We start from the raw sequence: 57,671 nt of genomic DNA, 5'->3' as shown, positions 1-57,671 counted from the left end.
CTTGGGCAACCTTGTCCATCGCTTTGCCTGCTTCTTTTACAAGGAAAATAAAAATTGCAAACGCAGCACTAATGATAGCGCCGGTTTTTGGATCCAACCCGAGCATCGCATTTAGTCCAAGACCTGCTCCGGCGACATTTCCAATATTAAAGGCAAGACCGCCAAGAACAATCAATACGGCTAAAAAGACTCCTAGTCCGGGTAAAACCTTATTGGCGATCTCTTGGCCGCGCAATCCGGAAACCACGATAATCCGCCAAATATTGATCTGTGCAAAAGCATCAAGAAGTAATGATAGTAAGATGACAAACGCAAAACTTGCAGCCAATTGCTGCGTAAAAACAGTTGTTTGTGTTAAAAAACCGGGGCCAATAGCGGATGTAGCCATTAAAAAAGCGGCTCCCATCAAAACACTTGTGCTGGTTTTCTTTTTCTTTTTTGCTTTTTCTGCTGCTACATTTTCTTCGACTTCTACTTTTTTCGCGATCATTTAGTTTCCTCCCAATCTATGTGCTGATGGATGATACAGCGATATCATTTCGCTCTAATGTCTCTTTAATATATTTTGCAAAAGCAAGTGCATGTTCGCCATCACCATGGATGCAAACCGTATCTGCTTTTAATGAAACTTCTGTATTTTGCTGTGACGTTACTTTTCCTTCTGTCACCATTTTTATTACTTGTGTGACCGATTTTTCTTGATCAGTAATTAAGGCATCCGACTGCGACCTGGAGGTCAACGTACCGTCTGTCTGATAGGTGCGGTCAGCGAAAACTTCATGCGCAGTTACAAGACCCAGCTTTTCTCCGGCCTTCACCAATTCACTTCCGGAAAGTCCGAATAAGACCAATTCAGGGGAAACATCATAGACCGCTTGGGCAATGGCTTCTGCGAGCAATGCATCCTTTGCTGCCATATTGTATAAGGCACCGTGAGGTTTTACGTGCTGCATACTCTCGTTATATACAGATAAAAAACCTTGAAGAGCCCCGATTTGATAGACCACCATGTCATAGGCTTCCTGTGGGGTAATCTTCATTTCCCTGCGGCCAAAGCCATTTAAATCTGGCAGTCCGGGATGTGCGCCGATTTTCACCTGATTTTCAATCGCAAGTTTGACCGTTTCTCTCATTACACTCGGGTCCCCAGCATGAAAACCACAAGCGATATTTGCAGATGTCACATACTTTAAAATTTCTTTCTGTTCGGCTAAGCGATATCTGCCAAAACTCTCTCCAATATCGCAATTTAAGTCCACTTTAAATCCCATGTTATCCTCCTTATATTTTTTATTGGAACCTACCAAACTCCACTTTTTATAAAGCGTTTTCATTTGAAAAATGGAGTTTAGTTCCGAAATTAGGAATTGCAGTTTTAAAATTTAAATTTATTCTATCATAAAATAAAAAATCTGAGTAGACAGAAATCAGGAATTTTCTAAAAATATAAAAAGGGATAATTTTTATACAATAAACTGCTTGTTTTTTAAATTCGGAATATTATAATGATTGTATATCCATTTTTTAAAACATAAGTTCCGAATTTAGAAACTATCGGAGGTTTTACAATGTGTTCTCGTATAAATGAAACCGTCATCAAACCTTTAGGCGATTCGGCCTTGATTGTCCAGTTTGGGGAAGAAATCAGCCCGGCCATTCATCAAAAGGTTCAGGCGTTCTCAGCCATGGTAAACCAGCACCCATTTGAGGGCTTTGTAGAGTCCGTACCCGCTTTTACGAATGTCACCATCTATTACAATCCGGTGGTCGTGCACCATTCCTTCGTGGCTTCCCAACCAATGACTCCATTTCAAAAGGTGAGTACAAACCTCAATGACTTACTGGAGCGAATGGATGATCAGCAGGTTTTTGAGGGGAGATTGGTGGAAATTCCCGTTCTCTATGGGGGAGAATATGGGCCGGATTTAGAATATGTAGCTTCTTTTCACAAAATATCAGCCGAAGAAGTAATCCAAATTCATACTGAAAGTGAATGTTTGGTGTATATGATTGGATTCGCTCCAGGGTTTCCATTTATGGGAGGAATGGACGAAAGAATTGCAACTCCCCGAAGAGAAAGCCCAAGAACCGCGATTGTCCCAGGTTCAGTCGGAATTGCCGGTAAGCAGACGGGCATTTATCCATTGGAAACGCCCGGTGGATGGCAAATTATCGGCCGTACACCGCTTGATTTATTTCGGCCGGATCTAACACCTCCGACCTTACTAAAAGCTGGAGATAAAATTAAATTTTTCTCGATTTCTCCTGAGGAATTTAACGCCTATAAGGAGGGGAGCAAATGACAGTAAAAGTACTTCACCCGGGACTCCTAACAACCATACAAGACTTGGGGAGATATGGTTCACAAAAATATGGTGTCATTGTCAGCGGAACGATGGATTCTTATTCACTCCGGGCAGCGAATCTGCTCGTTGGAAATAAAGAAAATGAAGGGGCCCTGGAAATCACCTTATTCGGCACTTCCCTTTTATTTGAAGAGGATCGGGTCATCGCGATTACCGGTGGTGATTTACAGGCCGTGATAGACGGTAAAAAAGCCGCAACTTGGCGGCCGGTTTTGGTCAGAAAAGGGTCTATCTTACAATTCAAATCCGCAATCTATGGGTGCCGCGCCTATGTTGCCTTTGCCGGCGGGATTGCTGTTCCTGAAGTGATGGGCAGCAAAAGCACCTATCTTCGCGCAGGAATTGGCGGCTTTAAAGGCAGGGCTTTACAAAAAGAGGATATCTTAGATTTCGGTGAGATGAATGATCAGAGTCATTCAATCAATGCAAAATTAAAAAAATTGGAATGCAACCCGTCCTGGTCCATCAACTATACAAAGCTAGTTAACTTACAGCAGACGCAGACGATTCGTGTGATCAGGGGCACCGAGTTTGACCGGTTTGATGAAAAAAGTAAAACCAGCCTGTTTCAGGAACCGTTTAAGCTCACGACCCAAGCCGATCGGATGGGCTATCGCATCGAAGGCCCGCAGCTTTCATTAGAAAAGAAATTTGAATTATTGTCTGAAGGGGTCACATTTGGAACGATTCAAGTCCCGCCTAACGGAAACCCAATTGTCCTAATGGCCGACCGGCAGAGCAACTGGCGGCTATCCCAAAATAGGGCAGATTATTTCCGCTGATTTACCAAGCATGGGGCAACTGCAGCCGAATGCGGTCATTCATTTTAAAGAAATTTCCCATAAAGAAGCGGAACAAGAGCTATTAGCAAAGGAAAAAATCATCGATGAAATAAAACTAGGAATCCGCTTTAAAATACTCGGATGAGAGGAATCGAAATCATGAAATGGAATGAACTAAAGGAACTAATCGAAATACTCGATCACTCTTCTTTAGATGTATTAAAGATAGAGAATCAAGATATCAAATTATACTTTCAAAAACATGATGCCGCAACTATTGATTTTACAAAACAGCAAACAGAAACACTTGAATCCGTGACTGTGAACCTTGAATCAGAAAAAACTGCTCCCAAAAGAGAGGAAGGTTTACATCAAATCAAGTCTCCAATGATTGGCGCGTTTTATTCCCGTTCCAATCCGGAGACAGCCCCTTTTGTACAGGTGGGAACCGTTATTGAAAAAAATCAGACACTTTGTGTATTAGAAGCTATGAAACTATTTAATGAAGTCGTCTCAGATGTAGGGGGAGAAATCGTTGATATTTTAGTGGAAGATGGGCAAATTATCGAATTTGGTCAGCCCTTGTTTTTAGTGAAGGTTGGTGGCTGATTTGCTAAAAAAAATCCTTATTGCCAATCGCGGGGAAATCGCTGTCCGGATTATTCGTGCATGTAAAGAAATGGATATTCAAACCGTTGCTGTTTATTCGGAAGCGGATGGGGAGGCGCTTCATGTGAAGCTTGCAGATGAAGCGTACTGTATCGGCAGGGCTCCTTCAAAAGAAAGCTACCTAAATATGGAGGCAATTCTCGGTATAGCCACCTTAACAAAAGTGGATGGAATCCATCCAGGGTATGGATTTCTAGCCGAAAATGCGGATTTCGCTGAATATTGCTGTAAGTGCGACATTGAATTTATCGGCCCATCTCCAGAATCGATTCGAAAAATGGGTATCAAGGATGTTGCGCGAGACACGATGAAAAAAGCCGGCGTCCCGATTGTACCCGGCTCAAATGGAACGATAAAAGCTACCGGTGATGGTTTAGAGATTGCTAGAAAAATAGGCTTTCCGGTCATCATTAAAGCCACTGCAGGCGGGGGTGGAAAAGGAATCCGTGTTGCACGCAATGAAGAGGAATTAACAAAAGGAATTGAAATGACCCAGCAGGAAGCGAAAACCGCATTCGGAAATCCGGAAGTGTATTTAGAAAAATTCATCGAAGATTTTCGTCATATTGAAATTCAGATTCTTGCAGATACATACGGAAATGTCATCCACTTAGGGGAACGCGATTGTACGATTCAGCGGAGAATGCAAAAACTCGTGGAAGAAACCCCGTCGCCAGCACTTTCAGCGAAAACCCGGGAAAAGATGGGGGAAGCGGCTGTTCAAGCAGCAAAAGCGGTTGAATACGTTGGTGCGGGAACAGTTGAATTTATCTATGATTACAAGGAAGATCGTTTCTATTTTATGGAGATGAATACGCGGATTCAGGTAGAGCATCCGGTTACAGAGATGGTAACAGGGGTTGATTTGATTCAAGAACAAATTCGTATTGCTTCTGGCGAGTCGCTTAAGTTGAAGCAAGAGGATGTCGACATGGAAGGCTGGGCGATTGAATGCAGAATTAATGCTGAAAATCCTGCCAAAAACTTCATGCCTTCACCAGGTAAAATTGAAGAATACCGCTTACCGGGGGGGTTTGGGGTACGGGTCGATTCAGCCATCTATGCCGGCTATCAAATCCCGCCGTTTTATGATTCGATGGTCGCCAAATTAATTGTTCATGGACGGACAAGAAACGAAGCGATTAAGAAAATGCTTCGTGCTCTAGATGAGTTTACGGTAAAAGGGGTAGCGACAACGATTCCATTCCATCAAGTACTTCTGAAAAATGATGTTTTTACCAGTGGGGAATTTAATACAAATTTTCTTGAGACTTACTCATTAGAGATAAAAGACTATTAAAAAAACATCCTCTATTTCCTGTAAAACCAGGTACTAGAGGATGTTTTTTATGTCTGGCTATAACCCAGCCGTTTAGAAATTTCTTCTGTTGCTGCTTTTATTTTTTCGGAGAAAATCCGGATGTTTTCATTTTGATAATTGGCTTCAATTCCTGCAATACTCATGCCGGCAATAACGTCACCTTTATGGTCGAAAATCGGTGCCGCAATCGCAGCCGTGTGATCCTCTAACTCCGAATAACTAATCGTATACCCATTTTCCTGTGCTTGGCGAATCGTTCTCAACAGCTCGCTCTTATCGGTAATCGTTCCCTTTGCAAAAGATTTAAACTCTGCTGAATCTAAATAGCTTTGAATTTCTTGCTCGGGTAAAAAAGATAAAATTGTACGAGCACAAGCACCCGCATACAACGGGCTCCTTCTACCGATGGCGGTATATAAACGAACCTTTTGGTTTGTATCAATTTTTTCTATATAGATTGCCTCTTCGCCTTGCTTAACGATAAGGTTGATCGCTTCCCCTACATCATCATGCAGCTCTTGCATAATTGGATAGGCAATTTTTCGGATATCCAGTCTGGATGAAACAAGGTGACCAAACTTAAGAAATAGCAGCCCTAAGCGATATTTGTTATCCGTCCCCTTTTCTAAAAACTCCATTTCTTCCAAGGACATTAACATTCGATATACGGAAGTTTTCGGAATCCCTGATAAATCAATCATTTCTTGAAAGGTTAAGGCCGCATGATTTTTAAATAAATTTAAAATATCCATTGAACGGACAACCGTTTTATTTTTATGATTCATAGTGTTACTCCTTTTAAAAATAAGGCTTTGTTAAAGAACAATGTTGATTTCTAAACAAAGTTGATTGGAGCGGAAATCAACAACAAAGTTTAACACAGCCAAAAATATAGGTATAAGCTGCTTTTCTATTATAATAACAAATTTGTGGCAGGGATTGTAAGTGGAATCAACAATATTCGCCTCGTTGCCTCATAAGCTAATATATACGTCTTAGGTCTTAGTCTTTTTTACATTTCCAGGTCAATGGAAAGCAGGATTTTTTTCGTGTATTGTTGAAATATGGAAGAGCAGTACATGATTTTTACAATAGAATGAAACATTCATTCCATGTTGCTCGTATGAATAAAGAGGACTATTAAGGTCAGGAGTCGATTTAACATGAACCCAATTATTTCGTTGATTATTCGATCGTTTGTCGCCGTACCGATGACGGTCATTGTTTGGCTAATTAGCAATTTTGCGTTTAACCAACCCTTCCTGCTTTCCAGTGCATTTGCGATTGCTGCTGGGGTGATCACACATTTATTCCTTGGCTTGTATATGCAAACACGTTTTTTAAAAAAGCATCGGTTAACTCGAAAAGAATATTTATATATTATGAAAAATTTATCAGAGGCCAAGCGGAAAATCCGCCGCTTGAATAAGGCGCTTTTTGGAGTCCGCGATATTACTTCGGTTAAACAAAGAATTGAAATCCATCGCATCGCCAAAAAAATATATAAGATCACAATGAAAGAACCGAAACGCTTTTATAAAGCAGAGTCCTTTTATTTTTCTCATCTAGACTCCGTGGTAGAGCTCTCTGAAACCTACGGATTTCTCTCAACACAGCCGAAAAAGAATGCGGAGCTCGAGCGGTCGTTAGCTGAGACGAGGAGAACGGTAAATGAATTGAACAAAACCTTGGAAGAGGACTTGTATAAGCTGATTTCCGATGATATCGATCATTTAAATTTTGAAATTGATGTGGCGAAACACACGATTAAGAAGGAAAAGGAAGCAAAATTCGATGATGAAAACAGGTGGTTGAAATGAACGAAAACAATGTAAATAAAACGGGAAATTTATTAGACGACATTCTCGCCGATCCATTTGGCGACCTAGAAACCTCACCGGTGCAAAAAGCTGTCCTTCAGAAGACCCAGTCAGACGACAGGCCGGTAAAACTCATTAATGTCATCCCCGAGGAAAACCGGGCAAGGGCTTATCAGATTGCCGAGCAAATTGACCCGGCCAACCACCAGGCGATGATTTTATATGGCACGCAGGCACAAGGGAAGCTGCTATCCTTTTCCCATGCGATGCTTGAACATGTTCAAAAAAAGGATGTCGGGGAAATCGGCGAAATTATCAATGATTTAATGAAGCACCTAAACCAGGTTAATCCGGATGAACTAAAGGAGGGCAAGCCGTCCTTTTTTGCCCGAATGTTTGGAAAAATTTCAAGCTCGATGCAAGAGGTGCTTTCCAAATATCAAAAAACGGGGGCACAAATTGATCGTATCACCGTAAAATTAGAGCGCAGCAAAAATGTGCTGATGTCGGATATCAAATTGCTTGAGCAGCTTTATGAAACCAATAAAGAATACTTTCATGCGTTAAATGTGTATATTGCCGCAGGGGAGATCAAGCTAGAGGAAATGCATGAAAAAACCATTCCACAGCTGCGAAAAGCGGCAGAGGCAACCAATGATCAGATGAAATTTCAGGAGGTCAATGATATGCTCCAATTCGCTGACCGATTGGATAAACGCTTATACGATTTGAAGCTGAGTCGTGAAATCACAATCCAGAGTGCACCGCAAATTCGCTTGATTCAATATACAAACCAAGGCCTAGTGGAAAAAATCCAATCTTCGATTGTAACGGCGATTCCGCTTTGGAAGAATCAAGTGGCGATTGCTTTAACGCTAATCCGACAGCGCCATGCAGTTGAGGCCCAAAAACAGGTTTCCAAGACGACCAATGAGTTATTGCTAAAAAATGCCGAAATGCTGAAAACCAATACGATTGAAACCGCCAAAGAAAACGAACGCGGCCTCGTCGACATCGAAACCTTAAAGAAAACCCAAGAAAGCCTGATCACAACGTTGGAAGAAACCATGCGCATCCAAGAAGAAGGCCGCAACAAACGCCGCATCGCCGAACAAGAACTCGCTGCTATGGAAAATGACCTAAGGATAAAACTCCTTGAAATCAAGGGGAAATAACATTTGACAAAAATCGGGTGGTGCCTGGCACCACCCGATTTTTGTCGAATTTCCCTCCGCTATTTGTTTACCGGTGTCGCATTATAATATTCTTCTAACGTAATTCCCTTGTCCATAATCTTGGTGGCAATTTCTTTGCCCACGTAACGGATATGCCAAGGTTCGTATTGGTAGCCGGTTATTGCTTCTTTGCCCTTAGGATAACGGATGATAAAGCCGTACTCTGCTACATGCTTCTCCAGCCAAACGGCTTCTTTGGTTCCGCCGAAGCAATCGGAAGCAGCGCATCTTCCATCACCTCCGGTCACATCGATGGAAAGCCCTGTTTCATGCTCGCTCGTGCCCGGCAACGCACTGTAAGTCCGTGCCTTTTCATATCCATCCCGTTTCACATAGGTATTAAATAAAGCAACTTGGGTAATGTGTGAACGATAGGCCGACACACCTAACAGAACCACTCCATCCTTCTTCGCCCCTGCAAACAGTTTTTGCAGTGCATCGGCTGCTTCCTTGCGCATTTTTCTCTTATCCGATCCCACTGGCGCCCCGACAAAATCAACTTTTGTAGCAACCAAGTCCTTCGGATTATAGTTATCTGGGAGCTTATTTTGCTTGTTTACTAGGACCGGAATACTCTCCGGATTGGAAACCGTCTGGATGCTGTCGCCCTTCGGTTTTTTTACCGTAGGTTTTTTGGGGCTTTCTGTTTTATGTTGATTTTGCTGATCCGATTCGGTATTTGTATCGGTTTTTGGAGGAGTCGTTTGCTCCGTCTTCGGTTGATTCGTTTCCTTTGGCTTTTGATCTGCATTTTGGCCAGTAAAGCTGCAGGCTGCTAAAGAAACCGTTAAGACAAAACAACATGCTCCTGTTGATAATAATTTAAACATCTCAAAACTTCCTTTTTTATAAAATGATACAAGAGAGCCTAAAAGAAATGCCCCTATGTTTTTTGACGATCATATAAATACGAAGTTACAACCTTGTGAAAAAGTTATCTGTAACCCGTGACGCCATTCTCTAGAATAACAAAAATATTCGCCAGTTTAAATGGAAATTTCTAAGGAATTAGACTCAAATATAGAGTGGAATTCTCGACAAAAATCCCGACCCATGACCTGATTTCCTTTGTCCTTTTTATAAAATTTGGTATCATGAAGTTGGACGATTTTGTCAATAGATACACTTTGGAGGCTCATATGGAGAAAATTAAGGTAATGACCGTTTTTGGAACAAGACCGGAAGCCATAAAAATGGCACCACTTGTAAAGGAACTTGAGAAAAATCATGAACAAATCCAATCAATCGTGACGGTAACAGCACAACACCGGGAAATGCTGGACCAGGTTTTACATATTTTTCAGATCACGCCCGATTATGATTTAAACATAATGAAAGCGAGGCAGTCACTGATTGATGTGACAACCCGCAGTTTAGAAGGCTTAAATGAAGTATTTCAAGAAGTGAAGCCGGATATTGTCCTCGTTCATGGCGATACAACGACCACTTTTGTTGCCAGCCTTGCTGCCTTCTATCATTCGATTCCAATTGGCCATGTCGAGGCCGGGCTTCGGACAAGGAATAAATATTCACCCTATCCGGAGGAAATGAACCGCCAACTGACGGGAGTCTTGGCCGACCTGCATTTTGCACCGACAGCTCAGTCCAAACAAAACCTATTAATCGAAAATAAAAAAGAAGAAGCTATTTTTGTCACCGGAAATACTGCCATTGATGCGTTAAGCACGACGGTGAAAAAAGATTACTCCCATCCAGTTCTAGAACAACTAGGGAGCAGACGTTTGGTGTTAATGACGGCCCATCGCCGTGAAAATACCGGTAAGCCGATGGAAAATATGTTTACCGCCATCAGAAGATTGGTTGAAAAACACGAAGATATCCAGGTTGTCTATCCGGTTCACATGAATCCGGTAGTCCGTGAAATTGCCGGCCGAATTCTAGGTGAGAACAATCGAATTCACTTAATTGAACCCCTAGATGTAATTGATTTCCATAATTTTGCTTCAAGAGCATACTTGATTTTAACGGACTCAGGCGGTGTGCAGGAAGAAGCGCCATCTCTAGGGGTGCCGGTTCTCGTTTTACGCGATACTACCGAGCGCCCGGAAGGAGTCGAAGCGGGAACCTTAAAGCTTGCCGGAACTGAAGAGGAAACGATTTTTCAGCTTGCTGATGAACTTTTAACTGACCAGCAGGCCCATAATAAAATGGCGAAGGCATCAAACCCTTACGGTGACGGACATGCCTCCGAACGAATTGTCGAATCCATTCTTTACCATTTTGGCGTTAAAAAGGAAAGACCTGCTAACCTGGGGGAAAAATAATCAGAAGCTGTTTCCAAAAGTCGCTAAAGTGGCTTTTAGGAACAGCCTATTTTTTTGGAAAATCACTTGCGCAGATAAAATTGCTTTTATCGCAGATAAATCAGGCAGGAACGCAGATAAAATGAAATTTCACTTCAATATGTGACCAATTTCTGTGATTACACCATTTATGACGATTAACCCAATACTAAAATGCTAAATAGAGAGAGGGCTTTCTTATGAATCTATTAAAAATCCACCATGTTGCCATCATTTGTTCAGATTTTCAAAAATCAAAAGATTTTTATGTTCGAATCTTAGGGCTGACTCCTAAAAATGAGGTGTATCGCGTGGAACGGGACTCCTATAAGTTAGACCTTGAGGTGAACGGCGACTACCAAATTGAGCTGTTTTCCTTTCCAGACCCGCCGGGCCGTCCGAGCTATCCGGAGGCAGCAGGGCTAAGACATCTTGCCTTTGAAGTAGGGGAAATTGAGCAGGCTGTCCACTATTTAATCGAACAAAAAGTGAAAGTGGAGGCAATTCGGGTCGATCCGCTGACAAATAAGAAGTTTACCTTTTTTGCAGATCCCGATGGACTTCCAATTGAGCTCTATGAAAGAGGATAGGCCTTTTTCCCCTTTAAAACGCTTACATGGTGGAATATATTAGTAATAACACATCATCGTACGAAACGGCAAACCCATTGAAAAATGGTGACGCAAAACTAGAGGGGCTAATGTTTTTTATAAAAGAAAAGCTAAACCGCGCTGAAAGGATATTACTTTTCTCTTTCTAAAAATAATGCCAGCCAGTTACCGAACACGAACACTCCTGCGATTTTGTGTAAAGCGAAAAGGGAGGCCATATGTGTGAAAAATTTTATCACCAAAGGAAAGTATTATTGGCATTTATTTCAGTACCGCCACAATGAACTGCTTCAGCAAGACTGTCTCTGCGAGGAGCTAAAATCAAAATTAAAGGTCAAAGCCATCTACCACAACAGTAAAGCCGTTGAACTCGCACACCAATGTGATGAAGCTTAATCTTTACAAAAAAGCCTAGGAAAATATCCTAGGCTTTCAGTATGTTTATTAAAAACGACTGTTTAACATTGAGATTTGTCGGTCAATCCTTAAAAATCAAACTTCTGAACAAAATTACAATTAGAGCAAGCCCGGCCAATCAGCCGATGGGTTTTGGCGTTTTCGTAATAAATTTCCTCTAATCCACATACAGGGCATTCGATAATGTGGAAAATTTGTCTTTCTCCTAAGATTGCATCCAACAAAAATTCAAAGTGCACGCTAACCGCCCCCAAATCTAGCTTTTCTCTACCATAACAAATACTAAATGAGAGATTAGAAGAAAATTGTCAGATGAGAGTCAAATTTTTTCGACAACATCTGAAACAGAAAGAAAGCTGGCCCACTGGACCAGCCTGCTTTCGTTTGGGGGAGGGGTTAATTAAAACAAATTTTCAAGCTTTTACGACTGCCTATTAATGTTTAGCTGCATCAGGTTGTGCAGGAAGCTTACCATCTTTAGTGACAATTAACTTAGCAATTGAACCTTTCATTGCCTGATCAAATTGGTGAGACAATACTGAGTATGTTCCTTCTTCTACTACAGTAAATTCAACAACTGCTCCACCACTAGCAGGAATCATAACTGATTGCATACCTTTAAGGTGGTTATAAGGGTTACCATCAAGATATACATCATCAAAAACTGTACCTACAACGTGGAAGCTAACAGGTTGTGACATACCCACATTTTCAAAGTATAAACGAACCTTATCGCCAACTTTCGCTACGAATGGAGTATCACCAACTTTACCATTTGCGAGTTCTCGAACATTCATCGTATAGTGAGAAGGATTTCCATTCTTCATGTCTTCGGCATTGCCGCTATCAAACCATTCGTTATTAACCACTACATACTCTTTATCCACTTTATTAGGATATGGATTTGCATTATCTTTAACAATGATTGTCCCAACCATACCATTCGCAATATGCATCATAACGGGAGCAGTACCACAGTGATACATAAATACTCCGACATTGCTTGCTTTATAAGTAAAAGTACCTTTATCATTCGGTTTGACATCAGCAAAATTCTTAGTCGGTGAAGTATGCACAGCATGGAAGTCCATTGAGTGATTTACAGTGGGGTCATGATTCTCTAATGTAAAGTTGATTGTATCACCTTTATTCACAATAACAACTGGACCTGGAGCCTCGCCATTGAATGTCCAAGCTTTATATAATACATCTGGTGCAACTTGCACATCTGTTACGGTTGATGTCATGGTTACATTAACCTCATGCTTACCAATACGTTTAATTTTAACTGGTGTAGCTTTTTCGTTCATATTTTTCTGAGTAGGTAGGATCGTATTTTCATTCACATATTTACCATGGCTCATATTTTCCATAGTATCATGGTTGGCAGAAGCACTTACTTGTGGAGTCTTCTTGGCGTTTTTTTCAAGTTTCAAGTTCGTCGTATTACAAGCACTTAATACCAACATAGAAGTCATCATCACCGTTGCAACTTTTCCCACTTTTTTCATTTTAATCTCCTCCATTTAACCTCATTTTTTTATAAAAAAGAATAGTTTTGTATGTCATTGTTAGTTGTCTCTAGTGCCTAATATCCTTGGCTTTTTTAAGCCGTTTAATTGTCTAGCTTCAGCGCCTAGCCCCTTGAGGTCGCTGCAGTCCTGGCGATGAAGTCAGAGAACGACTTCACCGCCAGGACTGCAAGCAGCTGTTGGGTCTGACTATGGCGCTTACGCTTTTCTTGTAATTTGATTACACTTTCATTTTATTCTCGGGGGGATATGGAACGAGTGATATTATTCACTTAAAGAGGGGTACCCAGTGAACAAATTGTGAAATGGTGAGCAAGGTAAACATAGTGAAAAACATAGGTATATAGTTTGTGTGAATAAGCGGTATTTAGGACATTCTAATAGTGTAAATTATAAAAATTTGGAGGGATCAGTTTGAAAAAGGAACAGGACGAAACAAGTGAAGGTTTAAATCAAATATTTGAGGTAATCAATGCAAAAGGGGACACAGGTGAACTAAAGGAAATTGTTGAGAATAAGGAAGAGGTGGATGAAGGCCAAAACCAGTAGAGAGGATCAAAGAAATGGTCCTCATTAGGTGGATGAAGGCCAAAACCAGTAGAGAGGCCCAAAGAAATGGTCCTCATTAGGTGGATGAAGGCCAAAACTCGTAGAGAAACCTAAAGAAATGGTCTTCATCAGGTGGATGAAGGCCAAAACTCGTAGAGAAACCTAAAGAAATGGTCTTCATCAGGTGGATGAAGGCCAAAACCTGTAGTGAGCCCCAAAGAAATGGTCTTCATTAGGTGGATGAAGGCCAAAACCCGTAGAGAGCCCCAAAGAAATGGTCTTCATCAGGTGGATGAAGACCAAAACTCGTAGAGAGACCCAGAGAAATGGTCCTCATCAGGTGGATGAAGGCCAAAACTCGTAGAGAGACCCAAAGAAATGGTCTTCATCAGGTGGATGAAGGCCAAAACCTGTAGAGAGCCCCAAAGAAATGGTCTTCATCAGGTGGATGAAGGCCAAAACCTGTAGAGAGGCCCAAAGAAATGGTCTTAATTAGGTGGATGAAGGCCAAAACTCGTAGAAAGACCTAAAGAAATGGTCTTCATCAGGTGGATGAAGACCAAAACTCGTAGAGAGACCCAAAGAAATGGTCTTCATCAGGTGGATGATGGCCAAAACTCGTAGAGAAACCCAAAGAAATGGTCTTCATCAGGTGGATGAAGACCAAAACTCGTAGAGAAACCTAAAGAAATGGTCTTCATCAGGTGGATGAAGACCAAAAATCGTTGAAAAACACAAAGAAATGTCCTTCATGTGGCGAGGAAGGACAAAATCAATTCAAAAAGCAAGCAAGCTGTCTATCAAAAATCCATCGAGCATCCAGTCCACAATGACATCAACCAATAAAACAAGCTATCCATTCACCGCAACCAATTTGGACTTCTCTTCTTCCTTCACATCATAAAGCTGCTTGATCATGTTAATAAACGGTTCAACGAATCGTGGGTCAAATTGTTTTCCGGAACAATCCCGTAACTCGACCATCGCTTCATTGTAGGTTTTTGTTTTTTGGTACGGTCTTTCCGTCGTCATGGCATCAAACGAATCAATTACACAGAGAATCCTGGCCAGCTTCGGTATCGACTTTCCTGCGAGACCATATGGATACCCAAAACCGTCATAGCGTTCATGATGAAGCTCTACAAGAGGAATCAAGTCGTCGAGCTTTTTATTCGTTGAAATGATCTCCTTGCCCCACGTCACATGCTTTTTCATCATTTCCCACTCATGTGAGTCCAGCTTTCCTTTTTTATTTAATATATCGCGGGGAATTTCAATTTTTCCAATATCGTGAATTAACGCTCCAAGAATAAGCGTTTTCCGCTCATGGTCACTCAAGCCTAACGTCCTCGAAAAATCAACGGCATATTGGTACACCCGTTTACTATGCCGATAGGTGTAAACATCCTTTGACAGGAAAATCTTTAACTGCTGTTCAGCCTCTTCTAGATCTTTTTCAAGAGAAAGGGAGCGACCGATGGAATAATCTGAATGCTCATTAAATACTTGAACAAGGTTTTTGCCTTGGTCTTTCGCGGCGTACATCGCCTTATCGGCCTTATTGAGCAGCTCGGAAATATTGTAGGTTTCTTTTTCACATTGTGCAATCCCAGCTGAAAAAGATAGGCAGCCGTATGGTAGCCCTTCTACGCCTTTAAAATAGGTATCATTCGCCTTTTTTCGCAGCTCATTCATAAATGTAAAGGCCTGCTTGCGGTTGGTATTCGGCATGAAGATGGAAAACTCTTCGCCGCCGTAACGGGCAACAGTATAATTTTTCGCTTCTGTTTCTGCTTTTAAGATGGCGCCAAATTTCTCAAGTAAATAGTCGCCTTGAATATGCCCGTAAAGATCGTTGTATTTTTTAAAATCATCAATGTCCAGTAAAGCAACGCTTAGTGGCTGCTCACTTTCCTTTGCGACAGCTAACTCTTTTTCTAAAAGCTCTTTAAAATACCCGTGATTATTGAGACCCGTCAGAAAATCCTTGTTTGCTTTTTCTGAAATGTCCTTAAATAATTGAAAATGCTGTTTAAATGCTAAGGATAATAGGAACGAAATACATGTAAACAGGAAGATACCTAGTAATTCCTCGGTCTGCATTAAAATGACTAATACAAGCGATAGCATAAGAGTACTCAAGTATGTGGCAATCGTTTCTTTAATGACTCCGTTAAAAACTTCTACCAAACTTTCAGAGGCATCTAATATGAAGTAAATCCCAATTAACAGTACATTAATCATAAAGTATACACTTAAAGAAATCACATAAGAGAGGATATTTTCAATATGTACATTACCAATATGTCCACCAGTGAGTATAAATGAGTAATAGGCACCACTAATCATCAAAGAATAAATAGAGAAATTAAATAGATGCTTCCACCACACGATTTTTCGTTGGGTAGCTGCAAAAATAATCGAATGAATGATTAAAACATTTAAAGTGAAATGAACACCGAATAAAAAAAGACTTGCTAAATAAATGGAAGAATCCATCGACAGGGAATTCCCCTTCGGAGGGAGTAAGATTGTGTAATGATTTAGAAGAAGAATTGATCCGGTAATTGCCGAAATCATAATCCATTCCATCGTAGAGTGCTGTTTGAAGTCGTTTAGGAATAGAAAGGAAATTATTCCTAATGCTGAAACAAGTGAAAGATATCGGTTAATGGGTGTCTTTACTATACTCATTTTCATCACTCACATGAATAAATTTAGGAGAAGTTTTTAAAAACTTCTCCTAATGATTATACTATTAAACTAACTTAAATCCAGATGTTAACGCAATAATTACAGAGCCAATGATGATGGCATTGTACAATACACTTGTTAATTTGATGCCATGTTTTTGTTCGTTTTTCATTATTTTTCACCTCCTTTCAAGGAGAGTGAAACTGACTTTGTTCCTTTTGAAAGTGGGTGATGAATCATAAGATGTTGAATAAAGAAGAAAATTCCGATATTCATAATGATGTCGCCAATGCTAATGATTTGTGTGCGAGGATAAGGCTTCGTGATGGGAATGATATCTCCTAAAATACCAAGATGAGTTGAAGATGTTAACATCGTGTGCTTTGCATATAGTCCTTCTTTAAGAGCGGTTACATAACTGGGGTCTAAAACGGTAGCTGCTTCTGGCGAGACCGGCATTCGTCCACCATTCATAACCATGACAAGAAAGTTAAGAAAGACTCCTGCTAAAATCAATAGAAATCCAGGGTTCTTGCGGTTCATCCATAAAAAGAGTAAACCAATCACATAAACTGCAATGTATATGGAACCGCTTACCTCTCCGAGAAATTTAAAGTGGTTTTGTAAAAAGAACACAGTCAATTCAATTGCCAATAACAGTGGAAACATCCAACCCCACTTAAGTTTCAGGTGTGCTAACGCTCTTACATTGCCTTTTCGTAAAAATCCGACAATAAAAGAAAGAATAATTCCGTCAAATACCATAAAAAGTACCTGCCTATGATCATATTTTTATGGATCAATAGTAATATTTTAAATTTCCAATTGAGTTAAAATATTCCTAAAATAATGATAAATGATGAAAAATATTGAAGGCAAGAATATTTTTTGGGAAAGGTGAAAAATGTGTCTTTATCCTTATAAAATTGACGAATTTTGTAAAAAATGGCCTGTAAATAGGTCTATTTATGTCGTTTTTCGAAAAATACGAAACACGAAAATTTCTTTGGCAGAAAAATAAATATCTTGGCCAAATTATTATTTGGAAGTCTATTCCTAATTGAACCAATATATTTCTAGTCATTAGGAATCAAAATTGATTAAAATGAAGATAACGATAGAGATATTTGCCTATCCATATGGTAAGTTATTAATAATACAATCTAAAAAAGGGGAAAAATTGATGACACGAAAATGGAAATGGCTGATCGCCTGTTCCTTTTTTCTTCTTTTCTTAAATGGAGTTGGATTCTTCGCAGTGCATTTCTTGAGCAGGTAAGAGATGTACAGTTAATGGGGAAGGAGGAAGAAAGATGATGACGACCAATCTAACGAAGCCGCTTTCAAAAAAAATGCTGGCGGCCATCCTTGTCATAACGCTTGGTGCTGAAATAGTTCTTTATTTTATGAGATACACCTATTTGGCGGGTACTTTATATGATGCGATTATGGTCTCGTCTTTCTTTATTGGCTGGAAATTGCATCACAGAATTGTTGACGCGACAAGTGGACGGCCGACAAGTCGCCAACGCGCACTTCAATTTACCGGTGCCTTCCTAGTTTTTTTTATTGGGAGCACGATTATCAATATATATTCGAATCTAGCCTTCCCAGCCTTTAACAAGAATTACGATCAATATGTTCAAGTCTACACTGACCCGCAAACGACAATTGACGAAGCCACTTCTACGTTTTTTTCGATGATTGATAGCGTCGGTTCTGATTTATATAATGATACTCTTGCCGGGCTGGAAGAAGTTTGGCGCTTAGGCTATATCATTCTTGTTTTGATTGTCTGTAAAAAGATTTTCCCTCGCCGCTGGGAAAATGGCTCAAGGGACATATTTATCTTATTTGCCCTCTTTTTCACATCGATTCTCTTTGGTATCGACCATACATTGGATACTGTCCAAACCTGGCCTGTCCGAATTGGAGCAATTGTAACCTTTGCCAATATGGGATTGATTTTAGGACTAATTCTATTGTGGACACGAAGCCTCTGGGTGACGGTCATCGTCCACTCGGTTTACGATATTACAACCACCTTGTCATGGAATTATTTTCATTATGCGGTTGAAACCTTTGCCCTTGCCGCCTTTATTCTTCATATTATTCTTTTAAAATTTGAAAAAACACAGCAATCGCAATCCATAGAACTCACAGATTAAAGGGGATGCCACCTAAGGCATCCCCTGTTTTATTATATACCATATACATAGGAATGTTTTTTATACCAATATTGAATGGTTCCATTCTCATACTTTTTATATGTAATTGACGCTTTCTGAAATGCACGTATTAAACGATCCTTTTCCAGTTCCTGCTTTACATATAATTGGTTCAAAGAGCGCTTCATACCTGTTAGGTTATTTTTTTGCATGTCAGTTAAAATATTCAGCCGCTCTTCATTTACTGCCAGGAAATCTTTCTTCAGTTCTGAGAAATTGGCAGGGGCCTTCAAATTCTTTGCCTGCTCGTTTAATTTCCTTTGCAGTGATAATGCTTGAATGATTTTAATTCTGGAAGGGTTCGGCTCAGATTGAGTATTGTCCAATAATCGATCCCCCTTCTGATTCAGATCCTGTGCCTTAGATAAATAACTAATGAAGGCTTCCTTATTTTCAATAGATTTCTTGTTGTAAAGCGCTAAAGAAAAAATGAGAAGGACGAAAATGAATAAAACCATGCATGTAATCTTAAAGACCCTCTTGTCCCGATTGGACAGCTGTTTAATTTCGGGATAATTGTTTTTTTGTTCTGTATGAAGAAGTCCTTTTATTTGCAATTCTTCAAGCTCTTGACGGATCTTTTGTTGCGCCGGGGTCAGCATCATGAACCTCCAATATAATAATTCAAACTAATCAAATCAATACTACAATAAAATAGGATAAAAAAACTAGATAATATCCAAATTTTTAGACAATATGCTTTAATATTATGGCAAATCAAAAGGGGATTAATTCAAGAGTGTGTCGAAATATGTCGTTTTTTAAGGAAAATTATCAGGTTATTATTCGACAAATTCTTAAGGATTTATGAGAAAATAGTTAAGAAATGCTTTAACGTGTTCATTATATTTTAATTTAAAATTAACTTTGGTAATTGATTGTAAAATACACAGTACTATTTCCATAAGCGAAATAAAAGTGTATTATAATAAAGGCAAGAAGTTTTTACAGCAATTGACAAATGTTGATGAGATTCTCCAATTATTCTGCATTTCATTACAGCCTTCAATATAGATAGGGTGGTCAAACGTAAGTGAAAAGAGTTTTAATTATATCGCAGCATTTTTATCCGGAAATAGGAAGTCATGCAAATCGAATAAAAAATCTATTTATCCTTTTGAAAAAGGAGAATTTCGATGTAACGATTTTTACATCGGAACCATCGTATCCTAATAAAAATATTTATAAAAAACATAATTTTTGGGATGAAGAAGTACTTAATTGTGAAAAAGATAACATAAAACGTATAAGTATTCGCAATCGGAAATACTCGTCCAGTATATTCAATCGGTTGTTTTATTATGTAGAAATAGCCTTTAAAACGATTTTACTTATTCTTCAGGATAAGAAACGATATGATTATATCTTCGTAACATCTCCACCTATTTTCACTGGCTTTGTTGGACTGTTTGCAAAATATCGGTATAAAACGAAGTTAATATTGGATATTCGTGATTTATGGCCAGAATCCTTAAAAGGAGTAGGGGTGTTTAATTATACTTTTATTCTTTATTTTTTTGGGATATTAGAAAAAATACTCTATAAAAAATCTGACAAAATTGTCATCAATAGTTTAGGATTCCAAAATTATATACAAAAAAAGGCCGGAATTGCAAATTCGAAAATGATTTTTATTCCAAATGGATCCCTTCCTGAGGAATTAGTTCCAATTAAAGAAAACGAAATAAACAGAAAAAAAATCATTTACGCAGGCAATCTTGGACTTGCGCAAAATACAGAATTAATCCATCAACTGGCACCATTGTTAGATAAGGAAAATATTCAGTTGACGATCATTGGCTATGGAGTAAAAAAGAGTCAATTAATCAACTCGATTCAAGGATATAAAAATGTAACAGTAATCAATCCGATGACCAAAAAAGAATGCTTTAAGATTATTGCAGAGCATGATTTAGGATTGGTTACACTAAAGGACAGCGAAGTGTTTAAAACGGTTTTACCAGGTAAAGTGGTCGATTATTTAACTTGTGGTATACCAATTGTAGGAATTGTTGATGGATATGCAAAAAGTGTAATAGATGAGAACGGAGTTGGAACAGCTCTTCATACGGATGACCCAGTCCAAATTCTTTCACACATTAAGCAATTATTAAATGATGATGAATTAAGATTAAAAATGGCACATAACGGACAACAATTAATTCTTAATCATTTTAACTGGAAAAAGAATATTACTAAGTTAGTTGAGTACATGAATTGATGAAAAAGTTTTACAAAGGATGGATTTAAAATTATGTCCAAAAATGTTTGTATGTTTGTTTGGAACCACTTTACAAACGATGCCCGAGTGTTACGTGAATGTACAGCATTATCAGAGGCCGGTTATGCGGTTGATTTAATCTGCATTCACGATCCAAAGGATGCCTCGCTGCCACGATTTGAACAAAGGAATGACCTCTTTAAGGTATATCGGATTAAAAGATATCCTGTATTATTTGAAATCATTCAAAAGCTATTTAAATACTCCAAACAAAATAAATTGTTCGGAGTTCTTTGCTTGCTGTTATGGGCGGCATTCGTATATTTATCTCCCATTATCACACTCTTTCTCACTGCATTAGCTATACTTCTTTTAAAAACAAAACTGAAAGTAGTATGGGTTAGAGGGGGACTGATCCTCGGAATGATCATGAAGGGGTTGCAAAAGAACTACGATATTTATCACTCAAATGATCTTAATACTCTGCCTCAAGGTTATATTTGTTCGAAGTTTCGATTCAAAAAGAGAAAACTGATTTATGATTCGCATGAGGTTCAAACCAGTCGTACGGGATATTCAAGTCCGCTTTATGGGAAAATGGAAGGTTTTCTTGTAAAAAGAATTGATGAAATGATCGTAGAAAACAACACAAGAGCGAAATATAACGAGGACCTATACGGATTTTATCCTCACGTTGTCCATAACTATCCATTTAAACAAACAAATAATAATGAAGAAAAAGTAGATTTACATGAACTGTTAAACATCCCCAAACATGAAAAAATTCTGCTCTATCAAGGCGGGATTCAAACGGGTAGAGGCTTGGACAAGCTGATTAAAGCTGCTCCGCTCTTTCATGAAGGAGTACTGGTCCTTATCGGTGATGGGAAAATTAAAAAAGAACTAGAAAATATGGTTCAAGAAATGAATTTGCAGGATAAGGTTAAGTTTTTACCTAAGGTACCGCTCGCAGAATTGCCGAAATATACAAGGAATGCCTATTTAGGATTCCAGGTTTTGAATAATGTCTGTTTTAACCACTATTCTGCATCCTCTAATAAATTGTTTGAATATATGATGGCTGGTGTACCGGTTGTGGCTTGTGACTTTCCGGAGATTAAGAGAGTTGTTGAAGGTGATGGGACAGGGGTTTGTGTTGATTCACATGACTATGTATCTATTGCCGAGGGGGTTAATTATCTCCTCCATAATCAAGTGAAATTAAATGAAATGAAAAAAAGCTCTATTACAGCAAGCAAAAAGTACAACTGGGATAAGGAACAAACTAGCTTCTTGCAGGTCTATAACAGTCTATCTTTCTAGTGAATGAAGGCGTAATGACTTTAGAAATTTTCGTATGGGGGAAAAATTGGTGGTAAATCAAGAAATCGTAAATCTAAAAGATGGTGTAAAAATTAATATCATTAATGATTATATTGGGTCATTAATTAAAAGTTCCAATGGATATTTTGAAGAAGAACTATTAACTAATTTTATAGATTATATTCCAAATCAGGGAGTTATATACGATATTGGTGCAAACATTGGAAACCATACATTGTTTTTTTCGAAATATATGAAGCCTAATAGAATATTTTCATTTGAACCTTCAAAAGAATTATTTGAGGTACTAACAAATAATATTCGTATCAACAAAATAGATAACGTTCAGTTATATAACTCTGCAGTAGGGGAAAAAGAAGAAAAAGGGATATTAAACTTTAATACAACAAATTCAGGGGCTTCTAATATAGAAGTAAAACAAGATGGAAATATTCAAATTATTAAAATTGATAATTTAGAAATAGAAAGCCCAGATTTTATAAAAATTGATGTAGAGGGTTTTGAGTACAATGTACTTAAGGGAATGAATAAAACTTTACAAAAAAATAGACCTGTAATTTGGATAGAGATTCAAGATGAAAATTATTATAATGTTGATTCCTTTCTAAATGAACACGGATATATTCAAATTGACAGGTGGCTAGATAACTATATTTATATTAAACCTGATGGAGAAACCTCTTTACAACAAGTGGTTAATAAAATTAAAAATAAACCCTTTCAAAGATTAAATTCAAAAATAAGAGAAATTAATTTGAAGTATAGAAACATCACTCTACAAAATAAGACACTTCAAACCAAAATTAATACATTAGAACAAGGAAATTTAGTAGAAAAGAATAAGAATATAGAATTAAATCATGAGGTAAAAGAGCTAAGACAGACTATACCGTATTTAAAAGAGCAAATCGAAATTGTTAAGGCGGTAAATATTTCAAATCAAGATTCGTTAATAAAAGAATTAAAAAGCGTTCCAGAAAAGGAAATCAATTCTTTAGAAATAAAAATTGCTGAGTATAAATCAGATAAGGCATTCTTACTCAATCAAATAGAAGATTTAAAACAAAGGCTTAATAATAGTGAAGAATTCTTACAGCTCTACTATCAAGAAAAAACTCATTCAGAAATTTTAAAAAGTAAATTAGAAATACTAACAGATGAGAATAATGACTTAAGAGAAGAAGTAAATAAAAATTGTGTATTACAGGAGAAATTTTTAGAACTTAAACAATTGGCGGAAACAAAGGAAAAACAAGTTACAGATACTATGAAAAAAAATGATTCCTTAGAAAATGAGGTGAAAGTTTTAAATAATATAGCCACAGAAAAGGAATCTCAAATTGAAGAAATTACCGAAAAGAATGCAAACCTTGAACAATTAGTAGCTAATCTTGAGGAAAAACTTAATTATAAAAATATAGCAACGAAAGATCAAGAAAATACAATTAATCTTTTAAAGAATGAAATAAAACAATTAGATGTAACTTTATCAGAAAAAATGGTACAAATTAGCGAACTAACTAAAAATAATGTAATTTATAATCAAAAAATAAATCATTTGGAAATTGATTTTAATGAGAAGGAAAAAAATCTTAAACAATTTCAAGATGAAATTAAGCAAAAGAATAAAAAAATTGTGGACCTAGAAGATAAGATAAATCATCTGCAGCAACAGTATTCTGATTCACAGGAAAGATTAAATAGTAAGAAAAATGAAATTGAAAAGGTTCAAGCGGAAATTCAAATAAAATCAGACTTTATTAATCAACTTAAACGTGAACGAGAACTGTTAGTTGCTGAAAATGTGGATTTAAAATCCGAAATTGAAAATGAAATAATTGATAAAATTAGATTAATTAATAATGAAGAAATTTTTACACTAAAATTAGAAAATCAACTTGTTTTAAATAAAAAAAGCGAATTAGAAAAGGCTGCTTTAAATAACAAAATTATAAAGATGGAGAAAAAGCTAAACGCCATTACTAAAAAGTATAATGCCTTAAGTAGTTCCAAATTAGGTAAGTTAACTACTAAATATTGGACATTTAGAAAACAAATGATAAGAGGTAAGTAAATGGAATCACTATTGTTAAATAAATTAAAAAGCTTAGGGCAAGAAAAAGCAAAATATAAAAAACGTTTAAAGTATTTAAATCCAAACTTTGAATTTTCAAACATAGATGATTTTTATAATATTACATTATCTAAAGAAAAATTCGGGGTTAATCAAAAAATCACCTTAAAGAATAAAGATAATGGTATTGAATTATATTCTAGTTTACATGCAAATGAACACCAGTATTTGTACTTGAGTGATGTTAATGAAATTAAAGCAATAAAGGATTTTTTTGATAAGAAGAGCGGTCAACGGATAAATCTGACTTTATCTGGATTCTGTGACAATTCAATTGATATTGAGTTTTACTTCATATTTATTTTATCGAGCGGTGAACGAGTAAATATTAAGGTGAATCCGGGTAAAAACAAAACTTTTAATGTACCTGAAAAGGAAAAAGTACAGTCTATAAAAATAGCAATAAGGGTAAAAGGAAATGGTTTTACTTATTTGCATAATCCATTTCTATATAGTCAAGATCTAAACGGGTTGCAACAAAAACGTTCAATCAAAAACAAGGCTCCTAAAAAAATTAAAGAAATGAACGTTATTTTTATTGGAGATGAATTTACTACCCGAAGTTTTGAACCAGAATTTAATTTAATAAAGGTAACTCCCCAAAACTGGGAAGTAGAACTATCTACAGTAGAGCCAGATTTGTTTTTGTGTGAGTCAGCATGGTTAGGTAATAATGGTGCTTGGCAAAATAAAGTTGGAACTGGTGGTCCACGTGACAATTCCATATTATTAAATTTAGTTTCATGGTGTAAAGAAAATGGGATTCCAACTGCATTTTGGAATAAAGAAGATCCATTCCATTATAATGCGTTCATTGAAACTGCGAAGCATTTCGATTATGTCTTTACCACTGATTCAAACTCAGTAGAAAAGTATACTGCTGATGGCTGTCAAGATGTTTATTGTTTTCCATTTGCGGCACAGCCCAAATATCATAATCCTATTGAAAAGTACCAAAGGATAAATAATGTAGTTTTTGCAGGTGCATATTATGGTGATAAGTTCCCCGAAAGAAAACAAGTGATGGATAATATGATTGAAATATCAGGAAAGTATGGTTTAGAAATCTACGATAGAAATTACAATAATCCCGAATCACCAAACCAGTTCCCGGAAAGTTTTAAAAACTATATAGTAGGAACCTTAAAAGGAGATGAAATTGAGAAGGCTTATAAGGGATATAAGCTTTCACTAAATGTTAATAGTATCGTTGATTCTCCTACTATGTTTTCTAGAAGGGTATTTGAAATTATAGCATCTAATACCCCTGTTGTTAGTTCAGAATCATTAGGTATTAAGAATTTATTCGGAGATATTATTATTGCCTCAAATAATTTCAATGAATTACAAGATAGAATAAAAAAATACTTTGAAGATGATCATTACTATAAAACAAATAGATTATTAGGATTAAGGAAAGTTTTAGCAGAGCATACCTATACAAATAGAATTAAAATGATGCTTGATAAAATGGGTATTGAGTTCATTGAAGAGGATCACTCCGTTACAGTAGTTGGTGTTGTAAGATCCAAAGATGATTATGAAGAGCTAATGAAACAATATCAAAGACAAGAGTGGAAAAAGAAGAAACTTCTAATCTTGTTAGATATATTTGATGGATATTTGGAAATTTTTAATGCCAACAATAATAAAGAAGTAAAATCCTACTTAATAGATTATATTCATAATTATTCATCTCTTAGTGACATTATTGATACCGATTATTTTGCTGTCTTTGATAAGAAACACTTTTATGGTGATTTCTATTTAACAGATATGATGTTAGCGACGTTATATGTATCGGATTCAATTATTGTTAAAGGTTCTGGTGAAGAATATACGTTTACTGTGAATGGACATATAAGTAAATCCCTTATCAGAAAAAAGTCTACAGGTATATTAAAACCTTCAGAACTTTTGAATATTATTGAAAATAAGGATCTAAACGTACTTGATGATTGGTTTAAATTTGGGGTTCGATTCTTTAATATAGATGAATTTAATTTTGTTAACAATTATAAAGGAAAGAAAAATAGCATAAAGAAAATTAAACAGCTAACAGTTTAGGGTGAAACTATGAAAAAGATAGCTTTTATTGGACATGATTTAAAATTTATTAATCATATTATTAATTTTTTGCATGAAAAGTTAGATTACGATGTTCGAATAGATGAATGGACTGGCCACGAAGTTCATGATGAAACTAAAAGCTTGGAAATCGTTGAGTGGGCAGATATATTATTTTGTGAGTGGGGATTAGGTAACGTAGTTTGGTATCAAAAGCATAAAAAGGATCATCAGAAATTATTTGTTCGCATTCATCGTTTCGAAATGAATACAAAATATCCTCAAATGTTTGATTATGATAAGATAGATAAACTTTTAGCGATATCACCTTATATATTTGAGGAGTTTTTTAGGGTAGCAAAAGTACCTAGGGAAAAGATGACTGTTATCTATAATGCTGTTGATACCGAAAGATTTAATAAACCAAAGTTAAGCGAAGATGTGAAATTCAATTTAGGAATTATTGGTATTGTTCCAAAACTAAAAAGGTTAGATCGTGCTGTGGAAATTTTTGAAACATTATATGAAAAGGACAATCGGTATAAATTATTTATAAAGGGAAAACATCCAAAAGAGTTTGGTTGGGTATGGAATAATACAGCAGAAAGAGCACACTATGATGCTGTATTTGAAAAAATAGAAAACGCCCCGTATAAGAAAAATGTTATTTTTGAAGGATGGGGAGATGTTTCGGAATGGCTCAGAAAAATTGGGTATGTTCTTTCTGTTAGTGATTATGAGAGTTTTCATATGGCACCAATAGAGGGCATGGCATCAGGCGCATTTCCTGTTGTTTTAAGGAGAGAAGGAGTAAATACTATATTCCCGAAACAATATATTTTTAATGTAATGCCTGAAATACAAGATTTTATTAGTAACGGGAACTCTTCTTATAATGATGAGAATATTAAACCATTAAAGAAATTTGTTTTAGAAAACTATGGTTTAGAATCAGTATGCAGTAATCTAAATGCGTTATTTAGAAATACAGTAGAAAAGAGAATAAATATATGATTATATTAAATCTCCTTGGAAGCTGCGTGACTAGAGATGCTTTTTCAAACAAAGATAAATTTTCGATAAAAAATTATTTTGCTAGAACTTCCTTTGCTAGTTTAGTTTCAGAACCTATTAAAGTGGATTTAGATGACATTTCATTAAATTCTAATTTTCAAAAGAAAAGTGTGTATCAAGATTTAAACAAGTCTATTTTAAATACTCTAATTGAAGAACCTAGTGATTACTTAATAATAGATTTAATTGATGAGCGGTTTAATCTAGTTCAAATAAATAATTCAATAATAACAATGTCAAATGAACTTAAAGGATCAGGTTTATTAGACAAGTTTAATTATGTCGAAATTAATAGATTTGAAAATAATGTTTTTGATTTATGGAAGAAGTCAGTAGATGAATGTTTTAATGCTATTTTTAAGGTATATGATCCAAGTCAAGTTATTTTACACAAAACCATATGGCGAGAAAAGTACCTCGATAAATCTGGTGAAATCAAAAGTTTTTCACCATCGATGATAAACGGGATCAAAAAGCAAAACAATCTTCTAATCTCTTATTATGAATACATTGAATCGTTCATAACAAAAATTAATATTATTGATATGACAGATATTGATCTTCTATCAAGTGAAAATCATATATGGGGTTTATCTCCATATCATTTTGAAGATAAATATTATGAAATTTTTAATAATAAATTAAATGAAATAATTGAATTACCTACCTTCGATTTTTACAGTACAAAAATGGGAAGTGTAAATTTAATTAAAGAATATGATTATAAAAGGTCATATTTGGATTTAGCATTGTCAGGAAATATTGAGTTTACTAAAGGGTTGCAATTTGATGAGAGTGGTATTCCCCTTATTAAAATTAGGGATTTAGGTCCTCAATATTATCCAGTTACAATCAGTTTATACGGACTTGAATGTATTTCTAAATTTTATAATAAGAAAGATAAAAAGTATTACCAAAGTTTTATTAGTGTATGTGATTATCTAGTAAAAACTCAAGAAACAAACGGATGTTGGTATGTTAATTATGATTATCATTATGGGGTAAAAGAGGCTGGCGTATGTAAAGCCCCATGGGTTTCTGCATTATCTCAAGGTTGGGGAATTTCTTGCTTAGTAAGAGCTTTTTACCTTACCAATGAAGCAAAATATATTAATTCGGCCATTAACGCATTTAAACCTTTTATGAAGGATGTTGAAGAAGGTGGAGTGCAAAGAAAAATATTTAATAGTTACATTATGTACCAAGAGTATCCTACTGAAAAGCCAACACATATCCTAAATGGATTTATGTTTTCCTTGCTTGGAATATTTGATTTATATAAAGCAACTAATTACGAATACGTTAAGGAATTATTTGATTTGGGAGTAGAAACCTTAATAAATACTGTTTCAATGTATGACCAAGGAAATGTTTCTTCATATGACTTAACACATATAGTAATACCTGGTAATCCAAGTAAATTCCACTACGGTTATCATTTAACGCATGTAAAGGAATTAAGTGCGTTAAATTCCTTCTTGAAAAATGATATATTATCAAATGTAATCAATAGATGGTTATCATATGCTCAAGGAAACCAATCTTGTCACAGATTAACTATAAATAAACTTACTTTTGAAATTAATGGTGGTTTAAATAGTTACTTATTAAAAAATAAAGAAAATATTATTTCTATTAATTACCCTATGGATGAAGAGTTAGAATTTGCTGCCTATGTTAACTTTGAAGGGAAAAGAATACTAACTAAGAGTTATAATCTGGAAAATAATTTTAAATTTTCCCCATCCGAGGATAATTACGAATTAATTATTTATGTAAGAGATAAATTCGATAATGTTATATATAAGACCATAAGTTTAAAAGTTGGTACAGAAGATATAAAGACTTTTGAACTTATAGATATTAAGGAATCTTTAAGGGAAAAAACAATAATTTCAGTTGATAAAGGAAATCTTAGTCTATCAATTGGTCAAAATGAATATTTAGATAGGTTACGTTTTGCTTATTATGTGAAAGAAAATGGTGAGATTATTTATAAAGGATGGTACGATAGCAACCCTACCTTCCAATTCCCTATGGGAAATAGGAGTTTGGGAGATTGTGAAATCGTAGTATTTGTAAGAGATAGTGACGATAATCAAATAAACTATTCTTTAGCGGTATCTAGCTAAGAAAAACGGGGGATTAATAATGAAAATCTGTACAATAGGTCTAGGATATATCGGTTTGCCAACATCAATCATGTTCGCAAAGCATAATGTTAATGTTGTGGGTGTTGATGTTAAACAGGAAGTAATAGATTCATTGAATAATGGAAAAATCCATATTGAAGAGCCAGGATTGCAAGAAGCTTTAGAAGAAGTAATTGAAAAGGGGACTTTTAAAGCTTCTATTCAACCTGAGAAGGCAAATGCATTTATCATTTCTGTTCCTACACCAAATTATGATGATAAGTTTAAATCCTGTGATTTAACCTATGTTATTAGTGCGGTAAAATCAGTATTGCCTTATGTTGAAAAAGGGAATGTTATTATTGTGGAATCTACGATTGGTCCTCGTAGCATGGACGATGTTATAAAACCATTAGTTGAAGAGGCTGGTTTTGTCGTAGGGAAGGATATTTATCTAGTTCACTGTCCAGAGAGAGTATTGCCAGGTCAAATTCTCCATGAACTAATTTATAACAATCGTATTGTCGGAGGGATTACACCAGAATGCACAGAAGCTGGTGCAATGGTATATAGTACTTTTGTTAAAGGTGAAATTATTAAGACAAATGCCAAAACGGCAGAGATGTCAAAACTAATGGAGAATACATTTAGAGATGTAAACATTGCGTTAGCTAATGAACTTGCAATGGTATGTAATGAATTAGAAATTAATGCTTTGGATGTAATTAATATGGCAAATAAGCATCCTCGTGTAAACTTGCATACACCTGGACCAGGCGTAGGGGGACATTGTTTAGCTGTGGATCCTTACTTTATTGTTGCTAAAGCTCCGGAAACGGCTAATCTAATTAATTTATCACGTTCAATCAACACCTCTATGCCACATTATGTAGTTGAGAATGTAAATAAATTAATGAAAAATGTAGACGGTAAAGTAGTAACTGTATTTGGTTTAACTTATAAAGGAAATGTTGATGATATTCGTGAAAGCCCAGCTATGGAAATACTAGAAATGCTTAAAGAGCAAAATCATTTTGAAGTTAGGGCCTATGATCCACATGTTCAATTAAATTGGGTTATTAATGATATAGCTGCTGCGGTAAATGAATCCGATTTAATTGTTGTATTATCTGATCATGATGAATTTAAAGTAATAGAAGAACACAAACTAGTAAATATGAAAAATAAGAGAATCTTCGATACTAAAAATGTGGTAAAAATGATTCCAACTAATGTGGAATATATTAATTATGGGAATCTATTTGAATTTCTTAAAAAGGAAGCAAGCTTAGTATGATTCTAGTTTGGCAGATCTTGAAAGAACAGCTGCGTAATTTGAACCTAATTTTTAGATTAGGTCTCCATGAAGGGACAAGTCAGTACAAAATGCATTATTTAGGTGCATTTTGGCAAGTTTTAAACCCATTCATTCAAATAGGAATTTACTGGTTTATTTTTGGTTTTGGAATTAGGGGGGAGCCCCTGTAGATGGGACTCCATTTTTTCTCTGGCTTATAGCTGGGCTTGTACCATGGCTTTTTATAAGTACTGCCACAACACAAGGTTCAAATAGTGTGTATTCTAAAATTAATTTAGTATCTAAGATGAAGTTTCCTGTTTCTGTATTACCTTCTATTAATATTATAGGAAATTCTATTTCCTTTTTTATCATGTTGATAATTACTTCTATTATTTTCTTTTTATATAAATCGTTCTCGGGAGTTTATCTTTTACAAGTTCCTTATTACTTGTTCTGTCTTTATTTTTTGCTCTTTGGACTAACTTTATTATTATCAACATTAACTATAATCATAAGAGACATACAACAAATGGTTCAATCTGTCATGAGATTAATGTTATATGCACTTCCAATAGTATGGAATATAGATAAGCTGCCAAAAACTATTGTGAATTTATTACAATTAAATCCTTTTTTCTATATTATAGAAGGATTCAGAGATTCACTTTTAGGTGGGAAATGGTTTTTTAATGATCTTTCCTATACGTTATATTTCTGGTGCATTAGCTTATTAATTTTATTAGTTGGTTCAAGTGTTCATTTAAAATTTCGTCATAAATTCGTTGACTATATTTAATTGGAGGCTTTTTATTAAATGAGGCCTAAAATCGTTTTTAAAAATGTTTCAAAAACCTTTAATTTATATAAAAAACAATCAGATAAATTATTAGAAATCATTCTTTTTAGAAAAGCAAGGGATAGCTTTTATGCATTAAAAAATGTATCTTTTGAAATTTACGAGGGTGAATCCATTGGAATAGTTGGTTTAAATGGGTCAGGAAAATCCACACTTTCAAATTTGCTAGCACAAATCATTCCGGCTAGTTCCGGGTCTATAGAAATTAATGGTGAAACCTCTTTAATCGCAATAGGAGCCGGTTTAAATAATTTCTTGACCGGACTAGAAAATATAGATCTAAAGTGTATGATGCATGGATTAAAAAAGGATGAGATTAAAAGGCTAAAATCTCAAATTATTGAATTTGCAGATATTGGTGATTTTATTGACCAACCAGTTAAAAATTATTCCAGTGGAATGAAGTCCAGATTAGGATTTGCAATATCCATTCATACGAATCCAGATATTTTAATAATCGATGAGGCTCTTTCTGTTGGGGATCAAACTTTTTATCAAAAATGTATTGATAAAATGAATGAGTTCAAAAAACAGGGCAAGACAATAGTATTTATCAGCCATTCTATGTCTCAAGTTCAGTCCTTTTGTGACCGGGTGTTATGGATTCACTATGGAAGAAATAAACAATTTGACGATGCCGAGATTGTTGTTAAAGACTATAACGAATTTATAAAGTGGTTTAATACTTTAAATGATGTCGAGAAAAATAAATACAAAAAAGAAATGCGAATAGAGCAATTTAAAGAGGAAGAGGATCCAGGTAATTTTAATCCTTTAAGTAGAGGGTCAAATCGAAATAAAAATAAAGTTCGAATAAAACAAAAGGGTTATACTCTTTTCTCTATACAAATTCTTTTACTATTTGTGGGTGCACTTATAAGTGCTTCCTTCATGTTTAATCCTCATCCCTTTCAAGGTATTGAAAAGCATTTTAACCATTACTTTAATAAAGAACAAGTATCAAAGGAAGTAATAAATAAAAAAACTAGTACCAAAAAGAAAGTTGATAAACCTAAGAATATAAATCAGAATGGTGTAATAGTTTCAGGAGTTTCAACTCTATTTGATGACCAAACATTAAAAAGCAAAAAAGGAAAATTACATTTTTCTGAAAATATATTTGTGAAAAAAAAAGTTAAGGACACATATATGATTAAAACATCTGATAATTCTGTAGGTTACACAAAAGTTAAATATGTGAAGTTAAGGAAAGAGGAGTTTCCTGAGCAATCCAATATATACAAGGGACTAGCAGAATTTCTTCCAATATTCCCTGAAAACTTTTCTCATTCTTATCAATATTTTTTAGCATTTCTTAACGCTGACTCCGGGGAGCTTAGATCAAAGGTAAGAGGGTTAGCCAATGAAAAGAAACTGGATAATGGTGAGAAATCTCTAACATATTCAATCTATGATACAGAATATACTGTTAATACTGAAGACAAAATAAAATCTATCTTAATAAGTAATATTAATACAGAAAACGATGAATGGAATCAACTTAAGGAAAAGGCTTCACTTGTTTCTAATGATAACCTTTTCTATTGTTTTATTGTTAATAATTATAAAATCGTTATTAATTTGGAAGATAATAACGCGACCATATCACTGGTAATTTAGAGAGGTATAACAATGGAAATTGCTTTAATTTAAGAAGGGCTAGAAGAAATACTAAGGTTTTAGGTATATTTGTATTAGTAAATATTATTCTATCGGAACTAATTAATTGTAGGAATAGAATAGGGTTAATAATGATGTTACACAATATATCATGGGGATAAATCTTTTTGGGGATTTATCTCTATTTTTATAAAATTAGACTATACTGAGAAGTACTCTGCAATAAACCATAGGAATTTATGTAATAGTCATTTATTGCAATTTTTAAATGTTTCAATGTATAGTTTTATATGAGGTGATATAGTGCAACGAAGAAACTTCATAATAAACTTCATACTTTGGATATTATCTTTCGTCTTTGGGTATAAAATCGGAAATACCGAAGACCCGCATTCAAACACAATTAATGATAATAACGGAGTATTGAATTTTGGAGATATAAAGAAACTAAATGAACAGTTATCAGAAAAAGCGACAAAAGTAGATATATCAAAAACGATTATTTTTTATGTCTCAACATCAGGAAATGACAAAAATGATGGATTAACATTTCTAACATCTTTTCGAACTTTGCAGAAGGCCTTTGATACGATCAAAAAAATGTATAATGTCATTGATGGAACAATTAAAATAGATATAGCTGCAGGAACCTATGAACAATCGGCTACAATTGATGATGTAAAGAGTAAAAATAGGATTCAAATTATTGGTAAAAAGGATGTTTTTGGCGTTCCAACAGTGATATTTGAAGGAGCTAATAATTCTAGTTTGCCTTTCGCAATGTCCTTTTCAGGTTATATGAATGTATTAATTCAGGATGTTAAAGCACAAAACTTTGCTAAAAGTTCTAGCCGAAGTGGAATTGTTGGAAAATTGTACACCAATATCTGGACTAAAAACGTACATGCATATAATTGCGGATTTGCAGGGATAAATATGGACGTTTTTTGTAGATTGTATGTAGAAGGTGGAACAATCGATGCCTGTCGAATAGGAATTCGTGCTTATTCCAATTGTGTAGTTACCATTGGCTATAATAATCCTTCTCAAAATTATAAAGACCCGAACCATCCAATAATAAAGAATTGTAAAGAGGAAGGTGTTCTGCTTTACAACATGAGTACAGGGCACTTAGACTTTTGTGAATTAGATGCAAACGAAATAGGCGTAACGATTGAAAATTCATCACGATTACATATTTGGAAATGTTTAATTAAAAATTCAACGAAATATGGGGTATTGGTTGGCTCGTCTTCTACTTGGGTTAATGATGAAAATTATTTCCAATCAAATGCCAAAGACTACAAACGGGGTGCATATAGCACAGAGCTGAGTCAAACGGAATGCTACACCCCTATAATGCAAATTGAACCTACAGTTGCCCTTGATAAAACAACACTTACAGGTACAACAAAGGAAACGTATTTTAATTCCCTTAATGATTCTATTGTTCATCGTTTAAATGCTAATACATTTGTAACTAAGGGGCAAAAGTTAAAAATCATGGTGACAGGTTCATTTAAAGGAGCAGGAACAAAAAGAGTACAACTTAAAATAGGCACAAGATTAATAACTGGATTCACATCAGAGAGTGGCTCGACAAAGAACTTTTGTCTAGAAGTTGATTATTATGCAATAAACGGGGTGTCGCAAAAAGCCTTTGGACGATGGAGTGAAGGAGATTTAGCTAACATTGGACTCTACTCAGAAAGCAGTGCAAGACTAACAGAAACAAATGATTTAACTGTTACAGGAACATTGTCAGATACGAATGCTTCAATTGTGATTGAATCATTTGAAGTTAGAGAGATTGCTTAATAACGAAGTGTAGAATATTTCTAAGTAGCAAAGAGGGTTGAAATCAGTTCTCGTTTTAATACTGTAAAGAAGGTTCTAGAAGATTTATATTGGTTAGACAATTTTCTCATGCACAATTCAACAAACTATTTTCCCAATCTATGAAATAATTAAGATATTAATTAGAGAGGGGTTGGGGATAATGTTTTACTTAAAAGATCCTTTATGTTTTAAAGAATCCATTTTAATTTCTTTAGAGGTAGTCTCTGAAAATAACTATTTACCTGTAAAAAATTTTGCTCAGTCAATCCCTAGCGTTGTAAAAGATGGTAGATTTGATACGCCACAAGAACTTGAAGAATGCATAGTTAGTTGTATAAATGAATTTAAAAAAACGAAAACATATATTTGGCTCAGAGAAGATTTTAAAAATATCTTAATTGATGTTGAAGGACAACTAAATAAAAAAGTCTCACTAAATTGATAAAAAGATAAGACAATTAAAAGCATTGGTTAATCCAATGCTTTTTAACTTTCTACAACTCTAGTGAGATTCTGTGTTCCTTAAATAAATAAATAAATAAATAGAAAGAAGAAAACATCTTGGTCCTAATCATCCACCTAGACTATTATCCTAATTTTTTATGAAATACCCCAAAGCATGTCCCTAGGTGTTAAAATATAAAAAAATAGTTTAATTGGGAGGAGAAATAGTTGAAATATATATGGTCATTGGGACTTATGATGATTTGTATGTCATGGTTTGGAGCAGCTGTCTCTGCTGAAGGGGCGGATGTCGAGCCCGCTTTATCAAAAAACTTAGCCGGTATTGAAACAAATGCCTTCAATGACCAGGAACTAATCGTAAAATTCAGCTCCAACCTTTCTAAAATAGAAAGAAACTCGGTTCTAAAATCAGTTAATGCAACAGAAGATACCCATTTGGAGCATGGCGACTTTTCTTTTGTCAAAGTTCCCAAAGGTACAGATTTAACTAAAATGGCCCAAATATTATTAGGAAAAAAACAGATTATTTGGGCAGAGCCAAACTACAAGGTGAAAAGTACATATATTCCGCAAGAACCAAACTTTCAAAAACAATGGTATTTAAATAAAATTCAAATGCCTAAAGCATGGGACATTACAAAAGGATCGCCCCATATAACAGTCGCTGTGATTGATGATGGGGTGCAGCAGGACCATCCTGAACTGAAAGGGAAAATCGTCAGCCCGTATAATGCCGTAACAGGAGGAACGCGTTATACTCCTCATGAACATTCGACACATGTTGCCGGAATTATTGCAGCGAGCTTCAATAATTCTGGGATTGCGGGGATTGCTCCAAATGTAAAAATTATGCCGATTAATGTGTTTAATGGGGATGAGGCAAGTGATTACGCTGTTGCCCTCGGGATTAAATACGCGGTCGACCACCATGCAGACGTGATCAATATGAGCTTGGGAAGCCCTTATTACAGCTCCCTTTTAGACTATTATACAAACTATGCAAAATCCAAAGGCGTGATTCTTGTGGCTGCTGCTGGAAATGATGGCACTTTTACAAAGACGTATCCAGCGGCGTTTAAGGCTGTCGTGGGAGTGGGGGCAACCAATAGTTTTGATCATCGAGCCATTTATTCAAATAAGGGAAGTTTTATTGACTTCACTGCTCCAGGGAGCAATATTTATTCATCCATTAATGGAGGTTCCTACGCGTATTTATCTGGTACATCGATGGCAGCGCCCGTTGTATCAGGAGTCGCCGCACTGGTTCTTTCCAAAAATCCATTTTTAAGTCCGAAGCAGGTTGAAAATATTCTTAGGCATTCAACGATTGATCTAGGACCAAAGGGAAGGGATGACTACTATGGATATGGCAGGATTGATGCATACAAAGCTATGTCGAATACTCCTTCATCCACTGCGACCATTAATACTCCGAAAACCTATACAATGACGGGAAAAAACAAAGCAGCTTTTTCTTTGAAGCTGCCTGGTGAGGTTAAACTTACGATCTCGATTAAAGATTCAAGTGGGAAAACAGTCAATACCATATTAAATAATAAAATCGCATCTGGAAAAGTTTCAGCATATTGGGATGGGAAATCAGTAAATAAGAAATTTGTTCACTCCGGTACTTATAAAGTAGTTATAAAAGCCGCAAATAATCGAGCGTCTATCTCTAAGATTGAAATAATGAAAGTCGTTAATCATACCTATGCGGCTATTTTGGTATCAGGAGAATATCCGTTTTCACCGAAAGTAAGCAAAGCGATTAAAATTCCTTATCAGTTAACACAAAAAGCAAAGGTTTCTGCTAACGTAACCGATCAATCTGGCAAGATCATTAAGAATATCATGATAAACAAGCCATTGGCTGCTGGAAAGTATTCCATTGCTTGGGATGGGAAAAATACAAAAGGGCAAAGTGTTAAAGATTCCACCTATAAGCTGAATCTGTCTTTAATTGATACTTATAATAAAAAAGGAAAAACGAAAAGTGTTCCAATTCGAGTAGACACAGTTCGTCCTTCCGGAAAAATTGTTCTGTCTTCAAATATCTTTAATATGGATACAAAAAGCAGAAATACAATGAATCTACAGATGATGGAAACCGCAAAAGTTCGTGTCTTGGTCACGAATGAAAAAGGAACAACCATTAAGGAATTATCGATTAAACAATTCAAATCTGCAACTGTTAACTGGAATGGACAAGATGCTAAAAAACAATTTGCTACCGAAGGAAGGTATCGTTATCTTGTTCAAATGAAAGATTTGGCTGGGAATTCCTCAACCATTCAAAGCGAATGGTTTGATTTAAAGGATCGGCGTGTTCCAACTATCCAATCAGAAAAGGATGTTTATTCAACATTACAGGAATTAAAGCCCGTGGATTACACGTTAAGTAAAACAGGAAATGTGTCGATTGAGGTTACTCAAGGGGGAACATTGATAAAATCTATTAAAAATAATTTGGTTGAAAACCCCGGTGACCAATCGTTTCTGTGGGATGGTACAAATAACGACAACAATCTTATGGATACTGGAGATTATCAATTTAAAATCTCAATTGAAGACAAATATGGGTTACAGCAATACTTTACAGGAAATATTCATATCAATTAAGTATAAAAAAACGAGGGCTCCTTCACAAAGTTGGCCCTCGTTTTTTTATCTCTATTTTAATTCCAATTGCGCTTTTAACTCTTTTTGAATTCTCTGCTTTTCAGCATCCGGAACAATATAATAGTAGATATGATTAATCATCGCACCGTTCCCTTTAATGCTCATTTGTTGAACATTATTGGCAGCAGCCCGGTAATTCTTTTGAATATCCTTTATTTGATCAAAGGTCAGATTGGTTCGTACATTATTTCCAAGCGCGGAAAAAATGCTTTGGTATTTTGCAAGCGAGGAGAGGCTTGCACCTTCTCTTAGAACACCTTGTATGATTTCACGCTGACGTAACTGGCGGCCAAAATCTCCTCGTGGGTCTTCATGTCGCATTCTAGTAAAAGCAAGTGCTTTTTTACCATCTAATGTTACTTGCCCCTTAGAGAAACGATACCCATCCTGAGTAAAGTCTATATCATTATTAACTGTTATACCACCTACAGCATCAACAATATCTTTGAACCCTTCCATGTTTACCTTCACATAATAATCAATTGGAATATCTAAGAAGTTTTCAACTGTATTCATCGACATTTCTTCATTACCAAATGCATATGCATGGTTGATTTTATCCACTGTACCATGACCGACAATTTCAGTCCGAGTATCACGCGGGATACTTAGCATTTCTACTGATTTGTTATTTGGATTAACTGCTAATACAATTATAGTATCAGAACGACCTTTATCGCCTTTTCGTTGGTCGACCCCTAACATAAGCACGCTAAAGGGTTGTTTATTTGTTAGTGAGACTTGTTCAGCACGTTTATCTGATTTCGTTCGATCTATTGGCTGATGCATCGTTTCAACCGCATTCGTTAATGATTTATATACAGAAAATGCATAAGCACCAATTCCAAATAAAAGCAAGACTAAGACAATTCCAGTAACGCGGAGCCATCTTCTTTTCTTCTTCTTTTCAGTAGCTCGCATCATTAAACCTCCAATATTTTATATTAAAGCACAAATAATAGAATAGCAGATTTTGGCGAATTTTTATACAAATATTTGAAAAAGATGTAGAAAAACCTGTTTGGATATGTTGGAATCTTTTTTTTAATAATACCGGTCATAACCTCAACTTATCGCTTGTGCTACTTTTATTTTCTCAAATTAATCTTCAGTAAAACTTTTGTAAAAATAGAAATAAACCCTATTAATCTACCAAAAATCCTAGTAGAATAATCTTGCAATACAAAATTTTATGTCGAAGGGCGGAAGATGTGTGAAGAGAAAGATAAAAAGAAACATGAAGAGACGGCTGTTAAACAGTTCTCTAGCAACTGCACTTGCTCTTACAATGGTTCCATTGAATATTTTTCCACACTCAGCTAAAGCAGCAGGAATTTCTGAGAGTACAGTAAAACTACGTTTCCTAGAAACTACAGATTTGCATGACAATGTAATGGATTATGATTACTACAAAGATGCGCCTACAATTGAGTATGGACTGGACCGTACAGCACAGTTAATCAAAGCAGCAAGAGCAGAAAAAATAAATCCTGACGATCAAACTAGTCCTACATATGCACAAAACTCCATGTTATTTGACGCAGGAGACTTGCTTCAGGGAAATCCAATGGCTGATTATGTGGCTAAGGTTAAGAAATTAACAGCGGACGAAGTCCACCCTGTTTTCAAAGCTATGTCTCTACTAAATTACGATGCTGGTATTCCTGGAAACCACGAATTTAATTATGGTTTAGATTTCTTAAATACTGCATTGAAACATGTCCCTTACAATTTTGTAAACGCTAACATTTACAAAGACGATCATGATAGTGATCCGACAAACGATCAAAACTACTTTACTCCTTATAAAATTATTAACAAAGTGGTTAAGGACCAGAACGGGGAAGAACAAACCATCAAAGTGGGTGTCATTGGTTTTGCTCCTCCGCAGATTATGCAATGGGATAAAGATAATCTCGAAGGCAATGTCATTGCAAAGGATATCGTAAAGACTGCTCAGGAATTTATCCCAAAAATGAAGGCGGATGGCGCTGATATTATTGTTGCGATTGCCCACTCCGGTTGTGATGTTTCACAAGCTGATCAAGAAAAAGCTGAAAATGCTGTATATGGTTTAGCCAAGGTAGCAGGAATTGATGCTCTTCTTTTCGGGCATGCGCATGTAAACTTCCCTGGCGACGCTCAATTTAACAATAACGACACAATTGATAATGTAAATGGACATATTAATAATGTTCCGGCAATGGAAGCTGGATTCTGGGGTAATAACCTAGGGGTTATGGACCTTGATTTACAAAAAGTAGACGGAAAATGGACAGTAACAGACTCTAAGGCTGCATTAAGACCGCTTACGAAAACCCTTGCAGACAAAACAAAAGTGGCCACCGTTGATGGACCTGATCAAGAAATCGTTGAAGCTGTAAAAGATGTTCACGAAGGAACTCTTGAGTATGTGCGTGGGAAAATCGGCACTACCTCTGCTCCGATGTACAGCTTTTTTGCTCAAGTGCAAGATGATCCGACTATCCAAATCGTTAACAATGCGCAAACAGATTATGTTAAAAAGTGGATTGCTTCTAAAAACCCGGAATTAGCAGATATTCCTGTCTTATCTGCTGGTGCACCGTTTAAAGCCGGAGGCAGAAGCGGCCCTTCCTACTATACGAATATTCCAGCAGGCGAACTCTCAATTAAAAGTGCCAATGACTTATATCTCTATCCAAATACATTAAAAGCAGTGGAAGTAACTGGAGAAACAGTGAGGGAATGGCTGGAAATGTCAGCAGGACAGTTTAATACAGTCGATCCTAATAAAACTGAACCTCAAAATGTCGTAAATGATATTTTCCCATCCTACAATTTCGATGTCATCGACGGTGTTAAGTATCAAATTGATATTACGCAAAAGCCTAGATATGACAAAGATGGTAATCTTATTAACTCTGATTCACACCGGATTAAAAATTTAACCATGCCTGACGGTACTCCAGTTCAGGATGATCAAAAATTTATTGTTGCAACAAATAACTACCGTGCTGGTGGCGGGGGGAACTTCCCGGGTCTTAAGGGTGGAATTGGAAAAGTAGTGGTCGATTCACCAGATGAAAGCCGCCAGGTATTAATTAACTATATTGCAAACCAAGGAACAGTGAATCCTTCGGCCGATAACAATTGGAAGTTCGCTCCTGTTGGCGGTGTTGCCAAGCTCGTCTTTAATTCATCACCAGATGCTAAGCCATTTGCTGCTGCGTCACAAAATATTAAAGACATTGGAGCTAATCCCGATGGTTCTGGCTTTGAACAGTTCGCTCTGGATCAAAACGTTCATGTTCAATTATTAGGTATCAACGACTTCCATGGCCAGCTTGATACTTGGAGAACAATCAAAGATTCAACTGGAAAAGTGGTAGATTACTCAGGCGGTATAGAATATCTAGCAGCTTATTTGAAACAAAGAGAAGCTACTAATCCTGCTAATACCCTAATGCTTCAAGCCGGTGACCTTGTTGGGGCAAGCCCTCCAGTGTCTGCTCTATTACAAGACGAGCCTACCATTCGTTTTATGAATGAACTTGGCTTTGATGTAGGTACAATCGGTAACCATGAATTTGATGAGGGCGTTGCTGAAATGAAGCGTTTAATCTATGGCGGCAGCAATCCTAAAACAGAGAAATATGAAGAAAAGTATGGCAAGTTTACTGGTTCAACGATGGACTATGTAGTTGCAAACGTGGTGGATGAAAAGACAAATGAACCTATTTTACCTCCATATGTATTAAAGGAAGTGGATGGCGTTAAGATTGGATTTATTGGCGTTGTCACGACTGAAACACCAACGATCGTAACTCCTAGTGGTGTATCAGGTGTCAAATTTACGGATGAAGTAGAAGCTATTAATAAATATGCAAAAGAATTAACAATTCAAGGAGTTAAAACCATTGTAGTTCTTGCCCATGATCCTGGTACATCTAATACAGATGGCTCAAATGCAACTGGGAAAGTTGTCGATATGGCAAAAGATATTGACCCTTCCGTGGATGTGATTTATGGTGCACACGACCATAAATATTTAAACACTACAGTAAGTGGAAAGCTTTTAGTCCAATCCTGGTCTTATGGAACGGCTTTTTCGGATATTGATTTAACCATTGATCCGATCACACAAGATATTGTGTTTGAAAAGGCAGAAGTAGTTGACACACTTCACAGCAAGATTACTCCTGATGCGCACATCAAAGCGGAGCTTGATGGCTATCAAGAAGATATCAAACCAATTACAGGTCAAGTGGTTGGTGAAACAGCAGATGTTATAAGTAACACTGCAAATGAAAGTGGAGAGTCTGCACTAGGTAACCTTATTGCAGACGGAATGAAAGCAACGACTGGTACTGATTTTGGATTCATGAATTCTGGCGGTATTCGTAATCCGCTTCCAAAGGGAACGATTACTTGGGGTGATTTGTTCAAAGTTCAGCCATTCGGTAATGATTTAGTTACGATGACCATTACTGGAGACCAATTAAGAACATTATTAAATCAACAATTCCAAGCACCGCCAAGCTATAATAAAATTATGGCAATCTCAGGATTACGTTACACTTGGTCTGACAAATTACCATATGGACAAAAAGTCCTTGATATCTATCTGCCAAATGGATCGAAGATTGATCCTGCAGGAGAATACACGATCACTGTGAATAACTTCATGGCAGACGGCGGAGACGGATTTACAATCCTAAAGTCTGGTAAAAACCGTGTAACAAATAAGGTTGATTTAGATGCTTTTGTTGACTATTTTAAATCATTGCCACAGCCGGTTAGTGCGAAAATTGAAGGAAGAATTATGCTAGATACTGTAGCTCCAGATGCTCCAGATGTGAATGAAGTGAATGATCAATCAACAAAAGTAACAGGTACGACTGAAGCTGGTGCAAAAGTTGAGGTTAAAGCAAATGGAACGGTAATTGGTTCTGCTGTTGCAACAGATAATGGATGCTATACAGTAAACATTCCGGTCCAAAAGGCTGGATCTGAGTTGCTCGTAACTGCAACTGATAAGGCATTAAATGTAAGTGCAGGAACATCAGTTATCGTTAAAGATGTAACTCCTCCTAATAAACCGGTTGTAGATGATGTAGAGAATGCTGATAAAAAGATAACCGGAACAGCCGAAGCAGGATCTATTATCACTGTTTCCAGTAATAAAGGAGTTCTTGGCAGTGCAACGACTGGGCAAGATGGGAAATATTCAGTAGCATTAAAATCTGCTCAAACAAAAGGAAATGTCCTTAAAGTAGTTGCAACAGATGGCGCGGGTAACAGAAGTGAGGCTACTACTGTAATTGTTAGTGAAAAAGCACATCCTGTTTCTCATCGGTAATATGGTAGAGAAAATAAAAATAACAAAAAGAAACGATAGAGAATACTTTTAAAGTTGATCACCATAATATGAAGAAAGGTCCCTAAAGAATATTTCTTCAGGGACCTTTTTTATAAGTATTTTAAAAAAACAACCTTTGCACTAGCCAGATGAAACCTAAACCCACAATCACTATTGAGCTATAACGAACAATTTTCTCCGAAATCTTCTGCTTGAACAAATAAGTTAAAAGCGGTAGCAGCAAGAGAACAATAGTTAATTGAACGGCTTCAATCCCCAGATTAAAATTCACTAAGGCAACAGCAAGGTCCTTTTTAGGAATCGCCATTTCCCGTAAAAGAGTTGCAAAGCCGAGTCCATGAATTAAGCCAAATAAAAAAGTAATCGTCCAGCGGTAACGGATTTCTTTTCTAAAAATATTCTCAGCTGCTACATAACAAATACTAAAAGCAATCACCGCTTCAACAAACCTTAAAGGAAGGGTAACCACCCCTAACACCGAAAGTGTTAGCGTAATACTATGTGCAAGTGTGAATGAGGTCACAATGGCTGCGTATTGTTTAAAGGTTTGCTTCCTTAATAATAAGGCAAGCAGAAATAATAAATGATCGTAACCGGTTAAAATATGCATCATCCCTAGCTTGAAAAAAGAAAACCAGGTTAAGGTTGTGGGCAGGGCATGCGCCGTTGGTGTTGTTTTTTTCTGGATTTGATCTTGTACCGCTTGTCCACTATCGGATTGCTGCTCCTTCTGAACCTCGGTTAACAGCATTGTCCAAGTCCGGTTATCCCCTTGTAATGCCGCTTCACTTGTTTCTCCCTGATAATTTGCAGAAATTAAATTTACATAATTGGTTGCCGGGTCGTTTGCGTAGAATCCGTCATTAAAACTAATGGTTTCCCCGGGAGAAACACCCGGATACTTTAGATAAATAGATAGGAATATTTTGTTTGATTTTTTGATAATTTTCATCTTTTCTAGTTCTGGAGTCTGTTCCTTGTTGTCTTTATCCAGGGCTATTCCCTCGGTAAGCAGCTCTTCAATATGGTGCTTTTCTTGGTCAATTTCCGATTGTTGAAGAACCCAGTCTTTGTTTTTATCAATTCCTTCGATTAATTCCATAATCGATAGGGTATCAATGGAAAAAATCACATCTGTTTTATTTTGATCCATTGTTATTTGCGTATAACTAGCACTATAGGCATGTGCTTGTACGGTCATAGGGTGGTAAACACTAGATATAAACACTCCGAATAAAAAAATGGCAAGGGTAAATCTATATATGGTAGACGTCTGACCTTGTCGTTTTTTTATAAAAAAAACAGGCACATAAAAACCCCCTAAATTATTATATTAAAATAATTTCCTGAAAGTACCAAAAATCATAAAAAATCAAATTACCTTAATATAATCACATTTTACCTGCGTTTGTATACAATTAATAAAAAATTTACAAAATATTTATATAATAATTTTGATTAGTATATATCTAAAAATCCAAAAATTTTGTAGAATTAAAGAGTATTAGAATTATATTAAGGGGAGGTTAGAAAGTGGATTTTAGAAATAAATATTTTAAGCGCTGGACAAGCTCATTTCTGGCTGTTTTACTCCTAATCAGCACGTTTTTGCAAAGCGGTTTGATTAGCAGGGCACATGCTGATATGGCGGATCATGTGGTTATTTCCCAATATTATGGAGGGGGAGGTAACTCTGGGGCACCATACAACAAGGACTTTATTGAATTATACAATCCTACTGATCAGGATGTAGATCTTACAAATTGGTCTGCCCAATATGCTTCTGCAGGCGGGACGTCATGGACAGTTATTGCGCTATCAGGAACAATTAAATCGCATGGCTATTATTTGATTGCTGAAGCAGGAGGTTCAAATGGTGTTGATATTCCTACTCCAGATGTATCTGGTGGGATAGCAATGGGTGCTTCCGGTGCTAAAATTGCATTATTTAAAGATAAAACTACTGCAGCATCAGGAGCAAAACCAGCAGATACGGTTGATTTTGTGGGAGTGAATTCTACAAATGGTTTTGAAGGTTCTGCTGGAACAAAAGCTACTTCAAATACATCAAGTGCCCAACGCCGCCCATATGCAAACGTAGATCCTTCAACGGGAAAAGGTAATGCATGGGATACAGACGATAATGCAGCAGACTTTTATGTAGGGCCTGTTGCAGCACCAAGAAACACTGCAAGCCCAACCGAAGATCCTATGGTTCCACAAATTAGCTTGCAGCCAAAAGGAAATAATATTCAATTTTTACAAAATGGTAACTCTGTTAAGGTAACAGGGGCTGCAGAAGCAACTGAACCGAATTCAACTGTTAAGGTCTATGAAAGCGCCCCCAAGGGAACTGGACTTGGAACAGCTACCGCAGGGGAAGATGGAAGCTTTAATATTAGCTTTACAACTGATAAAGCCCTTGCATCCGTTTTTGTGGCTTCAACACAGACGGATCTTGCTGAGAGTGCGGCAATTGAAGTCAAAGTTGCAACACAAAGTGCATCAGTGGATCAAACCAAGCTTAGCTTCACAGTTTCCAATGGAACTGGTACATTAATCGGAAACGCAGGCAGTGCCTCTGCCAATGCAAACATTAATGTTTATTCAGATAACACTTCATCTTCAAGCGTAAAATTAAACAGCCAAGAGATTAAAGCAGGTTCATCAGGAGATTTTACAGCAACCATTAGTAACGCTCCGAACACTGTTTATGTAACACAGATCACCAATTCTGCAAAAGGAATTATGCTGGAAAGCGTTCCTGTTTCCGTAACCAAAGCAGATACATCCGTGGTTACATCCATTAAAGATGTAAGATCCTATGATTCCAATGGACAGCCTCTAAATCTAAATAAGACCTTTACAATTGAAGGTGTCGCAACTGTAGATAACCAAATTCTTGGTACGCAGAAGCAAAACTTCTACATACAAGATGCTACAGGCGGAATCAATATTTTTAGCACAAGCTATGAAACTCCTTTTAAGGTTACCAAAGGAGATAAATTAAGGGTTACTGGTAAGGTTATTGTTTACAACGGACTTTTAGAATTTGATACTACCTCCATTGATAAAATCAGTGAAGGTGAGCCAATTCCAGAACCAAAGGTTATGTCGATTGTTGACTCAACTACCTTTGCGACAGCAGAGCCGCTTGAAGGTAGCCTGGTAACCGTAACAGGAAAAGTATCTGCAACTGCAAGTACTCCTCCTAACTACAATGTAACCTTTGTAGATGAAAACAACAAAGCAACAACATTAAGGGTTATGAGTACAACAGGTATTGTGCCTGATACAGATTTAGTAACAGGTAAAAGCTACACGGTAACTGGTGTATTAGCTCAATATACTACCAATAAAACACAATTAACTTCCGGATATCAAATTTATCCACGAAATGTAAAAGATATTGCGCCAATCTTAGGGATTACGCATACAGCTTTGACAGAAGTATATGAAGATACCAATGTATTATTTGAAGCAAATGCTGATGGTGCTGAATCTGTAACTGTCTACTACAGAGAAACGGGCAAAACAGGTTATACAGCTTTGCCAATGACAAAAGGCAGTGAAAGCCGCTATACAGCAACATTAGATAAAGCAAATATCACTCAAAATGGCTTTGAGTATTATATTGAAGCAAAAGCAGGGGAACAGGTAAAAACAGCTGGTACAAGTGATAAGCCTTATACTGTTAAAGTAATTAAGGACACAGTCGGACCAGAATTCAGCGGTGAAACTCCACAAAATGGAGATAAGATTGAAACTCCTCAACCTGAAATTTCTGTTTTAATTAATGACCCTAGCGGAGTGGATGAAACTTCCGTCAAATTTACTTTTGATGGTAAGGAAATAACGGCTCCAGATGCAGCGATTAGTAAAACACAGGTTAAATATACTCCTGGTGAAGATCTTGCCCTTGGAACCCATACAGTGAAAGTCGAAGCAAAGGATGCAAAAGGAAATACAAGCTTAAAAGAATGGACGTTTGAAATCGTTCCGCGATTCACAGGCGGCCATCACTACCGTGGTACAACACATAACCATACGAACATTTCACATGATGGTGCTGGATCTCCAGAAGATGCGTTAAAGGTTGGTAAATACCACCATTATGATTGGTTTGCGTTCTCTGACCACTCCCATGATATTGATCCTGATCTGCTTGGCAAAGATACTGTTGACCACAAAGGTATGCAGGAACGTACAGGTGGAACACAGTGGCAAATGACGAAAGACCTTGCAAAGGAATATACAAAAAATGGTGAATATGTTGTCTTTCCCGCGTTTGAAATGACTTCTACTACATGGGGACACTCAAATATTTTTGGAACGGACAATTTTATCGACCGAAATATTAATGGAAAGCAATACCAAGATTTAAATCAGTACTATGCATGGGTTATGACCTATGATGATATCGTTGGTCAATTTAATCACCCTGACATGTCTGCAAATGCATTCAATAACTTCAAGCCGTACAATAAAGATGTAGATAAGTTATTTACAATGCTTGAAGTTGGTAATGGTTCTGGTCACTATGGTTATGCGAATGCTGAAGCAAAGTTCTTCTCTGCGCTGGATTTAGGTTGGCATGTTGCCCCTACTTACGGTGAAGACAACCATGAAGGAACTTGGGGTCAAACAAACCAACGTACGGTTATCGTTGCGGATGATCTTTCCCAGGATTCATTAATGCGTTCAATGCGCAATATGCGTGTGTACATGGAAGAAGATCCAAACTTCACTTTAGATGTTTTAGCAAATGGCTACTACATGGGTTCAACCGTTGACAGCAAAACGCTAAAGTTTGATATCAAAGGAAGCGACCCTGCGGCAGAAGCTCATAACAGCACAGATTACAGCTACCTTCCAACCTCTTATAAATCAGACGATAGAATTGCAAAGGTTGAACTGATTACAAGTGGCGGCAAGGTAGTGGATTCTATTGCACCAATGACAAAAGATTTTACATGGAATCCAACTTATACCGTTTCAAGCGGCCAGCAATGGTTTGTGGTAAAAGTTACACAAGCGGATGGAGAAAGAATTTATTCTGCTCCAATCTGGTCAAAGGAACAACCGGTTGATGTAAAAGTAAATGGTATTGATATCGACGGCGGTGTTGTGATCGGCGGAAACCCTTCAAAATTAACTGCAACGGTTGCCAATAATGGTACGCAGCCAATCAATGACCTTAAGGTAGATTTTTACTATGATTCAGTAGATCAGGGTCATTTCATTGGAACAAATGATATTGCATCCATTTTAAGCAAAGGTTCCTCGACTGCATCTACAACATGGACGAATCCTATAACAGGAGATCATGAGATTATTGCAGTAGTAACATCAAAAGAAGGACTGGATATTGGGGATGTTCAGTATCATTTAGCAGTAAAAATTAAGCAGCCGCTAGGCATTAAAGTGTTAATCGATGCGAAACATGGCAACGAAAACACATCAGGTGACAGCGGTTCGTATAAAGACAATTTAAAAGCATTCACATTACAGCTTCAAAAAGAAGGCTATACAGTTACTGAAAATACAGCAGCAATTACCGATGATGTATTAAGCAATGTAAAAGTTTTAGTAATGACTGCCCCAAGAACAGCACTTACAGCAGATGAACAGGCTGCAGTTGCGAAATTTGTGAAAAATGGCGGCTCATTATTGATGGCTGGTAAAAGTAACAATAGCTCTGACCCATCTATTAATAATGGTTTACTAAGCGACATTGGTACAGCAATCCGCATGGGTAACGACGGAGTCTTTGATGATAGTAAGACAGGAAACTTCTGGTCTGATCCTGCTGTAAGCCCATGGGCTGTAAGGGTTCACCCAGGTCTTGTTTCTAATTATATTACGGACCGAGTATCGTTTGTTGATTACTACAGCGGTACAAGCTTGTCAGGCCCAGATAATCAGCCGTTAACTCAAACCGGCAATGTTACGATTCTTGCAAAAGGTAATGAAACCACTTATCAAGGTAATATTAAGGGTGGCAATATGTATGATGCTGTTTCTGACAGCACAGGCGGATCGCAGATTCCATTAATCGCTTCTGATGAAATCGGCGATAACAAGGGTCGTGTGGTTGTCACTGGTATGAACTTCTTTAACGATAAGCAAATGGATGAGTCATATGAGCCAAAAGGAAATAATGAGTTAGCACTCAACGCTGTGAACTGGCTTGCACATCGCGATATTAAGGTTACGAAGATTGCCGATGTAAGAAAATTAGATGACGATCAAGAAGCAGTAATTGAAGGAACGGTAACAACCGGCGCCGGCGTATTCTTCGATGCGTTCTATGTTCAAGATGAAACTGGCGGAATCATGGCATTTAAAGAAACGCCAGACGAGACATTAAAAGCAGGGGACAAAGTTCGTATTTACGGTCACCTTAAAACCTATGAAAATAACAAAGAGTTCGAGTTTAATAGCTATGCAATGGATGTTATTAAAATTGGCAAAGGTACACCGATTGAACCAAAAGTAGTTTCAACAGGTGATGCAACTTCAGCTGAAAACCAAGGACTTCTTGTGAAGGTAACAGGTAAAGTTGTAAAACAATACGATGAGAATTCATATGTAATCAACGATGGCTCTGGTGATGTATTAGTATTTACGGATGGATATATTGTGAACCAAAGCGGTCCGGTTCCGGTTCTTCATAAAGGAGATACATTGGAAGCAGTCGGACTTTCAGGTAAGTTTGCGGAAGGTGACCGGATTCGTGTTCGTGATACGAAAGAATTAATTGGTACACTAGCAAAAGCTCCTGAGGTAACGGGTGTAGAAAACAATCATTCTTACAATCATGATGTAACCATTTCTTTCGATAAAGGAACGGCTACATTAAATGGCAAGGATTTTGTTAATGGTGCAAAAGTTTCTGAAGATGGATCCTACACACTTGTAGTAACGGATGAATATGGAAATGCAACCACCGTTATTTTTACCATTGATCAAACAGCTCCAAAAGTAACAGGAGTTAAGGACAAGGGGCTTTATAATCAAGATGTGATGATTACGTTTAATGAAGGAACCGCGACATTAAATGGGATAGCATTTGAAGGCGGCACCGTTGTTAGTGAAGAAGGAAAATACACATTAGTTGTAACGGACGAAGTAGGAAACAAAACAACTGTTGATTTCACGATTGATAAAACAGCCCCTAAGGTTAGTGGAGTTGAGGATGGATACTATAATCGTGATTTAACCATTAGCTTTGATGATGGAACCGCAACATTAAATGGTAAGGATTTTACAAGCGGCACAACGGTTTCGGCTGAGGGAGATTACACCTTGGTGGTAACGGATGATGCCAAGAATGATACAGTTGTGAACTTCACGATTGATCAAACAGCTCCAACTGTAACAGGTGTTGCAGATAATAGTTACTACAATAAGAACGTGACAATTACCTTTAATAAGGGTACAGCAACATTAAATGGGGAAGCCTTTGATAGTGGAACAAAGGTTAGTGAAGAAGGAACTTACACATTGGTAGTAAGGGACAAAGCAGGGAATGAAACAACCGTTCACTTTACGATTGATAAAACAGCTCCTGTAGTCACTGGTGTAAAAGACCAGGGTCTGTACAATCATGATGTGGCTATTGAATTTAATGAGCAAGGTGGTTTATTAAATGGGAAGTCCGTTCCTTCAGGAGTTGTTGTTTCCGAGGATGGAACCTATACATTAACTGTAACTGACCAGGCGGGGAACGTCACAACGGTTAACTTTATCGTTGACCAAACGGCGCCTGTGCTGAAGGTTGCAGTAGATAAGCCAATTCTATCTGTACCAAATAATAAATTAGAAAATATTAAGGTGAATTTGGAGTATTCGGATGCGTTATCTGGAATTGATTCTGTTGTACTGGAATCGATTATAGTTAACGAAAAGAATGCAACCGAGGACGACATTCAGGACGCGAACTATGGAACTTCAGATACAGAATTTAAATTGCGCTCTGAAAGAAACGGTACTGGTGAGGGTAGAGTTTATACGATCACCTATCTGGCAAAGGACAAAGCAGGTAATAGTACTAGAACAACTGCAACTGTTACTGTACCGAAAGGGAACCAAGGAAAGTAGATTTAATAAAGGTGAATACAAAAGAATTAGTAGAAAATGTAAGTTCCTTAAACTGTCAAGAAATAATAGCTTAAAAGAGAATGCCCTCGATTTTTAGAGGGCATTCTTTTGAGAATAATTCACCTTAATTGTAATAATTATGAGAATACTAGTGTGACTTACGTGGAAAATAGTGCTAAAATAATAGGTGACTCGAATGATGTAAGCTGGAGAGATAAAGTGAAACCTTTTACTTTTATCCGAAAAAGTCAGTCACGAACTTTACCTATAATAGTATTATAAAGGTTTATTATACTTATAATGGATTGAGTTACACGTCCTACCTGTACAGATAAGCAAAGGGTGTCCATTGCGCATTTCTTTGTTTTTTTGTTAGTAAAATTCAGGTAAATGAAAAAGATAATTGCTATACTAAATCTATAAAGGTTAAAATTATAATAGTAATTTGAATTTAATGGATAAATGGATCCTTTTTATGAATATTTAATTTTGAGGGTCGTTATTTTTTATAGTGAGGTGTTTTTTATGACGATTTTAGTTACTGGAGGAGCGGGATATATAGGAAGTCACGCTGCTGTTGAACTTTTGGAAAATGGATACGATATTGTAATTCTGGACAATTTGTCAAACAGTCAAAGGGAATCAATCAATCGTATTAAAGAACTGACAGGAAGAGATTTTCCTTTTTGTGAAGTTGACATTTTGGATCGCGATGCTCTAGATCGTCTATTTAGCCAGTACAATTTTGATGCAGTTATGCATTTTGCTGGGTTAAAGGCTGTTGGAGAATCAGTCGAAATTCCATTAAAGTATTACAATAATAATATAGTCGGCACAATTAATTTATGTGAAACAATGGCCAAACATAATGTGAAGAAACTAGTTTTTAGCTCTTCAGCCACAGTCTATGGGGACCCAGAGAGTGTACCAATCGATGAATCTGCTCGTTTGAATGCAACCAACCCATATGGACGGACTAAATTAATGATCGAAGAGATTCTAAGGGATTTAAATGTTTCTGATTCTACCTGGAGAATTGCTTTATTGCGTTACTTTAACCCGATCGGTGCACATGAGAGCGGTAGAATTGGAGAAAACCCAAGTGGGATTCCGAATAATTTAATGCCATATATTTCACAGGTTGCAGTAGGAAAAAGAGAAAGGCTTTCCGTATTCGGTAATGATTATGAAACGCACGATGGCACAGGGGTCAGAGATTATATCCATGTGGTTGATCTTGTAAAGGGTCATTTGAAGGCTCTACAATACTTAGATCACAATGAAGGAATCGAAACCTTCAATTTAGGTACAGGGACCGGATACAGTGTTCTAGATATCGTGAATACTTTTAAAGAAGTTACTGCCCAAGAGATTCCATATTCAATAGTTGAACGACGTCCAGGAGATATTGGGGTTTGTTATGCCAATCCTGAAAAAGCAGAAAAAGTACTTGGTTGGGCAGCAGAAAAAGACTTAAAAGAAATGTGTCGAGATACGTGGAATTGGCAATCGAAAAATCCGAATGGGTATGAATGATGCTTTATTCATCTTTAGAATAGATGATTATTAATTAAGTTAAATTAATACAACTAAATCAAAATTAGGGTGTTCCAAATTAATTGTTTTGGGGCGCCCTTTTTTACTGCCGTTTTTGTCCACCTTCGTATTGATTCTGAGCAAACTATACTAATATATGGATATTTTTGATAAATTATAGTGTAAAGAGACTATTAAAAGGCTGGGGCTTTTCCACGATTCAAGAGGAATGGCCCAGCAACTGCCTATCATTATTGATTATCTGCGAAAAAAGGGGTACACCTTACAGATTTATAATCCGAAACATCATATTGTGATGAATTTTTTGGGGAATAAAAAGTTTTAAAACGAAATGGACCACTTGAAGTATATACTCTAATATGGTAAATAGTAAAAGAGCCATTATTAAGAGATGAATAATATTCAATGAAATTCTAAGGAAGTGAAAATAATAATGATTCTTGTTGTAGGAGGAGCAGGTTACATTGGCAGTCATCTTGTAAAGGAATTAGTTGAAAAAGAAGAGGTTGTGGTCCTTGATAATCTTTCTACAGGCCATCGTGAAGCGGTTGATCAACGGGCTATTTTTGTAGAAGGAGACCTCGGTAATGAGCAGGACTTACAAAAGGTTTTTTCAAACTATCCAATCCAAGCGGTCATGCATTTTGCTGCCAATAGCCTTGTGGGCGAATCCGTTGTAGATCCCTTAAAATACTATCAAAATAACGTGGCGTCCACTTTAACATTGCTAAAAGTGATGAAGGAAACTAACGTTAATAAATTTATCTTCTCTTCCACCGCCGCCACTTATGGAATACCGAATGTAGAGATTATTCACGAGTCAACCCAAACAAAACCGATCAATCCTTACGGCCATTCCAAATTAATGATTGAACAAATTTTAGCGGATTTTGCTAAAGCTTACGGCTTCCAATACATTGTTCTTCGATATTTTAACGCTGCTGGCGCACACGAATCAGCTGTTATTGGTGAAAGCCATGATCCGGAAACACATTTGATTCCAATTATCCTTCAGCATCTATTAGGACAGCGCGATAAAATTTCCGTTTTTGGTTCTGATTATGATACGAAGGACGGTACTTGCATTCGTGATTACATTCATGTCACTGATTTAGCAAGTGCTCATATTCTTGCACTCCAAGCATTGTTAACTGAAAAGAAATCAGCAGAGATTTATAATTTAGGTAACGGCCTAGGCTATTCAGTAAATGAGGTTATTGGAACCTGTGAAAATGTAACTGGAGTAAAAGCCAATGTTGAAATGGCCGATCGCAGGGCAGGAGATCCGGCAAGACTAGTCGCTTCTTCCCAGAAAATTTTCTCTGAACTTGGATGGAAAGCCGAACGGGATTTAAAGAAAATAATTGCAGATGCCTGGAAATGGCATCAAACCCAGCGATATTAATATGAAAGGGTCCCCCAAAAATTATTTTGGGAGACCCTATTTGTTTTTGATTTCATAAAAGATTTTTGGAAAAGGTATTTAAATATACCAATTTGTAAGGAGAATGGACTATTTTTAGTGATGATGCTTTAGTTTGGTTTTATTGAATGGTAATTTCGACCATAGAAGTGAGGGTTCTATTCATATTATAATATAATTATTTAGGAATGAATCATTGCCATTTGGGAAGAATGAGAACTCAATATTAATAAAATATAGCTTGCTTGATATAGAAGAAGGAAACAAAGGGAGAGTGATGATGTGAGTAAGATTAAAATTGCTGTCATTGGAAGTTGTGTTAGCAGAGACGGCTTTAATTCCGAATTCATAGAGAATTATAAAGATTATTACCAATGTGTATTGACTCAAAATCATATGTCGATGCTTTCACTTGTATCAGACCCAGTTCCTTTTATTCCTAAAAATTTGGATGGGAATATTACAGATTTTAATAAGCAAATTTTAATAACGGAATTAACCAAAGGTGTTTGGGATTCTTTAAAAATCCAGGAACCTGACTACTTGATACTTGATTTTTATGCAGATGTTTATTTTGGTATTAGAAAAGTTGGCAACAGTTGTATAACGGATAAGACCTGGCTGTTTAAGGAATCTCCGCTTTTCCATACACTTGATTTAAAGGATACCATAAAAATTAACAAGAATTATGAGGAATTCATTAGAGTATGGAGAAATTCCATTGATGAGTTTATGAGAATCATGGAGAAAGAATTTCCTTCTATAAAAATTATCGTTAATAAAGTCCATTTTACTGATTTTTATATTCCTAAAAATGGCGGGGAGTTAATAAGGATCAGCGAAACCGGAAAGTATAAAAAAATTGATGTGGACCAAATCAATCAGTGGCTAGATGAATTTTATCAATATTTCGAAGACCATTATGATGTTGAATTTATTGAATATGATAAAGAGTATTACTCATATGAAGAACATAAATGGGATTATTTTTATGTGCATTATACCAATGATTTTTATGAAGATTTTACATCCAAATTGATTAGCATCATCTTAGATGATTTATATAATGCAAAACAAAAAGAAAAATCAGTGTATGTTACCGATTTGCCGAAGAATAACCTTATTAGAAATTCTACTTTTAATATGGGGAATTCCTTTTGGTCTTATTGGCAGGATGATTTTAAAATTGAAAAGCCTGAAAGGGATTGTCCTTCTTCCCATATATTATCCATTAATTGTCAGGGGCATAAAAAAGACTCGAATCGACAGGTTTGGTCACATCCGATTGAAATTAATGCCAAAGGAAATGAAACATTTACCGTTTCTTTTGATTTGAAAATTCATAATTTGGAACAAGTCGACAGTCTTAAAGTTGTTTTTTCATTAAGGACATTTAATAAAGTTGAGAAAGTATTGCAAAAGGATTGTGTCTGGTATAAAAATATAAAATTTGAGGATATAGAAAACCTGGCAGAGAATAAGTGGTTTAGATGTTCCTATACCTTTAAGCCTAGTAAAGGTAAATTTCTAAAGGTAGCACCTTATTTAATCAGAAACGGAAATTTGTCCTGGAGAAATATTAAGCTTGAAAAAGGAGAACAAGCAACAGAATGGATCCCTTCTTTTAAGTACGCTTCAAATGGATAGAAAACGAAAGTGAAAAAACCAGGTTATGCCTGGTTTTTTTTGTATGGATAAATTCAAATATTTATTTTTTAATGCACCAGTTTTACTAATATGTTTAAAAAATGACAATGCCGACATTTTTGTAGTGTGTAGAAAAAATGTGTGTTATAATCGTCTCTGTTAAAAAACTGTGACAGTCAAAGAGAAACAATCTGCATTTCATTAGTTGAAATGGGTTAAATTAGAAGGTACTAAGGGAAAATTTAATAAATCATCACAGTGTTTTTTTTATTTTCAGCAATTTTTAAGGGAGCTGTTAATTTGATGAATAGAAAGATTATAAAGAGAAAAATCAAGTTTATTATAGAACCGATTTATAATTACTTCAAAAAAACAAACCATCGTAGAACAACACAATATACCCGCTTTTATGAAGATTTAGATGTGATTAACAATACGGTTCTTTACGAGAGCAGAGATGGGAAGAGTTTAACAGATAGCCCTTATGCAATCTTTAAATATCTTTTAAGTAACCCAGAATATAAAGATTATAAACATATTTGGTCTGTAGACAGCTTTGAGGATTTAGACAGTGTTATCAGCCAATATAAAGATCGGGAAAATGTAACCTTTGTCAAACGCAATTCTGAAGAGTACCTCAAATCTTTGGCCACAAGCAAATATTTAATTAATAATTCTACATTCCAGTCTTTTTTCATCCCTAAAAAGGAACAAGTGTATATCAATACTTGGCATGGAACACCGCTTAAGAACATGGGATTTGACATCCCAGGAAACCCTGCCCATTCACAGAATGTTGTGCGGAACTTTCTTAGTGCCGATTACTTGTTGAGTCCGAATGAGCATACAACAGATATGTTTATCGATAGTTATAAGCTTGATGGTTTGTACAGTGGAGAAATCATTGAAGAAGGCTATCCAAGAATCGACCTTACCTATCATACCGATGCAAGTGCCTTCCAATCTCAATTATCCAGATTGGACTTAAATATTGATCAGCAGAAGCAGACGATTCTCTATGCACCTACATGGAAGGGGAAGAATGTCTCAAGTGCAAAAAATGACATGTATCAAATCATAGCTGATATGAACTATTTAAAGCAGCAGGTAGGTAAAGAGTACAATATCTTAATCAAGGTACACCCGTTTTTATATGGACAGGCTCGAAAGTTTACTGAGGTTAAGGATATCTTAATTCCGGATTTTGTGGATACAAATGAACTGTTAAGCACTGTTGACATTTTAATAACCGATTACTCAAGTATCTTCTTCGATTATTTAGTGACCAATAAGCCGATTTTATTCTATGTCTGGGACTATG

General features: G+C 36.3%; 39 protein-coding genes, 1 pseudogene and 1 riboswitch (2 of these 41 running past the window's edge). Of the genes and pseudogenes, 29 read left to right on the top strand and 11 right to left on the bottom strand.

What is annotated here, in order from left to right; all coding sequences use genetic code 11:
• Positions 1-490: the start of an NRAMP family divalent metal transporter gene (locus tag RCG21_RS29490; RefSeq protein ID WP_133333885.1), read on the bottom strand. It extends 755 nt beyond the left edge of the window; 490 of the gene's 1,245 nt are visible here — the first part of the coding sequence; its start codon is at positions 488-490; the stop codon falls past the left edge of the window.
• Between the two features lie 16 nt (positions 491-506).
• Positions 507-1,271 (bottom strand): LamB/YcsF family protein, encoded by a 765-nt coding sequence (locus RCG21_RS29485; RefSeq protein WP_308914086.1) that lies wholly within the window; start codon positions 1,269-1,271, stop codon positions 507-509.
• A gap of 297 nt (positions 1,272-1,568) precedes the next feature.
• On the opposite strand from RCG21_RS29485, the gene pxpB reads away from it, so the two are divergent.
• From pxpB to accC, 4 genes and pseudogenes are all read left to right on the top strand, one after another.
• Positions 1,569-2,303, top strand: coding sequence for a 5-oxoprolinase subunit PxpB (gene pxpB, locus RCG21_RS29480; protein ID WP_308914085.1), 735 nt, complete (start codon positions 1,569-1,571; stop codon positions 2,301-2,303).
• Positions 2,300-3,293 (top strand): annotated as a pseudogene (locus RCG21_RS29475) (5-oxoprolinase subunit C family protein). The gene pxpB and the pseudogene RCG21_RS29475 overlap by 4 nt, the downstream one beginning before the upstream one ends.
• A 14-nt stretch (positions 3,294-3,307) precedes the next feature.
• Positions 3,308-3,757: an acetyl-CoA carboxylase biotin carboxyl carrier protein gene (accB, locus tag RCG21_RS29470; RefSeq protein WP_308914084.1), complete on the top strand. Its 450-nt coding sequence runs from the start codon at positions 3,308-3,310 to the stop codon at positions 3,755-3,757.
• Between the two features lies 1 nt (position 3,758).
• Positions 3,759-5,117 carry an acetyl-CoA carboxylase biotin carboxylase subunit gene (gene accC, locus RCG21_RS29465; RefSeq protein WP_308914083.1) on the top strand — a complete coding sequence of 453 codons (1,359 nt, stop codon included), beginning with the start codon at positions 3,759-3,761 and terminating at the stop codon, positions 5,115-5,117.
• Between the two features lie 47 nt (positions 5,118-5,164).
• Here the strand turns inward: accC and RCG21_RS29460 are convergent, their stop codons facing one another.
• On the bottom strand, positions 5,165-5,923 hold the full coding sequence (locus tag RCG21_RS29460; RefSeq protein WP_133333891.1) for an IclR family transcriptional regulator: 759 nt from the start codon (positions 5,921-5,923) through the stop codon (positions 5,165-5,167).
• Positions 5,924-6,301: 378 nt separating this feature from the next.
• Between RCG21_RS29460 and RCG21_RS29455 the strand changes: the two genes are divergently transcribed.
• Together RCG21_RS29455 and RCG21_RS29450 are read left to right on the top strand one after the other, a co-directional pair.
• Positions 6,302-6,958, top strand: a complete 657-nt coding sequence (locus RCG21_RS29455; protein ID WP_133333892.1) for a 5-bromo-4-chloroindolyl phosphate hydrolysis family protein — start codon at positions 6,302-6,304, stop codon at positions 6,956-6,958.
• Positions 6,955-8,133, top strand: a complete 1,179-nt coding sequence (locus tag RCG21_RS29450) for a toxic anion resistance protein (protein WP_308914082.1) — start codon at positions 6,955-6,957, stop codon at positions 8,131-8,133. Before RCG21_RS29455 ends, RCG21_RS29450 begins: the two co-directional genes overlap by 4 nt.
• Before the next feature lie 59 nt (positions 8,134-8,192).
• On the opposite strand, the gene RCG21_RS29445 is transcribed toward RCG21_RS29450, so the two are convergent.
• Positions 8,193-9,023 (bottom strand): M15 family metallopeptidase, encoded by an 831-nt coding sequence (locus RCG21_RS29445; RefSeq protein ID WP_308914081.1) that lies wholly within the window; start codon positions 9,021-9,023, stop codon positions 8,193-8,195.
• A gap of 309 nt (positions 9,024-9,332) precedes the next feature.
• On the opposite strand from RCG21_RS29445, the gene wecB reads away from it, so the two are divergent.
• From wecB to RCG21_RS29430, 3 genes are all read left to right on the top strand, one after another.
• Positions 9,333-10,478 carry a non-hydrolyzing UDP-N-acetylglucosamine 2-epimerase gene (gene wecB, locus RCG21_RS29440; RefSeq protein WP_308914080.1) on the top strand — a complete coding sequence of 382 codons (1,146 nt, stop codon included), beginning with the start codon at positions 9,333-9,335 and terminating at the stop codon, positions 10,476-10,478.
• Between the two features lie 218 nt (positions 10,479-10,696).
• Positions 10,697-11,086: an SMU1112c/YaeR family gloxylase I-like metalloprotein gene (gloA2, locus tag RCG21_RS29435; protein ID WP_308914079.1), complete on the top strand. Its 390-nt coding sequence runs from the start codon at positions 10,697-10,699 to the stop codon at positions 11,084-11,086.
• A 57-nt stretch (positions 11,087-11,143) separates the two neighbouring features.
• Positions 11,144-11,232: riboswitch (cyclic di-GMP riboswitch) on the top strand.
• A gap of 97 nt (positions 11,233-11,329) precedes the next feature.
• Positions 11,330-11,503 carry a hypothetical protein gene (locus tag RCG21_RS29430; RefSeq protein WP_155925749.1) on the top strand — a complete coding sequence of 58 codons (174 nt, stop codon included), beginning with the start codon at positions 11,330-11,332 and terminating at the stop codon, positions 11,501-11,503.
• Positions 11,504-11,592: 89 nt separating this feature from the next.
• Here the strand turns inward: RCG21_RS29430 and RCG21_RS29425 are convergent, their stop codons facing one another.
• Together RCG21_RS29425 and RCG21_RS29420 are read right to left on the bottom strand one after the other, a co-directional pair.
• Entirely contained in the window at positions 11,593-11,763 is a 171-nt protein-coding gene (locus RCG21_RS29425) for a hypothetical protein (protein ID WP_026575864.1), read from the bottom strand.
• 195 nt (positions 11,764-11,958) lie between these two features.
• Positions 11,959-13,035 carry a multicopper oxidase domain-containing protein gene (locus tag RCG21_RS29420; RefSeq protein ID WP_235824766.1) on the bottom strand — a complete coding sequence of 359 codons (1,077 nt, stop codon included), beginning with the start codon at positions 13,033-13,035 and terminating at the stop codon, positions 11,959-11,961.
• A 435-nt stretch (positions 13,036-13,470) separates the two neighbouring features.
• Between RCG21_RS29420 and RCG21_RS29415 the strand changes: the two genes are divergently transcribed.
• Positions 13,471-13,605: a hypothetical protein gene (locus tag RCG21_RS29415; RefSeq protein ID WP_268884054.1), complete on the top strand. Its 135-nt coding sequence runs from the start codon at positions 13,471-13,473 to the stop codon at positions 13,603-13,605.
• Between the two features lie 852 nt (positions 13,606-14,457).
• Here RCG21_RS29415 and RCG21_RS29410 read toward each other — a convergent pair.
• Positions 14,458-16,299 (bottom strand): bifunctional diguanylate cyclase/phosphohydrolase, encoded by a 1,842-nt coding sequence (locus tag RCG21_RS29410; RefSeq protein WP_308914078.1) that lies wholly within the window; start codon positions 16,297-16,299, stop codon positions 14,458-14,460.
• 171 nt (positions 16,300-16,470) lie between these two features.
• Positions 16,471-17,064, bottom strand: a complete 594-nt coding sequence (locus tag RCG21_RS29405) for a DUF5317 domain-containing protein (RefSeq protein WP_308914077.1) — start codon at positions 17,062-17,064, stop codon at positions 16,471-16,473.
• 548 nt (positions 17,065-17,612) lie between these two features.
• Here RCG21_RS29405 and RCG21_RS29400 point away from each other — a divergent pair.
• The gene (locus RCG21_RS29400) at positions 17,613-18,467 is read left to right on the top strand and encodes a CPBP family glutamic-type intramembrane protease (RefSeq protein WP_308914076.1); all 855 of its coding nucleotides are present in this window, start codon (positions 17,613-17,615) and stop codon (positions 18,465-18,467) included.
• 32 nt (positions 18,468-18,499) lie between these two features.
• Here RCG21_RS29400 and RCG21_RS29395 read toward each other — a convergent pair whose 3' ends face one another.
• Positions 18,500-19,129: a hypothetical protein gene (locus RCG21_RS29395; RefSeq protein WP_308914075.1), complete on the bottom strand. Its 630-nt coding sequence runs from the start codon at positions 19,127-19,129 to the stop codon at positions 18,500-18,502.
• A gap of 431 nt (positions 19,130-19,560) precedes the next feature.
• On the opposite strand from RCG21_RS29395, the gene RCG21_RS29390 reads away from it, so the two are divergent.
• The 12 genes from RCG21_RS29390 to RCG21_RS29335 all read left to right on the top strand — a co-directional run bounded on the left by RCG21_RS29390 (position 19,561) and on the right by RCG21_RS29335 (position 38,198).
• Positions 19,561-20,748, top strand: a complete 1,188-nt coding sequence (locus RCG21_RS29390; protein ID WP_308914074.1) for a glycosyltransferase family 4 protein — start codon at positions 19,561-19,563, stop codon at positions 20,746-20,748.
• A gap of 33 nt (positions 20,749-20,781) precedes the next feature.
• Positions 20,782-22,071 carry a glycosyltransferase gene (locus tag RCG21_RS29385; protein WP_372512733.1) on the top strand — a complete coding sequence of 430 codons (1,290 nt, stop codon included), beginning with the start codon at positions 20,782-20,784 and terminating at the stop codon, positions 22,069-22,071.
• 49 nt (positions 22,072-22,120) lie between these two features.
• Positions 22,121-24,166 (top strand): FkbM family methyltransferase, encoded by a 2,046-nt coding sequence (locus RCG21_RS29380; protein ID WP_308914073.1) that lies wholly within the window; start codon positions 22,121-22,123, stop codon positions 24,164-24,166.
• Positions 24,167-26,293 (top strand): CgeB family protein, encoded by a 2,127-nt coding sequence (locus RCG21_RS29375; protein ID WP_308914072.1) that lies wholly within the window; start codon positions 24,167-24,169, stop codon positions 26,291-26,293.
• A 9-nt stretch (positions 26,294-26,302) separates the two neighbouring features.
• On the top strand, positions 26,303-27,307 hold the full coding sequence (locus tag RCG21_RS29370; RefSeq protein WP_308914071.1) for a glycosyltransferase: 1,005 nt from the start codon (positions 26,303-26,305) through the stop codon (positions 27,305-27,307).
• A complete protein-coding gene (locus RCG21_RS29365; RefSeq protein WP_308914070.1) occupies positions 27,304-29,499 on the top strand; it encodes a DUF6270 domain-containing protein in 2,196 nt (731 codons plus the stop codon). The genes RCG21_RS29370 and RCG21_RS29365 overlap by 4 nt, the downstream gene beginning before the upstream one ends.
• A gap of 19 nt (positions 29,500-29,518) precedes the next feature.
• Positions 29,519-30,796 carry a nucleotide sugar dehydrogenase gene (locus tag RCG21_RS29360; RefSeq protein WP_308914069.1) on the top strand — a complete coding sequence of 426 codons (1,278 nt, stop codon included), beginning with the start codon at positions 29,519-29,521 and terminating at the stop codon, positions 30,794-30,796.
• Positions 30,797-31,013: 217 nt separating this feature from the next.
• Positions 31,014-31,595: an ABC transporter permease gene (locus tag RCG21_RS29355; RefSeq protein ID WP_308914309.1), complete on the top strand. Its 582-nt coding sequence runs from the start codon at positions 31,014-31,016 to the stop codon at positions 31,593-31,595.
• Positions 31,596-31,613: 18 nt separating this feature from the next.
• Positions 31,614-33,275: an ATP-binding cassette domain-containing protein gene (locus tag RCG21_RS29350; RefSeq protein ID WP_308914068.1), complete on the top strand. Its 1,662-nt coding sequence runs from the start codon at positions 31,614-31,616 to the stop codon at positions 33,273-33,275.
• 303 nt (positions 33,276-33,578) lie between these two features.
• Positions 33,579-35,093, top strand: a complete 1,515-nt coding sequence (locus RCG21_RS29345; protein ID WP_308914067.1) for a hypothetical protein — start codon at positions 33,579-33,581, stop codon at positions 35,091-35,093.
• Between the two features lie 181 nt (positions 35,094-35,274).
• A complete protein-coding gene (locus tag RCG21_RS29340) occupies positions 35,275-35,556 on the top strand; it encodes a hypothetical protein (RefSeq protein ID WP_308914066.1) in 282 nt (93 codons plus the stop codon).
• 230 nt (positions 35,557-35,786) lie between these two features.
• Positions 35,787-38,198, top strand: a complete 2,412-nt coding sequence (locus tag RCG21_RS29335; protein WP_308914065.1) for a S8 family serine peptidase — start codon at positions 35,787-35,789, stop codon at positions 38,196-38,198.
• 51 nt (positions 38,199-38,249) lie between these two features.
• Here the strand turns inward: RCG21_RS29335 and tagU are convergent, their stop codons facing one another.
• Complete coding sequence (gene tagU, locus RCG21_RS29330; protein WP_308914308.1) at positions 38,250-39,179, bottom strand: polyisoprenyl-teichoic acid--peptidoglycan teichoic acid transferase TagU; 930 nt, start codon at positions 39,177-39,179, stop codon at positions 38,250-38,252.
• 292 nt (positions 39,180-39,471) lie between these two features.
• Here tagU and RCG21_RS29325 point away from each other — a divergent pair, with 292 nt between their 5' ends.
• Positions 39,472-43,599: a bifunctional 2',3'-cyclic-nucleotide 2'-phosphodiesterase/3'-nucleotidase gene (locus tag RCG21_RS29325; protein WP_308914064.1), complete on the top strand. Its 4,128-nt coding sequence runs from the start codon at positions 39,472-39,474 to the stop codon at positions 43,597-43,599.
• Positions 43,600-43,720: 121 nt separating this feature from the next.
• Here the strand turns inward: RCG21_RS29325 and RCG21_RS29320 are convergent, their stop codons facing one another.
• Entirely contained in the window at positions 43,721-44,929 is a 1,209-nt protein-coding gene (locus tag RCG21_RS29320) for a HupE/UreJ family protein (RefSeq protein ID WP_308914063.1), read from the bottom strand.
• Positions 44,930-45,153: 224 nt separating this feature from the next.
• On the opposite strand from RCG21_RS29320, the gene RCG21_RS29315 reads away from it, so the two are divergent.
• The 5 genes from RCG21_RS29315 to RCG21_RS29295 all read left to right on the top strand — a co-directional run.
• Positions 45,154-51,723 carry a lamin tail domain-containing protein gene (locus RCG21_RS29315; RefSeq protein ID WP_308914062.1) on the top strand — a complete coding sequence of 2,190 codons (6,570 nt, stop codon included), beginning with the start codon at positions 45,154-45,156 and terminating at the stop codon, positions 51,721-51,723.
• Positions 51,724-52,248: 525 nt separating this feature from the next.
• Positions 52,249-53,259, top strand: a complete 1,011-nt coding sequence (gene galE, locus RCG21_RS29310; protein ID WP_133333912.1) for a UDP-glucose 4-epimerase GalE — start codon at positions 52,249-52,251, stop codon at positions 53,257-53,259.
• Positions 53,260-53,713: 454 nt separating this feature from the next.
• Complete coding sequence (galE, locus tag RCG21_RS29305) at positions 53,714-54,685, top strand: UDP-glucose 4-epimerase GalE (protein ID WP_308914061.1); 972 nt, start codon at positions 53,714-53,716, stop codon at positions 54,683-54,685.
• A gap of 300 nt (positions 54,686-54,985) precedes the next feature.
• Positions 54,986-56,350, top strand: coding sequence for a DUF6270 domain-containing protein (locus RCG21_RS29300; RefSeq protein WP_308914060.1), 1,365 nt, complete (start codon positions 54,986-54,988; stop codon positions 56,348-56,350).
• Between the two features lie 303 nt (positions 56,351-56,653).
• On the top strand, positions 56,654-57,671 hold the beginning of the coding sequence (locus RCG21_RS29295; RefSeq protein WP_308914059.1) for a CDP-glycerol glycerophosphotransferase family protein. The gene runs 2,579 nt beyond the window's last position; 1,018 of the gene's 3,597 nt are visible here — the first part of the coding sequence; the start codon lies at positions 56,654-56,656; the stop codon falls past the right edge of the window.

It is taken from the genome of Bacillus salipaludis (assembly GCF_030938565.1).
In the GTDB taxonomy this organism is placed as follows: domain Bacteria; phylum Bacillota; class Bacilli; order Bacillales; family Cytobacillaceae; genus Neobacillus; species Neobacillus salipaludis_A.
The sequence above is the reverse complement of the archived record's forward strand: the minus strand, read 5'-3'. Positions and strand labels throughout refer to the sequence as shown.

What these genes read in the sequence shown, in the direction of transcription:
- RCG21_RS29485 (WP_308914086.1), bottom strand. Translation starts at nt 1,271, where the DNA reads ATGGGATTTAAAGTGGACTTAAATTGCGATATTGGAGAGAGTTTTGGC.
- pxpB (WP_308914085.1), top strand. Translation starts at nt 1,569, where the DNA reads ATGTGTTCTCGTATAAATGAAACCGTCATCAAACCTTTAGGCGATTCG.
- accB (WP_308914084.1), top strand. Translation starts at nt 3,308, where the DNA reads ATGAAATGGAATGAACTAAAGGAACTAATCGAAATACTCGATCACTCT.
- RCG21_RS29460 (WP_133333891.1), bottom strand. Translation starts at nt 5,923, where the DNA reads ATGAATCATAAAAATAAAACGGTTGTCCGTTCAATGGATATTTTAAAT.
- RCG21_RS29455 (WP_133333892.1), top strand. Translation starts at nt 6,302, where the DNA reads ATGAACCCAATTATTTCGTTGATTATTCGATCGTTTGTCGCCGTACCG.
- RCG21_RS29450 (WP_308914082.1), top strand. Translation starts at nt 6,955, where the DNA reads ATGAACGAAAACAATGTAAATAAAACGGGAAATTTATTAGACGACATT.
- RCG21_RS29445 (WP_308914081.1), bottom strand. Translation starts at nt 9,023, where the DNA reads ATGTTTAAATTATTATCAACAGGAGCATGTTGTTTTGTCTTAACGGTT.
- wecB (WP_308914080.1), top strand. Translation starts at nt 9,333, where the DNA reads ATGGAGAAAATTAAGGTAATGACCGTTTTTGGAACAAGACCGGAAGCC.
- gloA2 (WP_308914079.1), top strand. Translation starts at nt 10,697, where the DNA reads ATGAATCTATTAAAAATCCACCATGTTGCCATCATTTGTTCAGATTTT.
- RCG21_RS29420 (WP_235824766.1), bottom strand. Translation starts at nt 13,035, where the DNA reads ATGAAAAAAGTGGGAAAAGTTGCAACGGTGATGATGACTTCTATGTTG.
- RCG21_RS29410 (WP_308914078.1), bottom strand. Translation starts at nt 16,299, where the DNA reads ATGAGTATAGTAAAGACACCCATTAACCGATATCTTTCACTTGTTTCA.
- RCG21_RS29405 (WP_308914077.1), bottom strand. Translation starts at nt 17,064, where the DNA reads ATGGTATTTGACGGAATTATTCTTTCTTTTATTGTCGGATTTTTACGA.
- RCG21_RS29400 (WP_308914076.1), top strand. Translation starts at nt 17,613, where the DNA reads ATGATGACGACCAATCTAACGAAGCCGCTTTCAAAAAAAATGCTGGCG.
- RCG21_RS29395 (WP_308914075.1), bottom strand. Translation starts at nt 19,129, where the DNA reads ATGCTGACCCCGGCGCAACAAAAGATCCGTCAAGAGCTTGAAGAATTG.
- RCG21_RS29385 (WP_372512733.1), top strand. Translation starts at nt 20,782, where the DNA reads ATGTCCAAAAATGTTTGTATGTTTGTTTGGAACCACTTTACAAACGAT.
- RCG21_RS29375 (WP_308914072.1), top strand. Translation starts at nt 24,167, where the DNA reads ATGGAATCACTATTGTTAAATAAATTAAAAAGCTTAGGGCAAGAAAAA.
- RCG21_RS29370 (WP_308914071.1), top strand. Translation starts at nt 26,303, where the DNA reads ATGAAAAAGATAGCTTTTATTGGACATGATTTAAAATTTATTAATCAT.
- RCG21_RS29365 (WP_308914070.1), top strand. Translation starts at nt 27,304, where the DNA reads ATGATTATATTAAATCTCCTTGGAAGCTGCGTGACTAGAGATGCTTTT.
- RCG21_RS29360 (WP_308914069.1), top strand. Translation starts at nt 29,519, where the DNA reads ATGAAAATCTGTACAATAGGTCTAGGATATATCGGTTTGCCAACATCA.
- RCG21_RS29350 (WP_308914068.1), top strand. Translation starts at nt 31,614, where the DNA reads ATGAGGCCTAAAATCGTTTTTAAAAATGTTTCAAAAACCTTTAATTTA.
- RCG21_RS29340 (WP_308914066.1), top strand. Translation starts at nt 35,275, where the DNA reads ATGTTTTACTTAAAAGATCCTTTATGTTTTAAAGAATCCATTTTAATT.
- tagU (WP_308914308.1), bottom strand. Translation starts at nt 39,179, where the DNA reads ATGCGAGCTACTGAAAAGAAGAAGAAAAGAAGATGGCTCCGCGTTACT.
- galE (WP_133333912.1), top strand. Translation starts at nt 52,249, where the DNA reads ATGACGATTTTAGTTACTGGAGGAGCGGGATATATAGGAAGTCACGCT.
- galE (WP_308914061.1), top strand. Translation starts at nt 53,714, where the DNA reads ATGATTCTTGTTGTAGGAGGAGCAGGTTACATTGGCAGTCATCTTGTA.